Below are 57671 nucleotides of genomic sequence, written 5' to 3' on the forward strand. Positions count from 1 at the left end.
GCTCTGAAATACTGCGGATGGTATCCAGAATGGCACTGATATCTGTGATCTGGTGAGCAAGTGCTTCGATCACACCGGTGATCTCACCCAGATCGTTGCTCAGGGCGTTCATTTTCTCTCTGGATTGTTCGACCACCTGGCTGCCATCCTGAGTCTGTGTTGTCGTCTCTCTGGCAATATGAGCCGCCTGAGCAGCGTTATTGGCGATCTCATTGACGGTTGCCCCGAGCTCATTAATCGCCGTCGCCACCTGGATGGTTCTGTCCCGTTGCGTCAGGCAGTTCGTTTGAGTCGTCTGCGCAGTTGACGCCACGGCCTGCGCGGTTTTGGCTAAGTTTCTTGAGCTTTGCGCCACTTCTTCCACAGAGCGGTGAATCTTGGCGAAGAAATGATTGAGCGTTTGGCTGATCGCGTTCAGCTCATCGTTTCCGTCCAGTTCAATTCTTGTATTAAGCGCCATGTCCTGTTCAGCCGTTTTAATCGTTCGCTGAAGCGTTGCGACCCTGGCGCGCAGGTTCTGGATAATGATGAAAGACACCAGGAAAGAGATGATCAGCGCAGCAATGATAATCATCACCAGATTGCGTTGTCCGTCATTGAAACTGCTCTGGGCTTCATTGTTGAAGGTTTCGGCCTGGGTGAGCAGGGTATCCAGCAGCGTATTGGTATCTTTTCGCATGATGCCGTAGCTGACAGCGTACTGGGTGTAATAGCGGTAAGCATCAGACAGATTGCCTTTTTCCAACGCGGCCAGCATGGGGTTGAGATCTGAGGCAATTGTGGCTTCAAAACGCTGTTGTAATTTCTGCGCTTCACGGCGTAAATCAGGGTTAATCTGAGCGGCGACTGACTGTTCTATGGCAGCACGCATCTCCGGAATGTCTTCGGTGCGTGTTTCATTGATCCGCGTCTGAACGCCTTTAGCGTCTTTTAAGCCATCAATTTCCTGAAAGAGCATCATGTCAATCCCCACACGCATTCTCGGAATGCGTGAAGCAACTTCAGCCATCGCGCGCATTGGCGTGGCGGTATTCATGTAAAGCCGTTCAGACTTTTGCCCAATTTGCGACATAGTCGAATAACTGATGATACCGACAAGTAATAACATGATGCACGGCAGCAATACCGCCAGTATCAGCTTAGTTCTTAAAGTCAGTGTATTTATTAGCATTGTTATCTCTTATTAACATATCCATAGAATGAAAAGGGGCGGAATAACACTGAGACGTGGGGGGCGTTTGCCGGTGTCAGCCTGCCTTTGTAACCCGATGTGAGCGACTTTTGTGTCTTTACTGCCCTGGCTGGTTTGAAGGCAGACACGGCTATTTTGTCATCGCACATATCATTCGTTTATTTATTCATTTCATCAATGTCATTTGGGTTAATTATCACAGTGAATAAATAAAGTTGGGCTGGAAATAACATCTTTGGGGGCGTGTTTCCCCCTGATTGTCAGGGGGGAACCTGCTTTAGGAGGCGGGAGCTAAGGATTGCTCGTGTTGATCAAACAAATGGCAATACTCAGCGCGCAGGGAAACGGCCATACGGGCGCCGTTCTTCAGGTCATGCTGCAATGCTTTTTCGCCATCCATCATCAGGCTCAGTTTGTTTATGTCGGCGGCATAGCAGTGAATATACGACAGCGCGCCCAGGTATTCCGCTACGTTGATCTGCATATTTAACACAGTGCTGCCATCATCCATTGAGTCCGGTGTCGCAACCAGCAAATGCTCAGGGCGTATACCCAGTGTGATGTGATCGCCCGGATTGAGCGTGCTTCCGTTCCGGTTGATGGTGATCTGGTGCTGACCGGCGATAGAGACAGTGGTGCTACAGGCATCCGCGCTGACGACTGTGACCGGAATGAAGTTCATTTTGGGCGAGCCGATAAAGCCTGCCACAAACTGGTTGGCCGGATGATAGTAGAGATCCAGCGGCGCCCCCACCTGCTCAATGCGCCCGTCCCGCAGCACCACAATTTTGTCGGCCAGCGTCATGGCTTCCACCTGATCATGGGTGACATACACCATGCTGGCAGACAGTGAGCGGTGCAGCTCGGCAATCTGAATGCGCATGTCGACCCGGAGTTCAGCGTCCAGATTGGACAGCGGCTCATCAAACAGGAAGAGTTTGGGGTTACGCACGATGGCCCGGCCGATGGCGACCCGCTGTCGTTGCCCGCCCGACAGGGCTTTGGGCAGACGATCGAACAGGTGATCGAGCTTGAGCATCTTACCGGCATGCTCGACTTTTTCTTTGATCTGTTCTTTGGGCTGTTTATCAATATTGAGCGCAAAGGCCATGTTTTCCCACACGGTCATTTGCGGGTACAGGGCATAGGACTGAAACACCATGGCGATGCCTCTGTCGGCCGGTGCTTCGCGGGTGACGTCTTCACCATCGATGAAAATGGTGCCGGAAGAGGGCTCCTCAAGGCCTGAAATCATGCGCAGTAACGTAGATTTCCCGCAACCGGACGGGCCGACAAAGGTGACAAATTCCCGGTCGTTGATTTCCAGATCGATACCTTTCAGCACCTCAGTCTGGCCATAGTGTTTTTTGATGTTTTTCAGTTGGATGTGAGCCATGGTTACTCCTTAATGCCACCTTGGGTCAGACCTTGAATAAAGGCTTTTGATGCGAGTAAGAATGCGATCAGTGTCGGCGCCATCATGATGATCAGGCCGGCAAACATCATGTGCCACTGGATGGCAAATTCGTTCTGAAATTCCTGAAGTCCGAGCGTCAGCGGATATAGACTGCGATCTTGCAAAAACAGCAGCGGGAAGAGGTACTCGTTCCAGGCACTGACAAAAGACAACAGGGCAACGGTTGCGATGGCAGGCTTAACCAGAGGAAGCACGATTTTCCAGTAAATCTGAAAAGGCAGGGCGCCATCGACCCGCGCCGCCTGCTCAATTTCCGGCGACAGGTGTTTAAAGAAGGTACTGAGAATAAACACCGCCACAGGCATCATGCTGGCGGCCTGCACCAGAATAATCCCCAGCAGAGAGTTGAGCAGATCCAGACTTTGCACCACCACAAACAGCGGTGCCATGGCCAGACGCAGCGGCACAATCACCCCAATCATAAAGAGAATGAAGAGGGTGCGGTTGCCGCGAAATTCAACCCGGGCCAGCACAAAGGCCGCCATGGTACTGAACAGAACGGCAACCGCCACGGTGCCGACACTGATGATCAGCGAATTCATAAAATAGCCGCTGAAATTGGCCATTTCCCACGCTGCGGCATAGTTCTCAAACTGCCAGCTGTCCGGCAGTGAAAAGGGCGCACGAATCACCTGACCCAGGCTGCCTTTCATCGAGTTGATAAACGCCAGGCCAAAGGGAATGGCAACGACCAGAGCCCAGGCCAGCAACAGAAACTGCACCAGCACCTGCTCCATGGGGCGAAGTTTAAAAATCCTTTCCATAACTCGTCCTATCGGTTGCGCATATTGCGAAGTGCCAGGTAAATGGTGGCCGGTAAAATCAGCACGGAGATCACCATGCCAATCGCAGCAGCCATGCCCAGATCGGCAGTGCCGGAGCCGCCGCTGGTACCAAATGCGGTGCGGTACTGAAAGGTGCCTAATATATCGGTGGAATAATAAGGACCGGCATCCGGGCCCATCAGAATCAGCACGTACTCGGCATTATTGAAGACATCCACCAGGGTCAGAATGGTGATCAACACGAAGGCGGGCGCCAGTACAGGAAAGACCACATGGCGGATACATTGCCAGCGACTGGCCCCGTCCAGAACCGCCGCTTCGAGCAGGTCGGCCCGTACACCCAGAATGGCAGACAGAATCAACATGATGGAGAAGCCAAGCTTCTGCCAGGACTGAAACAGGGCAATGGTCGGCAGCGCGGTATCGGCTTCACCCAGAAACATCAGCGGCGCGCTGATCAGATCCCAGTGCATCATCAGCTGATTGATCGGGCCGCGCACATCAACGATTAATTGGCCGAGAAAAGCAACGGCCACCGCAGCCAGCGGATAGGGCATGAAAAACAGCAGCTTATACGCTGATTTACCGGCAGTATTCCAGCTCAGTAACAGCGCGAAGGTGGTGCCTAATCCCAGAAAAATACTGATACAAATGGCAAAAAATACAAAGGTCTGCTGAAAGGCATTCCAGAGCTGGCCGCTCATGTACGCATCGGTGAGTAACTTAGTGAAGTTATCGAAGCCGACAAAGGTTGCCGGTCCGATTCCCGGCCAGTCGAAGAAGGACAATACCAGGGTGCCGATTAAAGGGAGCAGGTTGAAGATCCCGTATAACAGGCAGCCGGGGATCAGCAGCAGGGCGTACTGGAGTTTCTCTTTTTGCCGGAAACTTAATCCTTGTGTTTTCTTCACATCGCTGCGCAGCAGCTCAGCAGACAGATCGTCTGAATAGTCATCAGGGCTAGGGGCGTGTGGCATAACGACTCCGTTCGGGGAAGTGGCCTGCAAACACAGGCCAGCAGAAAAGGGTTACAGATTCTTTGCTTGAAAACCGTTTTCGATTTCCTGCGTCAGACCCTTTGCATCGACTTTGCCTGCCAGAAATTTCTGGTAAGCCGGACCGACAATTTCCTCATACTGCACGTTAAAAGGCCCTTTCCAGGTCAGGTAGGGTTGAGCATGCTGCGATACGAAGCTGGCGGCTTCGGCCTGATATTTCCCCTGATAGCGGATGCCCTCGGCATAGGTCGACAGCTCGCCGACATGATCGGCAAATAACTGAGCGAATGCTTTGGTCGCTGTAAAGGCCAGCAGTTTGTCAGCGGCTTCGCGTTTGGCGCTGTTGGCATTGACCAGATAGGCGCCGTCGGCAAAGGCATACACCTTGCCGCCGTGTCCCGGAATGGGCATCAGGCCGAGCTCGACACTGGGATCGGTTTGCGCGATGGTCGAGAGCGGCGAGGTGGACCATAAACCATCAATGATCATGGCTGAATCTCCCAGCGCCACATTGGCCCGCATTCCGTTATAGTCCTGGGCCGCCGCTGATGGGTTGATATAGGGCTTCCAACTGGCAAACGTATCCGCAACCTGCTGGTAAGCTTCGGCAGTGAAGGGCGATTGACGGCTGGCAATTTGCTTCATGTTTTCACCGGACAGCCCGGCTTCCAGTCCGGCGCTCATCATGGCCAGTGCCCAGCCGGCGCGGCCCGGAACTTCCAGCGGGATCACCCGGTTCTCTTTCAGGGTTTTCATCACAGCCAGGAACTGCTCTGGGGTTTGCGGTTCGCTGAGGTTCAGTTTTTCGAAAATGGATTTGTTGTAGATGATCTGAACCGTCTGGACGGCGAAGGGCACGCCATACACTTTGCCGTCAGAGCCGGTGGCGGCGACCAGAGTGGCCGGTGATATCCCACTGAGATCAACCGTGGCAGGCAGCGGTGTGATCACCCCGGCGCTGGCGTACTGATCGATAAATGAAGCGCCGGGACGTCCCTGAAACAGGTCTGGCCCGTTGTCACTCTGCAAGCCCAGACGTAAACGGGAGTTGTAATCGACGCCCTTGAACACTTCCACTTTGATGTTGACATCATCCATGGCTTTCGAGACCGCCTCCCACAGCGGACGTTCCTGTTTGCGCCAGGTCCAGAGCGTGAGTGTTTCTTCCGCAAATGCAGAGATGGGGGTGGCCACCAACAAGCCCAGCAGGGCAGAGACAGCGGTAATTCCAGACTTACGTTTCATATCGCCTTCCTTATGCTATTTAGTTTCGATTGGAAACTAAGTAAAAATGTAGAGAAATTAGCCACGGATGCAAGGATCAAAATCACAATTATGTTAACAAGCAAATAACAATTTTAGGCTGATGCTGAGAATGCATGGTCAGGTTAACAGAGTCAGAAATAAGGGAAATTAAGCCTTGAATTCAGAAGAGGGATTGATTAACAATAAATCCAAGAGATTAAGTTTCTAATGGAAACTAAATGATTAGAAAAGCACCAAACATCAAACAGGTGAACACCTCTCGCGTCCTTGACGTGCTGTGGCGATGCCAAAACATTTCGCGTATTGATATTGCAGACCGGCTGGGGCTGGATAAGTCGACCATTACCAAAATCGTCAGTTCGCTGGCAGAGAAGCAACTGATTACAGAAGTGTCCAACCGGAACGGCACGCCACAGAGCGGACGGCCGAAGGTGTCTTTGCAGCTGAATAAGCAACTCGGCGTTCTGGTGGGTATTGAATTAACCGACAGCCAGATCAACCTGTCGGTGCTCGATCTGGCCTGTCAGATCCTGTACCGCAAGATAGTCAGCTACCACCCCGGTACGCAGCCTCTTGAGCAACTCGGGGATGTGCTGGCACCTGTGCTTCGCGAGGTCGAAAACCGCTGGGGCAAGGTGCTGGCAATCGGCCTGGGGATGCCGGGTCTGGTCAGGCCGGATACCGGCGTCGTTTCTGTGTCCAGTGCCTTTGAGATCTCAGAGCCAGTCGCACTGGCAGCGCAGCTCTCGGCACAACTGGGCTACCCGGTGTACTGCGATAACGATGCCAACTGCGCGGCCTGGGGACAGGTGATGCTGTCGCGGCCACAAGGCAGCGATAACCTGCTGTACGTGTTGTTCACCTCACACCATCGTCATGACGACAGCCGGCATCTGGGTATCGGGCTGGGGTTCGTCCTGAACGGCCAGCTGTTCTACGGTGATGATTGTCTGTCCGGCCAGTTTGATGTCGAGCCAGGGCCGCACCAGAGCCCGGTGAGCGAAGCCGACATTCTGGCGCAGTTTGTTGATAAGTTAGCGACTCTCGGCCGGCTGCTCAATGTGCACCAGATCGTCTTTGGTGGCGAAGTGGAACCTTATGTCAGGGACATTGAACGCCTGATTCACGCCAATCTTGCGGCATTTCAAGGCCATCAGACCTGGCAACCGGTCACAGAGATCTCAACACTGGGCACACAAGCGGTGTCCGCGGGTGCTGCTGCGCTGGCGTGGAGTAAAATCACCTCGGCAGATCTGGTGCTGTTCGACGTCTTAGATGATCAGACTATTTCACAGTAAGGACGTAACATGACCCCGGATTTCAGCCTGCTCTTTCCGCAGCCAGCAACCCTTGAATTGGATCGCACTGCCGCGCCAGCCAACTACAGCGCCTTGCTGCCTTTGATCCCTGTAAAACTGGCGCAGGTGATTGCCTCGCCGAGCGTGAGTTACCGGCAAGATGACAATTTGCCCGGGCAGGGCTTTGGGATCCGGATATCCGCCAGCGGCATTGAAATCAGCATGGCAGACGAGCCCGGCCGTTTGTATGCGCACCAGTGTCTGGCTCAGATCATCAAACTCTGCCATGGCCAGGTGCCGTCACTGACGATTGGCGATCAGCCGGCGTTTGCCAAACGCGGGATCATTCTTGATATCAGCCGCGATAAAGTGCCGACCATGTCGACCTTGTTTCAGCTGGTGGATTTCTGGTCAGCCTTGCGGATCAATCAGTTACAGCTGTACACAGAACATACGTTCGCCTATCCGCAGCACCCGGTTGTCTGGCAGGACTATTCACCGATGACAGCCGAAGAAATCCGGACGCTGGATCGCTACTGCAAAGCGCGGGGCATTGAGTTGATTCCCAATCAGGCGACCTTCGGGCATATGGAAAAATGGCTCTGTCATCCGCACTACCAACACCTCGCCGAGCAGACGAGCGGTTTTTATGATCATCGGGGCGACTTCCGGCCGGAATCTTTTGGCCTGAATCCATTAAGTGACGCCGTCACGGATTTTGTTGCCAACTTGCTCGATACCCTGTTGCCGAACTTCACGTCCGATACCCTGAATCTGAATTTTGATGAGACGATGGATCTCGGTGCAGGCGCCAGCCAGCAGGCCTGCGAACAGCAGGGCAAAGGGCAGGTGTATCTCAATTACCTCAAGATAGTACTGGGTCTTGCCCATGCGCGGGGAAAATCGTGCCAGATTTTCAGTGACATGCTGTTTCAGTATCCGGACATTTTGCCGCATCTGCCGGACGATCTGGAATTGCTGAACTGGGGCTATGAAGAAGATCACCCCTATGATGACGAGCACAGGCAACTGGCTGAATTTGGCTATCCGTTTCAGGTGGTGGTCTCGACCAACACCTTTGCCTCTGTGGCAGGCCGGGGGCAGGCTGCCAGAGTGCACATGCGGCGGGCCGCTGAATCGGCCCTGAAATATGGCGCCTGCGGTTATCAGATTTCCGAATGGGGCGATATGGGTCACGCGCAGCAATATTTTACCACCTTGCCCGGCTACGTGTTCGGTGCCGCCATGGCCTGGGATCCGCAGCGCCACCAAAAGATAAACACCAGTGGGTTCATCAGTGCTCACTTCGGAGAAGAATACGCGCAGGCCATGCCTTTGATTGATCGCCTGCAGGATGCCTATCTCACCAGCGGCGTGACCACCCCGAACTGCGCTTTTTACGGCCCGTTCGTGTTTGACCAGCGCTCAGGCCGCCATATCCGCCGCGCTGAGATCGCCGGCGCTGAGCAGATTGCCGCTGCCATCGATGACTTATCCGGCCTGAAAGCCGACATCGCTGGGCTGCCCACTTCCGCACTGCAAGCCGAGCTGTTCTGGACAGTCGATTGCATGCTGCTGGCCAGCCAAATCGCACTGAGCTACGCCAACGCCGGGCACCGTGATCTCACCGCTTTACCGCCGCAAGACAAAGCCCGCATTCTGGACAAACTCGCCCCGGTCGAAGAGGCCTACGCCGATTTGTGGCTCCAGCACTACCGCCCCGGTGGCCTGAAGCAGAGCGCTTCGCGGTTAGGGTATTTGCGGGCGTTGTGTCAGGTGGAATTGGAGCCTGAGGTTACCGAGAGATAGAAGGTATGTCGCGCTTGAGTTCGGTGTTCCCTTTAGCTTTGTGTGATGCGCGCCAGACACGCTTTGTTGGCCCAAAGAGTGCCCAGAAATGCCGACTTGTTCGTTGGTGTTGTCCGGGTCGGTTGTAGGCGCTCCCGGCGCCGACAACCTGAAAATTCGTCCTGAATTTTCCCCTGGGGGAGTGAGTTTCTTGTGATTTTTGGGTGTTGTGGCTGATGCTTTAGGTGAGGCATCAAGGTATGTCGAGCTTGGGTTTCGAAACACGTTTTGGACAGAAATGTGACAGTGTTTTTGCTGATTTAGCAAACAACCAAGAACTAAACCATCAGTAGAAGGAGAAGATCCCTTACTTTCAGGTACATATTTGACTGCGCTTTCTCCCAATGGACGATGCCGAGCTGGATTTACGCATTTTTGAATGCCAACCAGCCCTTCTAGCGCTATACACAACAATGAAAATGTCTATGTTTAACGATAAAAAACAATAAACATGAACCTTTGGCTATGCTACCGTAAATTCGATATTTAATTTGATGGAGATAGAAATGAGCGGCAGTTGGGGTAACTTCTTTCCGTACTTTGCCGGAGCTTTTAAGCTTATTGTATTAGGTATTGGAGGCTACTTCGCTATTAAGTGGCATTTTGATGAAGAGGCAAGGGTGAGGGAAGAAGAAGGCGTTGTATTTGATCGGTCAAGCTACATGAAGAAGATGGCAATGATACTAGCCTTTTTAGTCGCCCTGGTGATTTTAGTAGTTTATGCCACTAACTGGTTCCTCTACTGACGGGGTTTTCTGTTACGATCGATGTTTGGTGATTTCCAATTGAATAGCCACTTCGTTTCATGGCTAAAATTTGAGTACAGTCGGACTCTTATATGTACATGACACCTGTTCGAAATACATAATGGGGGCATAAACGTGCTAGCGATGATTCGACTGGCACGTCTCTGGACATTTTCGAGTTAGGAGCTGCCACCAGAAGCGCCTATTTCGGATAAGTAAAATTTGAGATGGCGAAATAGACAAAGCGATGTTTCTAGCTATGCGTGTCCATTTTTTGGCCAGTATAATTGGGTGAATATCAATTGCCGACTGTTAAATCTACAATATTCCAACCATTCTTAATAGCTACCTCTCGCTTAGCCTCTGGAAATCTAGATTTATCAATTGCAATACCAATTAGATGCTTTGGCCTTGTCATTGCGACATACATTTGCTTCATGAATTTAGGCTTTCGAACACCCGTAGGCTTTTTACTCTTAACACCAATAATATAATCCAACATCTGATGTACGTCATACTCATGGAATTTTGTTTCTAGCAATAAGGTCGCTGAATGCGTTTCACCTTTAACAGCGTGGATCGTATCAACCACTATACCGATGTTACGACCATTTACTCTTTCAACATACATATTTGCTGGCACAAATTCATCATCCGCTATAGCAATTGGTGCAACATATGAAATGAAATCGGTAAGCAAAGAATATTTATCCAACAAGTCAAGAACCGTCAATAACTCCTTAATATTATGCTCCCAACCTTGACTATCGCTAAGGTCTGAATTTTGAATGCCAATTATTTTTTGATTAATTTCATTACGCTTAGGGCTGTCCTTGATCATGGCCTTCAACTGAGATACAGGTATATATTCTAAACCTGCAGTAGGGAATAATCTACGAATACCATCCAAAACTATTTTGTAACCATCTGAATTACACGTGGTGATCTTCTGAGCCTCCCTGAAGTATTCTATCATTCTGTCTGGTTTGAAATTTTCACTAGAGTTATTTTTATCAAATTTTGAAAAGTAGTGTTTAATCGTAAGACCTTCTGGCTTCGTCTTACCTATTCCCCCAACGGCTTTAATAGGATGTTTTTCATCTAACGGAAGGTTATTCCCACACAATTGTGCAAAGGCTGAAAGCACTCTCGGCCTGTTCTGTTCATCAACAATGTAGATAGTATGTGGCTGAGCGTTGTTAACTAAATGAGTAGAACTCAGTTTCACCTTATTGGTGCTCAGTCTACTAGCGAGGACTGCGACGCTTGGGTTAAATCTATGGCTCGTATTTATAATCTGTAACTGTAAATCATTATAGCTATTGCTACTTTCTTCCTCGCCACCTGAAAATATTGCCTGATCAGAATCACCTAATCGTTGAAATGCACCGCCTTTATAAGAAAATATCTTGTTAATTATTTCATCTTGTACGAAGGATGTATCTTGCATCTCATCTACAAGCGCCAACGGAAACCTTGACCGAATATATCTTATTACATTTGGGTTAATATCCAAATATGCCTTTGCATATTCAAACATCTCTCGATAAAAGAATACACCATCTTTAATCATCGCTTTTTTTATTGAACACAAATTTTTATAGCTATCCGACGTAGAAATCTTTTTGAAGCCTGGAACGATTATTTTAAACTCACCGTTAACATATCTAACTTGCAAGTTAGATATACTAGCCTTTGGCTTTCCATCCAAGTACTTTCTTGCCTTCCAAGAAAGCTTACTGTCGATATAATTGAAGCAAAATTCGTCATCAATACGTTTAATTTCTATACTCTTTGACCTACAGAAAGGTAAAGCTAGGAATCGGTTAACAAACTCTTGAATCGTACCTATGAAGTGAGGGTAAGATAGAAGTTTACGGCCATAGTCATCACTCTCCAATCGACTAATAATTTCATTTTTAGCTACATTGGTGTGGCTAAGCACACATATACCACTAGTATTTTTTTTCCAACTCTTTGCAAGCAGTATTAATTTCGCAGCAATAAGTGTTGTTTTACCGCTACCGGGACAAGCTTGAATATCGTTAAACTCTTTTATGGCTTTTCGACGTTCTTGATCAAAAAACAGTCCCGTCTTAGCTTGAAGCTCCTCGATATGTATATCTGTTATAGAAGGTATCATTCTGCACCCTCTACTTCTAGCTCCTGAGCAGCTTGCTCCTCTATAATAATCGGTTCTGTTACATATTCAATGGCGCTAACGATATACGCTGGTAGTTTGTTTTTAAGGCCAGTTGAATCTCTTTGATAGGCATCGTTTAATATTTCAGCGAGCTTGTATGTAGCCGTAGTTTTACCAGACGACATTTTTTCAATCATGCCATATATTTGAATAGCTTTTTCTTCAGGATCATCACTAAGGCCTTCAAAACCGACTTCACTTCCCTTTACCGAGTGATATAGTTCTTTGGCTAAACCTGATTTCGCTAAGCAATATTCGAAAGTCCACTCCTCCGAGATAAATGTTTTTACATTTTCTCCATCCTGCTCACACTTGTTAGCTTTTCGTGCTACCAGTTCATGCTGTTTATCATCGTAGTAGCTAACCCATCGATTCAAATTCCCCTTCTTGTTATTACCTGGGTCAGGTTGTATTCTAACTTTAAATCCTATATCACTATCTGGCTTCTTTTCTGCTTTGTCTGGCCAAATGTCAAGATCTGTTACACAAGCTACTTTCATAGGGAATGGCTGATCATCAACCACCTTCTTGCGATAGATCTTGGCATACCGTTTATAAGCTAGGTTGCCAACATTCACTATCGACACGCCATAATCTTCAAGAGGGCGACCTAATAATTTGGCAATAGTTGGCAATAGAATGTTTTCACCATCGCCTTCAACTAATAGAACGCTTTTAGCGAAAAACATATTTGCTTTACTAACATCAAGAAACTTTTCTAGGAATGGGTAATCATCACCATCCAATAACGTGGCTCCACGTCTTAATGGAAAAGACTGCCCTTTATTCATCAGGATGATATTTTCAAGTGAAACTTTAGAAGCCAGGTTCGGACTATGTGTGGACAGTATGCATTGCAAATCCGCTTGCTCCTCAACAAGATACTGGATGAACTTCATTTGTAACTGAGGATGAAGGTGTGCTTCAGGCTCTTCAATTAACAAAAGTGGAAAGCCTTCACCTGCTTGGGCTAACAACATCAGCTCGGCAGCCATGAATAATAAGTTGCTATACCCAAGTCCATGGGACAAACCTGTATCATTCAATCCAAGAGTAAGCCGCTCAACAATTGCTTTGAAAGCTGAATTCTTTTCCGCTGCACTCATTTCGACAATATTCTTACTACCAAGCATATCAATCACAGGGGCAAAAGGCGTGTCTTTGAAAGTGATTTGCTTTAAGAGCCTTTCGATACTGCCTTGCGCAGTGGAAATCGAAGTATCAGCTTTGATTGATTGGTTGGCCTGTATAATGAGCGTAATCAGGCGCTCTATATCCTGCTCGTTACCGCCAATACTGCTCTTACTACCTAGTAGTTGTGACAGCCGAGACATTCTTCCAGCAGAAAGTTCATTCTGAGCATCCCTTAATGGTTTAAGATAAGTAGTAGAAAGATATAATCGCGTATCACGATCTAAAAGTGGTCCCTCATCATCAGATCCTGCACGAATTTCAGTGCGTATACCTTGAGAATTATTCGTTAGGATTTCATTTATGGTAGCAGTCAATGTTATATACAATACAGTTTGAACGTCACCACCTTCGTTTTGTTCAAACGTTAGATATTCGGCAAATGCACCACCATCTAGTGCACTCAGTCCACAAAACTTCAAACTTATTTTTAGCTTTGTTGATCCCGTTCTGAAATCGGAATACTTAATCCTCACCCACTCAGCTGAGTTAGTATCTAAAACTAATCTAACAGCATCGATTAGGCTCGTTTTACCAGCATCGTTTTCACCAACTAAAAGATTTAATCCTTTGTTTAAAGTGACATAAGTTGACTCAAAGCCTCTAAAGTTTTCGACCGTTATACTCGATAAGTACATACACTATCCTGATATATTGATATGTTAATTCAGTAATAAATGGAGTCCTCTCTGTACCCGAGTGGAAAATATGGATTACTCGCTTTGGGGCAAACCTGTCAAAGCTTCTCGACATACAAAACGCCATTACTATCTAGTTTATATAGCTACAATGTATCACGAAGTGCATAAATGAAAGCTTGACCTCTATCGCATTTGAGAGCGAGTGATTGATGATTAGGAAGTAGGTGAGGCTTATACCCCTCAGGTAAATGAGGGACACATTAAAGATTAGTTTTTATAAGGTGAAATTCGATTTTTAAAACCTTTTGAAAAATTGTCGAAACACACTTTGGGGCAATAACGAGTTTCAAACCCAAACATTGCACTCCCCAGGGAAAAATTCATGGATGAATTTTCAGGTTGTCGGCGCCGGGAGCGCCTACAACCGGCCCGGACAACACCAGAGAACCAAAGGCGTTTCTGGGTACTCTTTTGGCCTAAAAAGAGTACCTGGCGCGCACAAAAAAATGCTGAGTGTGCTCTGAACTTGAAGCGCGACATACCACGATATATATACTTCTACGCTATCAAAGTGTGAAGAGCGGTTTTGGCTCTTCAGAAAAGGTACATGCAGGCTACACACTTTCCGGTTGTACGTTACTGCAAAAAAATCTGGGGCCAGACAAGCCGTATTTGAGGTGTTGAACAAGTTTAGTGCTGAGAGAACAACTTAATGGGAGTTCGGCTGGTGCTGTCAAAGTAAGTGGCGCTTCACGGCTCCATCGGAAAATTATTTATGCAATAGGCAATAGTTGATTAAAGCCTGCTCAATATTCTGTTTCTGAGTCAGGAAGACGTCACCGAAAATGATGGTGTTCTCCGGCGTCTCAATGACGCGGTAAAGTAAACGAAAACCGTCATTGTTGTATTCCCTGAATAGGGTTATTCCAAGATCCAGTAAGGTCTGTGAAATTGGGGCCGCGTAAGGTGTTGAGCCTACTAAATTTTCGAATTTATCTATCGTTTTCTCTAGCCGTTTCAATACCTGCGATTCACTGGTATGCGGTGCCAAGTGGTCGGTGACATCGTCAAAGGTGTTTGCGAAAGTGTCGGTATAATTAATCTGTACTGGCTTGATCATTATCACTTTTCTCTGAATTAGCACGACGTTTAGCCAGTCTTTGTTTGAAGTCCGAACTGGACATCACACGGCCATTGCTCGCGTCATCAACCGAGAATGACAGAAGCTTCATTAAGGCGACCGCTTCATCACGTTTCTTCCGCTCTTCATAGGACTCAATCACATAGGCTGGTTTCCCGTTCTGTGTGATCGTCATTGGTTCATCAAGCGGCAGATTCGCTGCGTGCTTTTTGAGATAGCTGATGGTTTCCACTTTCATGGTTCTCTCCTGCTTTGCGTATGGTTTCTCAGATGTAAACACACCTGAAGACTAGCATAAAGCTAAATTTAGTCCACATTTAGACCATTATGGCGGGTATACCCAAGAGGATAACGTCAAAATCTGTCAGCTTGTTTGTGTTGCATTGGATAAAGATCTCGCTGAGTAAGCACATGCCTGATGCTAAACGGTTCCGAAGTACCGCGTTTACATCAGCCCAAGCAATCCCCACACCAGAGAAAAATTCATGGATGAATTTTCAGGTTGTCGGCGCCGGGAGCGCCTACAACCGGCCCGGACAGCACCAGAGAACCCAAGGCATTTTCTGGGTACGCTTTTGGCCTAAAATGAGTATCTGGCGCGCATCAGAAAATGCTGTGGTGTGCTCTGAGGTTACGTGCGACATACCACTACAAATCCCTGCGTTACCAGATGAGAACACAGGGGATAAACGCTTTGGATAAAGATCCCGCAGAGTAAGCACATGCCTGATGCAGTACGGTTCCGAAGTACCGCGTTTACTTCAGCCCAAGCAATCCCCACACCAGGGAAAAATTCATGGATGAATTTTTAGGTTGTCGGCGCCGGGAGCGCCTACAACCGGCCCGGACAACACCAGAGAACCAAAAGGCATTTCTGGGTACTCTTTTTGCCTAAAAAGAGTACCTGGCGCGCACAAGAAAATGCTGAGGTGTACTCAGAGGATACGCGCGACATACCACTACATATTCCTGCGTTACCATTTACATCAGCCTAAGCAATCCCCACACCAGGGGAAAAATTTATGGATGAATTTTCAGGTTGTCGGCGCCGGGAGCCCCTACAACTGGCCTGAAAAGCGTACCTGCCGCGCACAAGAAAATGCTGAGTGGAGCGCTGAATCCAGGCGTGGCATACAACTAAAAGCCACCCCCACGCACCATAATAAAATGCTATCGTCACCACAAAAATTTTTTGTGTTGTGTACCCAATTTTTTATTGCGTGGAAAACATGATGACTTTACTATCGCGCCGCTTCTTGATGATAGCCAATCCGAGTACATCACAGCTGATATTGTGGCAAGGCGATAGAGCAACTATCCAAGAGTGACTTTGACTGCGCTTGTGCGCTTTTTTTGACGCTCCACTTTTCATCATTGCGGATGAAAAGTGCTATCGATTGTTGGAGGCCTGCGATGGCTCATGCTCATTCTGTACTCGATTTTCATTCTTTCTCTGCTCAGACACTGGCGGCTGACGAGGTTCAGTTAATTGAATCTTCAGTAGCCCAGTTCGGTGCGCCGTTATTACTGCTGGATTGTGATGTGATCCGCCAGCAGTACCGTGCGCTCAATAATGCACTGCCTAATGTGACCCTTCACTTCGCGCTCAAGCCGCTGCCGCACCCGGCTGTGGTGAGAACCTTGCTCGAAGAAGGGGCCAGTTTTGATCTGGCGACCAGTGGTGAAGTGGATCTGGTGGCGCAGGAAGGCGTCCCTGCCGAGCGTACTATTCACACTCACCCGATTAAGCGTGATGCCGATATCCGCGACGCGCTGGCGTACGGCTGCAATGTGTTTGTGGTGGATAACCTCAATGAGCTGGCGAAGTTCAAAGCCTATCACAACGAGGTCGAACTACTGGTGCGTCTGAGCTTCCGCAATGCAGAAGCCTTTGCTGATTTGTCGAAGAAGTTTGGCTGTTCACCGGAGCAGGCACTGACGATCATCGAAACGGCGCAAGCCTGGAATATCCGCATTAAAGGCCTGTCGTTCCATGTGGGTTCACAAACCATGCACCCGCAGAAATACGTCGATGCAATTCGCACCTGCAAAGAGGTGATGGAACAAGTGGTGGCACGTGGTTTACCGGCACTGAGTACGCTGGACATTGGCGGCGGTTTCCCGGTTTCCTATTCGCAGCAGGTGATGCCGATTGACCAGTTCTGTGTGCCGATTAACGAGGCGCTGAATGAACTGCCTGAAACCGTTCAGGTGCTGGCAGAGCCGGGCCGCTTTATTGTGGCGCAGTCGGTGACCAGTGTGGCGTCTGTGATGGGGCAGGCGGAGCGTGACGGTCAGATGTGGTACTACCTGGATGACGGCATTTACGGCTCGTTCAGTGGGTTGATGTTTGACGATGCCCAGTACCCGCTGGTGACACTGAAACAGGAAGGCGAGTACGCGCCGAGCGTGCTGGCCGGCCCGACCTGCGACAGTATTGATGTGATTGCTGAAAACATCATGCTGCCGAAGCTGGACAACGGCGATTTGATCATCGGCCGCATGATGGGTGCGTACACCAGCGCGACCGCGACCGATTTTAACTTCTTCAAACGGGCGCAGACTGTGTTGCTCAACGAGCATGACCAAAGCTGCGAACGTATGATTGGCTGATAGGTTCAGTAAGCCCTCACTTCGGTGGGGGCTTTTTCTTTGCAGCTTGTGCTCGACGGCCAGAGACACAGAACGGCGTTGCTGAAATTGATCCAGCACGATTCACCTAACACAATTCACTCAAGGCTATTCACCCAAGTATTCACCCAAGGCTAAGGCTTGCCTTTCTGATGCGTTTCATTCTCAAGGGCTTTAGTGGTGATCTCCTGATACAGATTGATCAGGCTCGCGGCCAGGTTTTGCCATTCAGGGTGGCGCTCTACAATTGGCATCAGGCGCTGAGCATCGTCTAACACTTCTTTAAGAAACTGAATATCCAGCTCATTGAGGGTGTCGCCATCATCGACCCGCTTTTTCATCGCTAATGCTCGGGGTAAGCGCTGAGATTCCAGTCGCTCGGCCAGTGCCTGCAAAATGCCCGCCTCTTTTTCTTTGCTATCCATAGAAGTCCCTGTAAATCGACAGAACCGATGACTTGAGTGTAGTCACTGAGATTGGGAAAGTGCATGCGGGCGATAAAATGGTGGGCTGGTATCTGGTATGCTATTTATCAGTATAGAAATGAGGATAAACCATGAGTGAGCAAGCTCTGTCGCTGGTTCTGGCACTCAATCCTGAGTTGCCGGATCGTGAGGCGCAGATCCACGCGGCGGTAAAGGCGGCAGAACAACAGTTCCAGCCGCTGTTTTATGAACTGGCCTGGACAGACGATCCGCATATGACGATTGTGCCAGATTCGATGACGATCAAAGACATTGTGATTAAGAGCACAAAGGTCACTGTGACGGTCGATTTTAACTGGTCTGTGTTTCAGGCTTGTCTGATCGTCGAGAACGTCGCTAAAAATGAAGCCAAACTTCAGTTTGAGCTGGTGGATGACTCACTGGTCATGAATCAGGCATTTCCGCCGCGCTGGCGTTACGACAACTGAGCACAGCCACTTCTCTGAAACAGGCCCCGCCAGCTGAATGACTGGCGGGGCCTGTTTTCTGCTGGGACGGGCTGTCATTCCATGACGGTTTCCGTTTTTGTGTTTGCCGTCAGCGGCCGCTTTTTCGGGGTGCGCAGCAGAAAGACCAGCGGCACAGCTGCGAGCGTCACCCACATCATCAGGCGGAAATCCTGCAGGTAAGCCAGCAGGGCGGCCTGTTTGGTGACTTCGGCATTCATCGCCACCAGTCCTTGCGGGGTCGACAGGTTGTACACACCCGCATCAATGGCCTGATTCAGGGCAAAGTTGAACGGCGTGATGTAATCGGCAAACGCGGCATGGTTGGCCTGTGTCTGCTGCGACAGGTAAGTGATCACAACAGAAATGCCGATACTGCTGCCGATGTTTCGCATCAGGCTGAACAACGCCGTACCTTCGCCGCGGTACTTCGGTGCCAGCGTGGCAAAAGTGATGGTCGACAGAGGCACAAAGATAAAGCCCAGTCCCAGCCCCTGAATCACCCCGGTCCGGACGATATCCCACCCGCTGATATTGAGATCAAACAGCGTGGTTTCCCATAACGAGAAGGATGTGAGCATCAGGCCGAGAAAGATTTTGTACCTGGGATCGACTTTCCCCGCCAGTTTGCCGACTGTGATCATCGCCATCATCGTGCCTACGCCGCGCGGGGCCAGCAGGTAGCCGACATCCAGCACCGGATACCCCAGCAAACTCTGCATGAAAGGCGGTAACAGCGCCATGGTTGCCAGCAGGATGATCCCGATAATGAAGATAAACAGCAGGCCGATCCGGAAATTACTGTCGCTGAATAAACCCGGCTCAATAAAGGGCGCTTTGTGGGTAAACATGTGCGCGATAAACAGATAAAAGCAGCCTGCGGCAAGAATGGCCTCAATCACCACTTCCGGGCTGTCAAACCAGCCGAGGGATTCACCGCGATCCAGCATCATCTGCAGCGAGCCGATCGCCAGACTGAGCAGTGCGAAGCCGAATAAATCGAACTTACGGGAGGTGTCTATCGCAGTTTCTTTCACGTAGGCAGCAATGCCGAACCAGGCCAATAGGCCGAACGGCAGGTTGATGTAAAACACCCAGCGCCAGTTGTAATACTCGGTTAACCAGCCCCCCAGCGACGGACCCAGAATTGGGCCGACCATGACACCAACGCCCCACATCGCCATCGCTGAGCCATGCTGCTCGGTCGGATAAGTATCGAGCAGCACAGATTGCGACAGCGGCACCAGGCTGGCGCCGAACACCCCTTGCAGCAAGCGGAACAGCACGATCTGCTCCAGCGATTGCGCCGCGCCACACAGCATGGAACTGACGGTAAAGCCCACCACGGCCCACAGGAAAATACGCTTTTGGCCAAACTGCGCGCTGAGAAAGCCGGTTAACGGCATACAAATCGCAGCGGCAACGATGTAAGAGGTGAGCACCCAGGAAATCTGATCCTGTGTCGCGCCCATCGCCCCTTGCATGTGCGGCAGCGCGACGTTGGCAATGGTGGTGTCCAGCGCCTGCATGATAGTCGCCAGCATCACCGCAATGGTAATGAAACCCCGGTTGGCCGGTTCTGCAGGCGCTGCCTGGCTGTGTTCATTCATAATGACAGTCCGAGGAACTGGCGGTGATGCTCGGTATCAATTTCCACCACAGTGCTCAGGCCGGCACGTAATGCCGGGTTGTCAGCGTCGGCGGTGATCGCGATGCGAACCGGTACGCGCTGCGCGATTTTCACCCAGTTTCCGGTGGCGTTCTGGGCCGGAATCACGGAAAACTCTGCTCCGGTTGCCGGGCTGAGGCTGTCGACGACACCGTGCCATTCTGCATCCGGGTAGGTATCCACATGGATGCTGACGGTCTGTCCGGGCCGGACATTGGTCAGATCGGTCTCCGTGAAGTTGGCTTCAACCCAGGGCGAGGCGCTGGCGACCAGCGACATCACGGTCACGCCTGGGTTCAGATACTGACCCGGTTTAGGTGGCTGGCTCACAATGCCGTCGACAGCGGCTTTGATCGTGGTGCGGGCCAGATCCAGCCTGGCGCGGTTCAGCTCCGCCAGTGCCGTCATGTATTTCGGGTGCGACTCAAGTGGCGTGGCTACGCTGCCACCCATGGTTTCAGCGATGCGTTTCAGATCCAGTTCCAGCGCGTTGATTTCCTGATTCGCCAGATCAGCGGCCTGCTGCGCCAGATCGAAATTGGCGGTCGAGACGTACTTTTTCACCGCCAGATCTTTCTGACGTTTCAGCTCTTTCTGAGCAAAGGCCAGTTTGGTGCGAGCGAGGGCAATTTCTGCCTGTTTCTCTTTATAGCTCGCTTTCAGTGCTGCGAGATCTGTGCGCACCTGCGCCAGCTCCGCTTCAGCTTTGGCCACGGCAACATCAAACTGGGCCGGATCGATCCGGAAAAGGGGCTGGCCGGCTTCCACGGGCTGGTTTTCTTTGACCATAACTTCCAGCACCGGGCCGGACACTTCAGCACTGACCGGCACTTTGTCGGCTTTCACATAGGCATTGTCGGTTTCCACAAAACGCCCGCCTTTGAGGTACATCACACCGCCACCAAGGATGGCAAGAGCGGGGATCACAACGAGCAGCACAAAGCGTTTCATCGATCGTTTTGGTGGCGAGGGTTGCGGGGCGTCTGCTTGTTCCTGGGACATGTTGCTCATGGTAGGTACTCCAACTTCTCTGTATAACCGGCTGATTTAAAAGGCTGATAAATTGCTGCGCATTTTTTCGAATGCAAAGGTAACCGTGGCAATTTCTGCCTCAGACAGTCCTGCTAACGCATCATCCTGAATGCTTTTGATCACACGCAAAATTTCATCAATATGGGGCTGGGCAGTGGCAGACAGATAAATCTGATAGGCGCGTCTGTCCTTGGGATCCGGACGGCGTTCTATCAGATCGGCCTCGACCAGCAGGTCAATCAGTCTGACCAGTGAAATCGGTTTGATCTCAAGCATGTCTGCCAGTTCCACCTGCCGGACCCCTTCAAAACGCGCGATGTAAAACAACGCCCTGGCCTGAACCAGCGTCAGGTCCTGACCTTTCAGGCGTTTTTTGAACAGATTTCGCATCAGGCGGGTGACATCAGACATCACAAAACCCAGCGTATTGTTATTCATTCAGCCAGCCTCAAATCGTAAGTATTACGTATTATGTGTCAATGTAACTAAATGTTTCAATGTGTGAGCAAAAGATTGATCTCATGTCATCGGATGATTTCGGAACAATCGGTTCAGAGAATGTGTGAGGCAGGATTATGTGGCTTGCAGATGTGATGAGGCTTGCGACAGTGAAATTAAGTCAAGCGAATGAGAAATAACGTAATGGAGACAAATCATTCTGGGATGAAAAATAGGAGAAAAACGGCCACGGACAACAGAAGGTAACCAGATGAATGGGAATGTTACTGCTTGGGGAGATTATCATCTCTACACACTCACCAATTGCCATCATACCCGGGTGGATATCTCAGATCTTGGGGCAACCCTGGTTCACTTTGTTGTGACAGGCAAAGATCAGGTGCCTGTGAATCTTGTATTGGGCTATGAAGCGCCAGAGGATTATTTACAGGGGAAAGCATACCTCGGAGGTGTGGTCGGTCCATGGGCAAATCGTATTGCAAATGGGCGGTTTGAAATGGAGGGCAGGGTGGTTCAGCTTGAGCAAAACGAGGGGGAGAATCACCTTCATGGTGCCCATGCGGGTTTGCATAGCAAGCAATGGCAGCTGGAGCATTTGTCACGCAATCGTATTTTGCTGAGTACTTCTGTCAACGCAGGCGAGGCGGGTTATCCGGCAAATATTAATATTCAGGTCAGCTACAGGCTGACAGACGATAATACGCTGATCATTGACTACGAGGCTGAAGCGGATCGGATGACACCCATCAATCTGACGCATCATGCCTACTTTAATCTCAACGGTGGTGTGCGTGGGATCGCTGATCATCAAGTCCGGATCGATGCAGAGATGTATTTTGAAATTGATCAGCAGTCCATTCCACAAAGGAAATGCTTTGTGGAAGATACGCCGATGGATTTTCGGACTTTAACCCGCCTGGCTTCCCGGTTGGCAGCAAATGACGCTCAGGTCGAGGCCGTGGGTGGATTTGATCATTGCTGGTGTTTAAATGGCTCTGGTCTGCGTCAGGTTGCTGAGGTGCAATGCGTTGAGACAGGTCTGGGGCTCAGAATGCTGACCGATCAGCCTGGATTGCAGTTCTATACCGGCAACGCATTAGCAGAGCCGCAGGGCCGTAACCAGGGTTATCGTCAACATGATGGCTTTTGTCTGGAAGCACAATGCTATCCAAATCAGGTCAATATGTTCAATGCGGAGGGGTGTTATTACTGGCCGGGCAAAGCTTACCGTCAGACGACCGCTTACCAGGTGATGGCACTGAAACAGGAATGATGAGCAGCAAGGCCGTCAGTCGGCCTTGCGAGTGAGTCATGCCGAACTATTCAATGTCCGTATCCTGCTCTGCCCCCCGGCGGTAATCCTTTGGGGTGAGATCGAAATTCTTTTTAAACACAGAGTACATGTACTGCAAGGACGGGTAACCACATAAAGACGCTATTTCTGCGATTGGCAGCTCTGTGGTACGCAGCAGATTACAAGCGCGTTTGAGTTTCGAATTGTGGATTTCCTGATGGATTGAGTGGCCCCGCTCTTCTTTAAACCGGGTCTCCAGATTTGAACGGGAAACACCCACGTAGTTCAGCACCTGATCGACTTTGATCCCCTTGATTGCATTGTGGCGAATGAAATGCATCGCCTGAATAACATAAGGATCGCGCAGTGCCTGAAAGTCTGTACTTTGGCGTTCATAAACCTGGGTTGGCGGTATCAGTACTTTGCTGTGGCGGATGACCTGCTGTGGCAGGGTTTCTTCCGTGCTCTGCTGTTCTTTGCGGAGCAAAATGTGATGGAGCATCTTGGCTGCCTGATATCCCATCTTTTTACAGCCTTGCCCGACAGAGCTGAGAGAAACGCGTGTCAGATAGCGCGCAAGTTCTTCATTATCGATGCCAATCACAGCAATTTTATCCGGCACCATCAGGTTGAGATGATCACAAACCTGAAGTAAATGCCGCGCCCGTGAATCAGTCACGGCAATAATGCCTGTCGGGGTTGGCAAGTTTTGCAGCCAGTCAGCGAGCCGGTTCATGTCATATTGCCAGGTCAGTGGTGATGTTTCATTGCCACGGTAGATGAACCCTTCGTATCCCTCTTCTTTGACAATCCGCTGAAAAGATTTTTCCCGCTCTTCTGCCCAGCGAGAAGTCGGGCTGGGTGGTAATCCGTAAAAAGCGAAGTTCTCAAGCCCTTTGTCCCTGAGGTGCTGAAACGCCATATTCACCAGCTGGGCATTATCTGTTGCGATATAAGGCAGGTCCGGATAATCATGGTCATTTTCGTAAGAACCGCCGACGCCGACTGTGGGGATATTGATTTCTTTGAGAATTTCTTCAATTTCGGGGTTGTCGAGATCCGCGATAATCCCATCGCCTACCCAGTTTCTGATGTTGTCTAAATGCACACGGAAATCTTCTTCGAGGAAGATATCCCAGTCACACTGAGTGGCGTGCAGATATTCACCGATTCCTTCGATAACCTGTCTGTCGTAGACCTTGTTGGCATTGAATAACAGGGTGATCCTATAGCGTTTATTCATGGTGATACTTCGTTTAATGTCCTGTCAAAAAACGTAACTGGAGTGTAGCAGCGGCTTATCAGCTACTGTGTGACTCGCACCACACAGAAGAAATCCGTTAGTTTGAGTGTGAAAAAACGTAATTGAGAACTTTCTGCAGTGAAAGGAGCATAGAGAAAACAATGCTTGTACGTCTCTATTGCAGATGACGGCACAGATACAGGAGAAGAGGTAGCCATGTTTATTGGTATTGATTTAGGGACATCAGGGGTAAAAGCAATTGTGCTGGATGGCAAAGGCAAAGTACTGGCTAGCCAGACAGTACCTTTATCTGTATCTCGGCCTGAGCCACTGTGGTCTGAACAACATCCTGAAGATTGGTGGCAAGCAACTTGTGAAGTGATGGATGGTCTGCGTCAGCAAATTGATCTGTCACAGGTCTTGGCGATTGGGCTTGCCGGACAAATGCACGGTGCGACCTTGCTGGACACCCATGGAGAGGTTATTCGCCCGGCCATATTGTGGAATGATGGCCGTTGTTTTGCGGAATGTGAGGAATTGGAAGCTTTGGTGCCAGCCAGTCGCGATATTACAGGCAATATCATGATGCCTGGTTTTACTGCGCCAAAGCTGCTTTGGTTAAAGAAGCATGAGCCCGACAACTTTCATCGTGTTGCGACAGTGTTGTTGCCAAAGGACTATCTGCGTTTTCGCATGACCGGTGATTTTGCATCTGATTTGTCTGACTCGGCAGGGACCCTGTGGCTGGATGTGGCTAAACGAGATTGGAGCGATGCGCTGCTGGCTGCGACCGGGTTAAGCCGCAAACACATGCCATCTTTGTATGAAGGCAATGAAATCACCGGGACTTTATCCCCTGAGATCGCAGAAATGTGGGGGATGCCATGTGTACCTGTGGTTGCCGGCGCCGGAGATAACGCAGCAGGGGCCATTGGTGTGGGTATCACACAACCGGGACAGGCCATGTTGTCACTTGGCACATCAGGCGTCTATTTCTCAGTAAGTGATGGCTTTCGATCAAACCCTGAATCGGCACTCCATAGTTTTTGCCATGCATTGCCTTCCACCTGGCATACGATGTCGGTGATTTTAAGTGCTGCATCGTGTCTGAGCTGGGTTGCTGATTTAACGGGTTATGACTCAGTGCCAGCCATGCTGACAGATGTGGAAAACAACGCAAGTCCGGACTCGACGTTGATTTTTCTCCCCTATTTGTCTGGTGAAAGAACACCTCATAATAATCCGAATGCGAAGGGGGTCTTTTTCGGAATGACCCACAGTACGCAAGGGGTTGATTTGTGTCGCGCAGTGCTTGAGGGCGTCGGATTTGCTTTTGCGGATGGATTTGACGCATTACATCGTGCCGGTGATATTCCTGAGGAAATCAACCTGATTGGCGGTGGCGCAAGGAGTGAATTCTGGCGCCAAATGCTCGCCGATATTGTGGGTTATACGCTGGTTTATCGTGTCGGTGGAGATGTTGGCCCCGCTTTGGGTGCTGCACGACTTGCCCAGCTCGGTGTGACAGAAGGTGCTGAGCTTTCAGCCATTTGTCCGGTGCCAGAATTAGTGCAGCGTCATTGCCCTCAGGCAGAGATGCAAAATTACTATATGAAAAAACGTAAAATGTACCAGGATATTTATCTGAAACTTCAGTCGATATTTTAATAAATATATTTATTTTTAGTGAAAAAAGCAGGGTGAAGATCCTGCTTTTTTTATTTTGACTGTATCTGAATGACAGTCTTCACATAAGTAAAAATTCATAACGTGTATTTCGTTTATCGTAATATGAATCCTTGCCCTGTATTCACAATATGACTGTGGAACATCCTTATTATAAAACCTACACGGAGCATATTATGAAACAGCCTGCTAATGTACTTCATTTAACATTGGTGGTGGCACTGGGCGGATTATTATTTGGTTATGATACCGCAGTGATTTCCGGTGCAACCGAAGCGTTACAAAGCTACTTCTCCTTAGATGCGACAGCGTTAGGCTTCGCAGCTTCCTCTGCATTAATCGGATGTGTCATCGGGGCGATTTTTGCCGGTGTCATGAGTACTCGCTATGGCCGACGAGGTGCCTTGATTATTGCGGCCGTATTGTTTTTGATCTCTGCCGTTGGGTCGGCGCTGCCAGATAATTACTGGGTCTTTATTCTCTACCGCATCATTGGCGGTGTCGGCGTGGGGATAGCCTCCATGGTGTCGCCGATGTATATCGCCGAAGTGTCTCCGGCAAATCGCCGAGGCAGTCTGGTGTCCTGTAATCAGTTCGCCATTATTTTTGGCATGCTGGTGGTGTACTTCGTCAACTACGGAATTGCGCTTCTGGGCTCTGAAAGCTGGCTAAATACGATGGGCTGGCGACTGATGTTCGGCTCAGAAGTGATTCCGGCGGGTATTTTTCTATGCTTGTTGTTCACTGTACCTGAAACACCGAGATGGCTGGCGATGCAAGGACGTCATCAGGAAGCCCGCACATTGCTGAAAGCCGTGAACCCAGGGGCTGATATCGGGCATCAGTGGCAGGAGATCACCGATTCTCTGCAGGATAAATCTTCTGGCGGAATCGTGTCGAAAGGGCTGCTGGGTGTGTTGGTGATCGGTATTATGCTGAGTGTGTTGCAGCAGGTGACGGGGATTAATGTATTTCTGTATTATGCGCCAACCATTCTGAAAGGGTTCAGTGATTCCAGCATTGATCTTGCCTTATTGCAGACCATACTGGTTGGGGTAGTGAACCTGACTTTTACTGTGATTGCGATATTTACCGTGGACCGTTTTGGTCGCCGCCCTTTGATGATGCTTGGTGCGGGTATCATGGCTCTGTGTATGCTGGTGATTGGCAGTGCAGCGTATCTGAATGCGATTGGTGGGTATCTGCTGGTATTTGTTTTGGGTTATATTGCAGCATTTGCTCTGTCACTAGGGCCGGTGACCTGGGTTCTTCTTTCCGAAATTTTCCCCAATAGCGTCCGTTCAAAAGCACTGTCGATTGCGGTCTTCGCCCAGTGGTTTGCGAATTTTGTCGTTTCTCAGACGTTCCCGATGATGAATGACCAGAACAGCTGGTTATATCAGTCCTATAACGGTGGGTTTCCGTTTTGGCTTTATGGTGTCATGGGGGTCTTTACCGTGTATTTCGTTTATCGCTGGGTTCCGGAAACCAAAGGGAAATCCCTGGAACAATTAGAAAGTCTGTGGGTATCCTCTGATGCCAAAGGAAAAACGCAATACGTGTAACCTTCGGTCTGTGTGACTGAAGACACAACCTGAAAGAGAGCAGCCCCCAATCGTTGGACCGTCCAGGATTGGGGGCTTTTTTGTATCCGGAGGTTTTTCGCCGCATGTGGTATTGCGTCGTGACATTGCATCGTCACCTAGGTGAGTGACTTGATCTGTGCCGCGTTTCGGTATCTGGTGAGCCTGCCAACGATGATTGGGGCGGGTTGCATCAGTAACGCTGCATCTGTGTTTGCCGGATGTGACTGGAATTCCGAAAGCTGACTGGCTGACTGGATGACTGCGGTCTTTCTCCTGACATCACATGGAGAGTGATGCATGGAGAGTGTGATGTATGGCGAGGGTATCCCTTCTCGCAGGCTGGTTATCCGGGTGAACGCTCAGGGAGATCAAGTAAGCGAGCTACGAACGGTGGGGGCTGGAAATAGAAAAGCAGGCCAGTACAGAGGCAGTGCCAGTATTTGAGTCACAACTTACTGTTGAGAACTGGTGTCAGCCGGATGCATAAAAAAGGCCGGGGTTTGCCCCGGCCAATGACAAGGAAGGGTGATTTATTTATAGATAAAACCGTTCACTAGGTTTTCCAGATACTCCTGCTTGCCGGAAACCGGCTGTGGCTGGATATTCTGGGTGAGCGCATAGTCTGCCAGAGATGCCAGAGACAAATTTCCCTGAAGAATTTTTTGTCCCAGTTCGGTATTCCAGCCCGCGTAGCGACTTGCCACATGGCCTGCCAGTACATCATTTTGGAGCATGGCTGCCGCACGCTTGAGTGAGAGTGCCATGGTATCCATTCCGCCAATATGGCCGTGGAACAAGTCTTCCCCATCAATTGACGGACGGCGGACACGGGCATCAAAGTTGAAGCCACCGGTTGTGAAGCCACCAGCTTTCAGGATTTCGTACATCACCAGTGTGTTTTCTTCGACACTATTCGGGAACTGGTCGGTATCCCAGCCCAGTTGTGCATCACCGCGATTGGCATCAATCGAGCCAAACAGACCCAGCGAGGTTGCAGTGGCAACTTCATGGTGGAAGCTGTGGCCGGCAAGCGTCGCGTGGTTGGCCTCGATGTTCACTTTAATCTCATTTTCCAGGCCATACTGCTTCAGAAAGCCATATACAGTCGCAGTATCATAGTCGTACTGGTGTTTGGTGGGTTCTTGTGGCTTCGGCTCGATCAGAATGGTGCCTTTAAATCCGATCTTATGTTTATGCTCGACCACCAGCTGCATCAGTCGGCCCAGTTGTTCACGCTCCTGACGCAGATCTGTATTGAGCAGTGTTTCGTAACCTTCACGTCCGCCCCAAAGCACATAGTTTTCACCGCCAAGGCGTTGAGTGGCGTTCATGGCATTGAAAATCTGAGTGGCTGCATAAGCAAAAACTTCAGGGTTTGGGTTCGTGCCTGCACCATGCATATAGCGAGGGTTTGAGAATGCATTCGCTGTTCCCCAAAGCAGTTTCAGGCCGGTTTCTGCTTGTTTTGCTTCCAGTACATCAACCATGGCAGCAAAGTTGTTCGCATATGCTTTGATTGAATCGCCTTCGGGTGCCACATCCGTATCGTGGAAGCAGTAATATGGGACGTTGAGTTTAGAAAAAAACTCAAATGCCGCGTCAGCTTTCATTTTAGCCATTTCCATGGCGTCACCTGCCTGATGCCAGGGACGATCAAAGGTGCCGGCACCGAATACATCTGAACCTGGCCAGCAGAAGTTATGCCAGTAGCATGCAGCAAAGCGCAGGTGCTCTTTCATCGATTTGCCCAGGATCATTTCGTCCGGGTTGTAATGACGGAATGCAAGCGGGTTCGTTGATTCAGTCCCTTCAAATTGTACCTTGCTGATGTTTTTGAAAAATTCAGTCATAGTCTTCATCCATATACGTCGGTGGTCTATTCGAGAGTCATCTTTTGCTTTTTTTAGCGGCTCAGCAATTATGAAATTTGATAGTGAATTTCATGGATTTAACTAATGTGCTCTGGCTCTCGAAATAATATCTAAATTACGTGGGTTTGATATTTGTGATTTTTTAACTGATTGATTTTTCATGTTTGGAATGAATGGTTATTGAAGAAAGTACTGTTGGCTTCACACATGTGAAATATCGTAAAACTGATGTCATTTTGCATAAATTGATTTGAGAGGATAATTCATAACAATAAACAGGATATTAAAAAAACAAATAACCTGTACCTCTGGAGAAATATATGGAAATGATAAAACTAACGGCAAAGGAAAAAATTGCCTATGGCCTGGGTGATACCGGCTGTAATTTTGTCTGGCAGACGGTCATGCTATTCCTGGCTTACTTTTATACCGATATTTATGGGCTATCGCCTGCCCACATGGGCACCATGTTCCTTCTGGTTCGAGTCATTGATGCCGTGACAGACCCAGTGATGGGGTCCATTGCTGACCGGACCAAAAGCCGGTTTGGACGATACAGACCTTATCTGGCCTGGGTCGCCGTTCCTTTTGGTATTGCCTGCACGGCAACATTCTATACCCCGGATGTCGGCGAAACCGGGAAAATCATTTATGCGTATGCGTCTTATATTTTCCTGACCCTGATGTATACGGCGATAAACGTCCCTTACTGTGCGATGGCGAATGCACTGACGAATGATTCAGGGGAACGGACTTCCTTGCAGTCATACCGCTTCGCATTGAGTACCGCTGGTGGTTTGATTGTTGCCCTTGTTGCTTTACCTCTGGTTGATGTTATCGGCGGCGGTGACAAACAACTGGGTTATCTGGGGGCTATGGCTGTGATGGGAATCGGCGCGATTGGCTTGTTCTTTTATAGCTTTTCCAATACCAAAGAACGCTGTTTGCCTGAAGCAAACGAAGTGCAGCAGTCGGTGCTTGCAGATATGAAAGTGCTGTGGAAAAACACACAGTGGCGGGTGTTGTTTGTGCTGAATGTACTCCTGCTGACCGGCGTTGTTCTGAAAGGGGCTTCCACCATGTATTACGTCAATAACGTGATGGCACGTCCGGACATAGCCACCCTGTTCATGGTGGTTGGCATGCTGGCCAACATATTGGGTGCGATTGGCTCTGCGCCGGTCCTGGGTCGGTTTGATAAAGTGAAAACCTACCGGGTTCTGATCGTGCTCTCTGGATTTTTGTCTGCGGCACTCTTTTGGGTTGAACCGTCGAATATCGTCATGGTGTTTGTGCTTGTGATCTTGCTGGGTATTGTTCAGATGAGTACCACGCCATTACTGTGGAGCATGATGAGTGATGTGGTGGATTACGAGAAAACCCGCAGCAACCGTGCGCTGGGCGGTATGATCTTTTCAACCAATCTGTTTGCTATCAAATTAGGCATCGCAATTGGCGGCGCCATGGTCGGCTGGATTCTTGCCGCTGTCGGTTATGTCGGCGGGGCAGAAAGCCAATCGGCAGAAGCTGTCGTCTGGATTAATTTGCTCTATACCGTTTTCCCTGGTGTGATTTTCGCGCTGCTGGCACTGGTGATGGCTTTCTATGATCTGGATAGTCAGAAGCTGAAGCAAATTAAAGCGCTGCTGGCATTGGATGCCAAGGACACTCAGGACGTTGCAGTGAAAGTTCATCATGCAGAGTTAGGATAAAGCGATGTGTATTTATAAAGACCCAGCTTATTCTGTTGACGAGCGAACGCAAGACTTGCTCAGTCAGATGACGCTGGAAGAAAAAATTGCTCAGATGCATGCGCAATGGCTGATGCTTGATCCTGAGGGAGCGCATCAGGAAAGGGAGATGGAATTTACAGGGGATGCTGAGCGTGCGGACATCAAAACAAGATTGCAGCATGGCTTAGGCCAGATTACCCGTCCACTCGGGACCCATTCGGTTGATGCAAAGACGGGTGTGGAAGCATTAAATGCACTGCAGAAGTATCTGGTGGAAGAAACGCGCTTGGGGATACCTGCCATTTCGCATGAAGAATGCCTGGTCGGCCTGATGGCAAAAGGAGGGACACTGTTCCCTTCGTCACTGAATTATGGTCATACCTGGAACCCGGCGCTGATTGAACAGGTGGGCGAGGCGATTGGGCAGGAAATACGCCAGGTTGGGGCACATCAGGGCTTGTCACCCGTGTTAGACGTGTCTCGTGATGTTCGCTGGGGACGAACCGAAGAAGTACTGGGAGAAGATCCCTATCATGTCGGTGTACTGGCGACTCGCTATGTGCAGGGTTTACAGGGCAAGAACAGGGATGTACTGGCGACCCTGAAGCATTATGTGGGCCACTCCTTCAGTGAGGGGGCACGTAACCATGCGCCGGTGCATCTGGGTTTCAAAGAGCTGAATGACACTTTTATGCTGCCTTTTGAAATGGCGGTCAAACTGGGTAATGCCGGGTCAGTCATGCCTGCTTACCATGATATTGATAACGAACCTTGCCATGCGTCGTACTATCTGCTGACGACTGTGCTGCGTGAGCGCTGGGGGTTTGATGGTTTGATTGTTGCCGATTACGGCGGTATTGATCTGCTGGCTTCTCATCATGCGATTGCTGCTGATCGGGCAGAATCTATCGCACTGGCATTGAATGCCGGTCTGGATATTGAGCTGCCGGATGATTTGTGTGCGCAGTCGATTCGGGATGCGGTCGAGCGGGGTCTGCTCACGGAACGTAAAATTGATGAGATTGTCGGCCGTATCTTGTCGGTGAAATTTCAGTTGGGGCTGTTTGAGCAACCGTATACCGATCCTGCGAAGATTCGCTTGCAGCAGGAAGGCACCAAAGCCGTGGCTTATCAGGTGGCGCTTGAGTCTGTGGTGATGACAGAAAATCAGGGTATTTTGCCTCTGGCTCCTGAGACCTCTGTGGCCGTGATTGGTCCGACTGCAGATGATCAACTGGCATTATTAGGGGGTTACAGCTTTCCGGTTCACTTGATTCTCAGCAGCCTTGAAGAGAAATCTAAAGTTGCCAAAACCATCAGGGAAGCGATTGAGGAACGGTTTCAGACGACAAGCTATGCTAAAGGGTGTGACATTCTTACCGAGCGGAGTGCGGGTGCGCCCGTGTTTCCGGGAGATGTGGATCTGGCATTGAGTCAGACTCAGGAATCCCCGGTGTCGATGGATCGCTCGCAAATCAGTCAGGCTGTGGCAGAAGCGAAGCAGGCGCAGGTGGCTGTCGTCTGTGTCGGAGATCTGGCCGGTTTGTTCCAAACGGGCACTGTTGGCGAAGGTTCGGACGCAGCCACGCTTGATCTACCGGGTGTGCAGCAGGCGCTGGTTGAAGCTGTGATCAACACAGGGACGCCAACCGTGGTCCTGGTGACTGGTGGCCGGCCATATAACCTGAACGGCTGGGAAGCGAAAGCCGCCGCTGTGCTTTACTGCTGGGCGCCTGGTCAGGAAGGGGCTGATGCGATTGGCAATATTCTTTGTGGCGCCGCTTCTCCTTCGGGGCGTCTGACGTTATCCATTCCTAAAAATGTCGGTGCAGTTCCGTATTATTACAATCACAAACTGAAAAGTGGGGGGACACCCATTCCCTACCATTTTGGCTCGAAATACAATTTTGGCTATGGTCTGACGTATACCTCATTCAGATACGACAATTTACGCTTACATACACCGGAAGTGGATATTCATGGGGATGTACGGGTGTCAGTCGATGTGACCAATACGGGGGATCGCCGAGGCTGCGAAGTGGTTCAGTTATATGTCCGTGATAAGCTGGCTTCTCAGGTGCGGCCAATCCGTGAATTAAAAGGGTTCGAGCGGGTTGAACTTGATCCGGGCGAGACGGCCAGCGTGCTTTTCACGCTCCCTGTCGATATGCTGAATTTCACCAATAATCAGCATGAACGGATCGTGGAGCCGGGTGAATTTGACCTGATGTTTGGCCATTCCAGTTCAGAGATTGTACTGGTTGCGACCGTGAGTGTGACCGGCAATACGCGCGTGCTCCCCCAGGATTGGAGAATGCTCAGTTGTGCTCAGGTTGAACGTATCGGGTAAATGATTCACAGGTTGAGTTCCTGAAAGCACGCATGGTAAGAAGCCAGTCGACTTTGCTGACTGGCTTCTTCTTTTATCGGGGCCGGTTATTTGGCGCGATTCAAAATCAGCGTTCCGGTGGGGGCGTGCGGTGCAATGAACCAGGGGCGGGGCATAATATCCAGACCCAGATTGCGATCATACTTGGATTCAATGTCCAGCAAGGGGGTGTAAGTGTCCATTTCGCTCTGGCTGGTGTAAACCAGGACATAGTGAATTGGGGTGTTGTACTGACTGAGCGGCAGGGTGATTTCCAGCCGATCCGGCTCCCGGTAGGAGAAAGGGCGGTAGCGGTAGGCGGTCAGGCTGTCAATCAGCAGGAAATCTTCGGAATACAGCTGTACTTGCGGGGCAAACACGGTCTGGCTGACCAGACTCGTCAGCGTCAGATCCTGCCGTCTGAGCTGAGGGCTGAGTTGTATCAGTTTGACGAAACTGCGCCCGGAGGAGAGTTCGATGATCACATCATCGGTGGAGAGGGTAAACAGGACGGGGAGATCATCGCAGCAGTCCAGTGAAGGTAATTCCCTCACGACGGTAAACAGCCTGGTCGCAGACGCTAAGTGCTGACGCGCATTTTTGGATTCGGTGACGCTGATATTGGGCACGCCATTGACCGTATTGGGGCTAAATTCGTCGGTTAGCGAACAACTTGATAATGTCAGTGCCAGTAAACAAACAGGCAGGAAGCGCATATCGGCCTCAGCAGTGTGTTAACACCATGCTTCAAACATAGCATTTGCAGCTGCGCTTGAGAGTATTGAGCCAACAGGTCGGTGGTGGTGATCACCGTGAATCAGTCTCAGACTTTCATTTTTGTATTGCAGGTTTTGCAGCGGTAAATCGCCCGGCAGGTCAGTCTTTCCCATACGGTTCTTTTCACTCGGTATAACATCGGATTCTCACAACACATTTTTCTCTTCGCTCGCTCAGCAGGGATGGATGCGGGCAGTGTAAGTCATGCGGTTGCTTATCAATGTGATCTTTATCACGTCAGTTTTATTGGTGACAGAGAACTGACTGTGCTGTGACGTAATATTGACTTAATGAAGCAATTTATTGCTTTTGTGCTTTGTAAACAAGAGATTAAGCAAGAAGGGATAAGGGTGTGTGATTGGCAACTGAGGGCTGATCAGTTGGTGAATGGGAGCGATGCTCCCATCAGTAACAATGTCACAGGTTCAAAAGGTGGGAAAAAGGAAGTCAGAACCTGCTGTGATGTCAGATTTTCGTTTTTTTGTTGCAGCTTTTACAAAGATAGATGGCTTTACAGGTCAATCGTTGCCAGAGAGCGCGTTTAACCCGCATGAGATTGGGGGAATCACAACACATTTTTTTTCCTTTATTCGTGTGTTTGTTAATAGCAGGCCGAGTTTAATGCACATCGTTGCTCAATGGGAAGTGATATTGATCCCAAAACATTGTGTAAAGACAGAATAATGGCGTTGATCAGGCTGATTTTTGACGATTCATTTCAAGGGATTAGCCGTCAATGGCGATTTATTGACGAGATAAAGACATAAAAAATGCCGAAACTGTGTCGGCATGATTGTTTTCGCTTGCTATGTTTATCTGCTGATTCAGCCCAGCGCCAGCCAGATCCCGACGCCCATCATCAAAGTGCCGGCAATCCGGTTGAGATACTGCAGATTGTCCCCTTTGGTCAGGAACAAACGCAGGCTCTTGCCGCCATTCGCATACACCAGTAAGGCAACAAACTCTGTCATCAGGATGATCGTCAGTAAGCCTGCCATTTGCGGTGCCATGGGTAAGTTAATGTTAATGAATGGCGGCAGCAGAGAGATCATAAAGGCCCAGCCTTTCGGGTTGGCAATGGCCGTGATGAATCCCTGAGAAATGAGCTGTCCGCGCTGTGTTACCGTCGGTGTCTCCAGGTTCAGTGACATTTTGCCCCGGTTGCGCCACATATTAATCCCCAGCCAGAACAGGTAAGCGCCGCCCACCCATTTGAGGGCGCTGAACAGCTGAGGATAGTTCAGCATGACTGTCGCGACGCCCATCACTGCCGCAATGGCGACCAGTGCCACACCGAGCAGTTCACCCAACATCATCCAGAGCGCACGTTTCACACCAATGCTCATCCCCAGTGTCATGGCAAGGGTCATACACATACCTGGTGTAATCGAAACAAAGAAAAAAGTAGGGATAAATGCGCTTAATAGGGTGAGATCCAACATATACATCCTGACATATGTGTAAACAAAAACGATTGTCAGTGTAATCAGTTTGATAGTTCGAAGGTAGTGTTTTGTGACACTAACTTTGCCGGGGCACGGGAGCCATGAAAATAAACAGTGAGGCGCTTCACGCTTTATCACTATCACTTTTTTGTCGTCAATCAGCACAGAACGGCGTGATTTTATTGTGAGTCTTGTTAATAAATGGACGGTTTATCAGCAGGTTAGCGAGAAGTCGGTCACTTTCATGAGGCTCACTGGGGAGAGAAGAACTGGACAGAAATTATGATATTTATATCAAAATGAGACTTTGTATATCAATTTGATTTGACGTGGTCGGTTTTTGTGCATAAATTTAACTCAAATGAAATATCTTTAACATCTCGTAAACATCTTTCACTGAGAGCAAAAATATTTCATTCACTGGTTTATTTCTCAATCTGAAGCTTGGTCGCGGTATCACAAGCTGGTGGAAGTAGGTTGAAAGTTCGTAATCCCCCAAACAAAGGAGAGTGGGATGAGCAAGTTACGTGTCATGAAGAAATCGCTTCAGATGGTTACCGCCACTGTTGCACTGTCCATTCTGTCCGCTACCTCACCAGCCATGGCTGAAACGAAAGCGTCAACGCCGTTTAAGTGTAAGCCGGGTGAAACCTATTACATGAACGTGATGGTATCCGGTGTGGAGTACTGGTTCCCTGTCTATGAAATGATGAAGGAAGCCGCACGCTCAATGGGTTGTAAAACTGTCTATACCGGCACGCCGGAATATGATGTGAACAAACAGCTCGCGTCATTTGAGCAGATTCTGGCGAAGAAACCGGCAGGTATTCTGCTGCACCCCATGAACCCGGATCCCTTTATTGAACCGATTAACCGGGCGGCAGAAATGGGGATTCCTGTCGTGACCTTTGCTGCGGATTCGCCTAACAGTAAGCGCGTCTCCTTCATTACCTCGGATAACTATCAGGAAGGTAAATTTGCAGCCGATGCCGTGGCGGAAGACATGGGTGGTAAAGGTGAGTACGCCGTACTGGAGAACCCGGGTCAGGATAACCACGACAGACGCGTCAGCGCCTTTATTGCGCGCATGAAGTCGAAGTGGCCAGACATGAAGCTGGTATCCCGCGCGGCCAGTAATACCGATGCCACCAAGGCGTATAACTCTGTGATGACCATGGCACAGGCACACCCGAATCTGGGCGCCGTCTTCATGCCGGAAGCAACTTCTGCCATGGGCGCAGCACAGGCGGCCAAAGAACTGGGCGGTAAAATCCGTATATTTAATGCGGATGTGAACGCCAAGATCCTCGACATGATCAAGCAAGGCGAGATCTTCGGCGCAGTGAACCCGAACCAGGGGATGCAGGGTTATATGGGCATGATGCTGCTGTATATGGCGGCGCACCCTGGCCTGATTGATCCGATGAACGATCATGACCGCGCCGGATATAACCCAATGAGCGTCCCGTTTGTCGACAACGGTTTCTCCATTGTCACCAAAGCCAATGCTGATGATTTCTACTGGGATAAATACCTGGCGAAACGCGGCACCAAAGGTATCAACGAGTAAGTCCTACCCTGCTGAGGCCCGGTATCCGGGCCTCTTCCCTCAGCATACTCATGGAGGAGAGACGGTGGAAACGTCCAACACAATGCCAGTGCTTGAGATCCGTAATGTAACCAAAACCTTTGGTTCGACAACCGCGCTGAATCATATCCGCTTCGATTTACTGCCCGGTGAAGTACATGCCATTGCTGGTGAAAACGGTGCCGGCAAGTCAACACTGATGAAAATCATCGATGGCATACACCAGCCGGACAGCGGTGACATATTGATCAATGGCGAAAAAGTGGTGGTCAGCAGTCCGTTGGAAGCACAGAAGCTGGGCATCGGGTTTGTTCATCAGGAAATCGCACTCTGCTCGGATGTGTCAGTGGCTGAAAACATCATGATGGCGAAAATCAACAGCTCGGAAGGCTGGCTGGTGAATTACAAAGCCCTGTACCGCGAAGCTTATGAGGTGGTCAGCCAGCTGGCTGATATTGACCCAAGACAGAAAGTGTCTGATCTGACGATTTCTAATCAGCAACTGGTGGAAATTGCCAAAGCCCTGGTGCTGGACTGCAAAATCCTGATCCTGGATGAGCCGACAGCAGCGCTGACTGATCAGGAAACTGAGATCCTGTTTGCCATCATGCGAACGCTGAAGGCTCAAGGGATCAGCATTATTTACATCAGCCACCGGATGGCTGAGATTTTTGAGCAGTGCGACCGGGTCAGCGTGTTCCGCGACGGTCATTACATTCATACCAAACGGATAGAGGACACCACGCCGCAGGCGATTGTTCAAAGCCTGGTCGGGCGTGAAATCGCCAACCTGTATCCGCCGAAATGCCCGGATCAGGTCGAGAATCATCCTGTGATCCTCGACGTTGAAGGCCTGTCAGATGGCCGCAGATTTAACGACATTGATTTTAAAGTCTATCAGGGCGAGATCTTTGGCGTCGCCGGCCTGATTGGCGCCGGGCGATCAGAAATGGTGAAAGGGCTGTGCGGCCTGCATCCCAAGCAGCGCGGTAACCTGAGATTTAACGGCCAGCCGATCGCCATTCACAGTTATCGCGATGCCATCGAGAAAGGCATTGTCTATCTCTCGGAAGACCGTAAAGAAGAAGGTCTGTTTCTGGATTTATCCATCGCCGTCAATGTTTCTGCACTCAAGCTGGAACTGGTGTCAGAGCATGGTTTGATCAGCAAGGACAAAGAATTTGAGCAAACTCAGACCCTGACGGACAGACTCAATCTGAAAAGTGGCAGCCTGCATCATAAGGTGTCGTCACTGAGCGGGGGCAACCAGCAGAAAGTCGCCCTGGCCAAAATCCTGTCGGTAAACCCGAAGCTCATTATTCTCGATGAGCCGACCCGGGGTATCGACGTCGGGGCAAAATCTGAGATCCACAAACTGATCCGTGATCTGGCCAACGCTGGTGTCGGCATCATTGTCATCTCGTCAGAATTACCGGAAGTCATCGGCCTGAGTGACAGAGTCATGGTGATGCGCGAGTCGCGTCAGATGGGACTGCTGACCGGGGATCAAATCACTGAACAGAACATCATGCACCTTGCGTCCGGCTCCGCTGAACTGACGCAGGCAGCCGTACAGGCATAATGCAGGAGAATATAAGAATGACTATTGAACATGTATCGACACCCAGCACTTCAGTCAACACGAGAAAACGTTCCTTCCGCGATGCGCTGGTGCGTGTCAGTCAGATGCGGGAATTTACGCTGATCCTTATCATCGTGGCGATGTTTATCGGTATGAGCTTTGCCTCACCCTATTTCCTGACCTGGGCCAATATGAAAGCCATGCTGCTGTCGTTTTCCACCGAAGGCATTGTGGTGGTGGGCATGACCATGCTGCTGATTGTCGGCGGGATTGACCTGTCAGTCGGCGCGGTGATGTGTCTGGCCATGGTGTTCGCCGCCAAGCTTTTTATGCTGGGCATGAACCCCTGGCTGGCCAGTCTGGCCTCCATCGGTTTCAGTGGTTTTATCGGCTGGCTGATGGGGCTGTGTGTCACGCGGCTGGGCCTGCACCACTTTATTGTCACTCTGGCCTTTATGGGTCTGGCTCGGGGTGCCAGCATGATCATCACCCAGGGCACACCCATTTCGCTGTTTACGCTGCCGCCTGAATTCAAGTTTGTCGGTCAGGGAACCCTGTTCGGTGTGCCGTTCTCGATCATCATTTTCTTTGTGGTGATCATCATCAGTGACTTCCTGCTGCGTAATGCCAAAGCCTTCCGCAAGATTTTCTATACCGGCAGTAACGAGAAAGCCGCGCAGTACTCGGGCGTCAACACCAACAAGGTGAAGCTGTATGTCACCGTGCTGTCCTCCGCGCTCTGTGGTCTGGCCGGGATCATCTATATGTCGAAGTTCGGTGCTGCAACGCCTAACTTCGGGGTCGGGCTGGAGCTGAACATCATCGCCGCAGCGGTGATCGGCGGCGCCAGTCTGAAAGGGGGCGAAGGCACCATCTTCGGGGCCATTCTGGGAATCGCGTTGCTGAGTGTGGTGTCGAGTTCTCTGATTCTGCTCGATGTGTCTGTGTACTGGCAGGAGTTCATTAAAGGACTGATTCTGCTGGCGGCCGTGGCGGCGGATCACCATTTGCACCAGAAGTCGAAAGCCAAATCCTGAGAGGGCTGAACCTATGCAAACCACAACGAAAAGCCTGGATGTGTCCCGCCTGGTGAGCAAGGTGCTGTTCTCGCATTACAAAGAGAATCGCAGCCAGGCGGAGATCTCGAAAAGCCTGGATCTGTCACCGGCCAAGGTGAACCGCATTATCCGCCAGGCGCGGGAAGAGGGGCTGGTCGAAATTATCCTCAATATTCCGCATATGGGGGTGATGGAGCTCGAAAAGCAGCTGATGGCACGTACAGGGTTGCCGAAAGCGGTGCTTTGTCCCTCCTATGCCGATGATCCGGTCGTTGGGTTTACGCAGATTGCTGAAGCAGCGGCGGAATTTTTACAAGACACCCTGCGTAAGAATGATGTCATTTGCATCAGTGGCGGCAAGGCACTGGCCACTATCGTGGATGTGATGAAGCCGGCGAAAGGCATGAATGTGACTGTGGTGCCGGCCACCGGTGGGGTGCAGGGCACGCATTTTACCGATGTGAACTATCTGGCATCAGCCCTGGCTGAAAAACTGGGGGGCCGTTCGATGCAGCTGCATGCGCCCTTGTTTGCCGATACGCAATCGGACCGCGACATGCTGATCAACATGCGGGCCACCAAAGAAGTACTGGAGATGGCCCGGCATGCCGACATCGCGCTGGCGGGTATCGGTGCGGTGGCGAAAGGCGATGAAAGCTATTTCGACCTGCGTCACTGGATCAACGGCGAAAAAGCCCTGGTGGCAGAGAGCCAGTGCAAAGGGGAAGTTTTTGCCCATCTGTACGACCAGTCCGGCTCGGCCTGTATTCCGGCTTTGAACGACAAGCTGGTTGGCCTGTCGCTGGCGGAAATGCGCCAGATTCCGGTCAGTATCGGCGTTGCAGCCGGGGTTGAAAAAGTCGTGCCGATTGCTGCCGCGCTGCGCGGCGGTTTTCTCAACACCTTGATAACGGATGAATCGACCGCGCAAGGCGTACTCGATATCTATTGAAATACAGAAGATGAATTCACTGAAGAGGGATGACCATGAACACAAGACAGTTAGGTTTTTCTGGGATTGATGCCTCCGTGATTGGCCTGGGCACCTGGGCGATGGGCGGCTGGATGTGGGGCGGTACCAATGAAAAGGATGCCGTTGCCGCGATTCAGGAATCGATCACTTGCGGGGTGTCGCTGATTGACACCGCGCCGGCATACGGCCTGGGCCGCTCGGAAGAGCTGGTCGGCAAAGCCATCAAGGGCCAGCGCGATAAAGTGGTGCTGGCCACCAAGTGTGGCCTGGTCTGGCATACGCAGCAAGGCAACCATTTCTTTGATGAAGAAGGCAAGCCGGTGCACCGTTATCTTGGCCGCGATGCCATTCAGTTCGAACTGGAGCAAAGTCTGCGTCGTCTGGGCACGGATTATATCGATCTCTACATCACCCACTGGCAGGACCCGACCACACCGATTGAAGAAACCATGAACACCCTGATGGATCTGAAACAACAGGGCAAGATCCGTGCGATTGGTGTCAGCAATATCAGTCTGGCAGAGCTGAAGCAGTATCAGCGCTTTGGCACCGTGGATGCGGTGCAGGAAAAGTACAACATGATTGAGCGTGAGCTGGAGCAGAGCCTGCTACCGCACACCCGCGCCACCGGGGTCTCCTGCCTGAGCTATTCCTCGCTGGCGCTGGGGTTGCTGAGCGGAAAAATCTCCGCCGACCGCACATTTGACGGCGATGATCAGCGGTTGTCGAATCCTTTGTTTTCCCAGCCCAACCGCCAGATCGTGCAGCAGTTCTGCCAGTCGGTCGCGCCACTGGCCAATGACTATGGCATCTCAGTCGCGCAGCTGGTGATTGCCTGGACGCTGTCACAGCCGGGGATCACCTATGCCTTGTGCGGCGCCCGGAACCCGAGCCAGGCGGCTGAAAATGCGCGGGCCGGAGAGGTGAATCTGGCCGCTGCGGATGTGGATACCATCAGCACGCTGGTGGCTCAGTCACTCAGCCAGTTACAGACGGACTGATGTGATTCCCACCCATTATAAGAATCAAGAAGGGGAGCAGTATGGCAGGCGATGGAAAACAAAGGCGGGAGCGATTACCTCAGGATGCGCATTTTGACGTGGTCATCGTCGGCGGTGGCATCAACGGCATCAGTGTGTACCGGGAATTGTCCTTGCAGGGGGTGAAAGTCTTGCTGGTGGAGAAAGAAGATTTCTGCAGTAAAGCCAGCGCCGCGCTGTCACGGATGATTCACGGTGGCCTGCGGTATCTGGAGAACGGCGAGTTTGCTTTGGTCAGGGAATCGCTGGCTGAGCGGAACCGTCTGCTGGCCAATGCGCCGCATTATGTGCAGCCGCTGGTCACCACGATTCCGATTTTCTCTCGCTGGTCCGGGCTGTTTTATGCGTTGTTTAACTTCACCGGACTGATGGATAAGCCCAGTCGCCGGGGGGCGCTGGTCATCAAACTGGGGCTGTGGTTTTACGACTTTTTTACCCGTCGTGATCAGCGTCTGCCCAGGCACCGTTTCTTTTCGCAGTCTGAAACGGCAGCCCGCTGGCCACAGTTCGATCCCGCGGTGGCCTGCAGCGCCGATTACTACGATGCCTGGATCAGTGCACCTGAGCGTCTGGCAATGGAGGTGCTGAGCGACACGGGTGAGCAAAGCGACAGTCTGGCCTGTAACTATACCGAGCTGCTGTCGCGGGACGGTCAGTGTTTTACGTTGCGCGATACGCTGACGGGTGAAACGGTGACGGTCACAGCGGACAAACTGGTGAACGCCACCGGTGCCTGGGTGGATCAGACCAACGATCGTCTGGGACTGGCCTCGGGCTATCTGCAGGGGACCAAAGGCTCGCACATTATTGTCCGGCACCCAGAGTTACTGGCCGAGCTGGACGGGCACATGGTGTTTTACGAGAACCCGGAAGGGCGGGTGTGCATTCTCTTTCCCTACTACGGCAATGTACTGATCGGTTCGACAGATATTCCTGTGGCGGATCTGGATGCCGTGACCTGTACCGATGAGGAAATTGACTACATGCTCGATTCACTCAAAGCCGTGTTTCCCGCCCTGGTCATTCAGCGGCAAGACATCGTCTATCAGTTCAGCGGTGTGCGTCCGCTGCCCTCGGTGAAAACCTCGACCACAGGGCAGATCCCGCGCAGTCATGCACTGCGGGTAGACAGCACACAAGACGATCTGGTGCGTCTGTACTCGCTGATCGGCGGTAAGTGGACAACATTTCGTGCCTTCGGAGAAGAAGTGGCCGATCAGATTTTATCGGATATGGCGCACCCCCGCCGGATCTCGACAGCCGAGCGGCCTATCGGCGGCGGCAGGGATTTCCCGCAGACTGATATCGAACGCAAAGCCTTTACTAAAGCGGCCCAGGCCAATTACGGCCTGAGCGACGCCAGAGCAGAGGTGCTGCTGCAACGTTACGGCACTCAGTGTCTGGCGGTGATGGCCTATCTCGCTGACGGTGAGGATGCCATGCTGATCAGCCTGCCGGATTACTCACGGCGCGAGCTGATGTACCTGATTGAACACGAGGCGGTGTGCCGCTCGCTGGATCTGCTGCAGCGCCGCACCTCAGTGGCGATCGAAGGGCGGATAGACAATTCGGTCCTGGCTGAAGTCACCGAGCTGGTGGCCGCGACGCTGGGCTGGAACGAACAACAAACGAAACAGGATCTGGCAGAAAGTTGTCGTCAGTTGCAACGACTTCATGGTCTGGACATCAGTGCCGAACAGGTAAAACACATCTGGACCACATCTTTTTCAGGAGGAAACTATGTATATCAGTAAGAAAGTAAGGATGAACCGGCTGTTTAACAATGGCCGCTGTCTGGACGTGGCACTGGATCACGGGGTGTGTAACGAGCCGTCTTTTCTCGATGGTCTGGAAAACATGGACTCGGTAGTCAGCCAGCTGGTGGAAGCCAAACCGGACGCGATTCAGATGAACTATGGTCAGTGCGACCTGCTGCAAAACGTGGACGGCAAAGACAAACCGGCGCTGGTGATGCGTCTGGATATGGGCAATCCGTACAACACCATCCGTCACCGTCATATGTGGGCTGTGATGCAAAATGATCAGGAGCCTGTGCTGCAGGCGCTGCAAATGGATGCGGCCTGCGTGGTGGTTAACCTGTTTATGCTGCCTGATGAGCCGGATCTGTTCCGCCAGTGTGTGGTCAATATCAGCAAGGTGAAAAACGACTGTGACAAATACGGCATGCCGCTGATGATCGAACCGCTGGTGATGCAGCCGGCCAGTTCCGGGAAAGCCTATGCGGTCGACGGGGATGCGGAAAAAATCGTGACTCTGGTGCGTCTGGCCCGCGAGTTGGGTGCCGACATCATCAAAGCCGATCCAACGGCTGATGCGGCGGAATTCCACCGTGTGGTCGAAGCGGCACGTTGTCCTGTACTGGTGCGTGGCGGCGGTAAAGAAGATGTGGAAGTGGTCTTCAGCAAGGCACGTCAACTGCTGGATCAGGGCGCACTGGGTATGGTGTACGGCCGGAATATTTACCAGCATCCGAACCCGAGCCGCATCGTGCAGGCTTTCATGGCGATGATCCACAACAACGCCAGCGTGTCGGATGCTCTGGCGATTTATCAGCAGCAGTAATTTTTCACGGTCAGCAAGAAAAGGAAGCAAGCAATGACACCATACGTACTGGGCATAGACTGCGGAAACACGGGAATAAAAGTGGCGCTCTTTGATTTACAGGGCCGCGAAATCGGTGCGCTGGGCGACAAAGTGGCGACGTTTTTTCCTGCACCGGGTTTTGCTCAGTGCGATATGGCAGCGTTGTGGACGCAGTGCGCGGCCCTGATTCGCCGCTTACTGGACGAATGGGCTGTGAAGCCTGAGCAGGTGGCGGCGGTCGGGTGCAGTGGTCACGGCAACGGCCTGTACCTGCTGGATCACGAGGCGATGCCTTTGCTGGCGATCAAATCGCTCGATTGCCGCGCGAACGATCTGGTGCAGACAATAAAAAATCAGCCCGACTATGATTTGATTCAGGAACTGAACCGTCAGGGCGTGTGGCCGGCACAATCGGCGACACTGCTGTGCTGGCTCAAACAGTACCACCCGGAGACTTACCAGAGTATTGGCAGTGTCCTGTTCTGTAAGGACTATCTGAACTTTTGTCTGACCGGCGAGATCGCGACTGAATACGGCGATCTCAGTGCGTCGGGTTTATATGATTTTTCAGCCGGTGAAGCTTCGGCCGTGCTGCTCACCGCATTAAATATCCCAGAGATGCAGCAGGCAATCCCAGAGATCAGGGAATGTCAGGATGTCACGGGCCGGGTCAGCCGGGAAGCGGCGGCGTTAACCGGACTGGCAGAAGGCACGCCTGTGGTCAGTGGCTGTTTTGATATCGTGGCCTGCGCCATGGGTTCCGGAGTCTGGCAAAGTCAGGCGGCTTCTGTGATTGCCGGTTCCTGGAGCATCAATCAGGTGGTCTCAGACACCCTGCCGGGCAGGGATGTCTTTATGGCCTGCCATTTTCCCGGCCAGCGTTATCTGGCGGTGGAGTCGAGTGCGACCTCGGCTTCGAACCTTGAATGGTTCATCTGTGAATTTTTTAAACAAGAGAAACAACAAGCCCAGGCAGACAATCTCGATTTCTTTCAGCAACTCAATGCCCTGGTGGCTGAGACGGTGATCAGTGACGATCTGCCGCTGTTTCACCCGTACCTCTACGGTGGTTGTGACAATCAGCCAGTGCAGGGAAATTTTTTCGGACTGGCCGGATGGCATAAGAAATCGGATTTACTCTACGCCGTCTATGAAGGCATTGTGTTTGGTCACTTAGAACATGTGGGCCAGCTCAGGCGGGCCGGTCAGCAGATTGACTCAGCCGTCCTCAGCGGTGGGGCCGCCAAAAGCCCGGTCTGGAGTCAGCTGTTTGCCGATGTCCTGGATGTGGCGATACAAACCTCAGATTGCAGTGAAGCCGGTGCCAGAGGGGCGGCGATGGCGGCTGCCACAGGGGCTGGTTGTTTTCCGACCCTGCAGCAGGCGGTCGCTGCCATGGCCAAGCTCAACCCCCCGCTATTCCCCCGATCTCAGCAGCAAGCCATACTTCATCAGCGCTACCAGCGCTATCTGGCTGTGTCGAACGCCTTGAAAGGGCTGATGTGATGAATCTCAGGTAATTGATTAAATATCAATCGGTTAAAAACGCTGTTTCGGTGCTTGTCCTGCCGGAACGGCTTTGCCGATCCTGATATTCAACGAATTTGCTCAGCCTCTCATAATTGATTTATTTTGATATTTTTTGTCTCATTTTTATCGATATGTGCTCTATATTAAGTAGAAGATGAAAAGGTGAAAGGACGAAAGGGATGACACAACGAATTGTAATGCCCGGCCTGATGGAAATCGGCGCAGGTGCTCTGGATAACGTGGCAGACATGCTGAAACTACTGTCCTGCCGTCAGCCATTGATCATCAGCGACCGAGTGATGTCCGAGCTGGGTTATGTCCGCCGGGTTGAAATCGCGCTGGCGGCGGTCGGGTTGGAGTGCGGTGTCTTTCTGGAGACCGAGCCGGAGCCGACAGAGGCCTCGATCCTGCCGGCGGTTGATCAGGTGGTGACCGGTCAGTTTGACTGCCTGATTGCACTGGGTGGCGGCAGCGCCATCGACAGCGCGAAAGCCATCGGTCTGCTGGCCCAGCATGGCGGTCAGATGCGTGACTATAAAGTGCCTCATGTAGTGACAGAAGCCATCTTACCTGTGATCGCGATTCCGACCACGGCAGGCACGGGATCGGAGGTGACCCGGGTCACCATCATTACCGATCAGGACACAGACGAAAAAATGCTGTGCATGGGGCCGGGACTGATCCCCAGAGCAGCGATTATCGATTTTGAGCTGACCCTGTCAGTCCCGGCCCGTATCGCTGCCGATACCGGCATTGATGCCCTGACACACGCCATCGAAGCTTATGTCAGTGCCAAAGCCGGGGTGTTTTCCGATCAGCAGGCGTTATCGGCCATGCGTTTGATAGCCCCGAATCTTCGCGAAGCGGTCAACACCCCGGGCAACCATGAGGCGAAAGAGAAGCTGATGCTGGGGGCTACGCTGGCTGGTATCGCCTTCTCCAACGCATCTGTTGCGCTGGTGCATGGCATGAGCCGTCCGATTGGCGCCCATTTCCATGTGCCGCATGGCATGAGCAATGCCATGTTATTACCCGCGATTACCGAGTTTTCTATTCCGGCCAGTCTGCCGCGTTATGCCGACTGCGCCCGTGCGATGGGGCTGGCGGATGACATCGTCAGTGATGAAGAAGCGGTGCAGCGCTTAATGACTGAGCTGACTCAGCTCAACGCTGATCTGCAGGTGCCGGCCATGTCCGACTTCGGGATTGATCAGCACAGGTATGCTGAGCTGCTGGATATCATGGCAGAACAGGCACTGGCATCAGGTTCACCGAATAATAATCCGCGCATTCCGACCAAGAATGAAGTGATTGAACTGTATAAAAAAGTATGGAGTTAATGATGATTGGAAATTACATCAACAGTGAATTCGTGCCGGTGACCTCGGGTCGCAATCTGCCGGTGACGGATCCGGCTACCGGTAAAGTGATTGATCAGGTGGGTCTGTCCAGCGTGGCGGATACCGAGCAGGCGATCGCCAGCGCGGAAGCGGCCTGGCCAGCCTGGGCGCAAATGACCCCGCTCAATCGCTCCCGCATTCTGTTTCGCTTCAAAGCCTTGCTCGAACAGAATATGGACGAGCTGGCGACACTGATCAGCCGTGAGCACGGCAAAGTCCACAGTGATGCCTTAGGTGAGTTAACCCGCGGGCTGGAAGTGGTCGAATTTGCCTGTGGCATTCCGCATCTGCAAAAAGGCGAGCACAGCCGTAATGTCGGCACAGACGTGGATTCGCATTCCATGCTGATGCCGCTGGGCGTGTGCGCGGGGATCACCCCCTTTAATTTCCCGGTCATGGTGCCGATGTGGATGTTTCCGATTGCCCTCGCTACCGGCAATACCTTTGTGCTGAAACCGTCAGAGAAAAACCCGTCGGCAGCATTGAGACTGGCAGAGCTGCTGAGCCAGGCCGGTTTGCCGCCAGGCGTGTTCAATGTTGTGCAAGGCGACAAGGAATCGGTGGATGTACTGCTGAGCGATCCCAGAGTGAAAGCGGTCAGTTTTGTCGGCTCGACACCGATAGCGGAATACATCTATTCGCAGGGCTCGGCACACGGCAAGCGGGTGCAGGCACTGGGCGGCGCGAAAAACCATCTGGTGGTGATGCCGGATGCGGATTTGGATCAGGCGGTCAACGCCCTGATGGGCGCCGCTTTTGGTGCGGCCGGAGAGCGCTGCATGGCGATTTCTGTCGCGGTCGCCATTGGTGACGAAGTGGCCGATAAGCTGGCAGAAAAACTCACCGCCCGTATTCGTGAGTTACGGGTCGGGCCGGGCTATGGTCAGTCGGTTGAGAACGAAATGGGGCCGCTGATCACAGACGATCACATGAAGCGCGTCAGCAGCTACATCGACGCCGGGGAAGCCGAAGGGGCCACGCTGCTGGTGGATGGCCGTGATTATCAGGTGCCCGGCTTTGAAAACGGCTATTACGTCGGCGGCACTTTGTTTGACCATGTCACCCCTGAGATGACGATTTACCGCGAAGAAATCTTCGGGCCTGTGCTGTCTCTGCTGCGTGCCCGGTCGCTGGACGAAGCGCTGACACTGATCAATGAGCATGAATTCGGGAACGGTACGGCGATTTTCACCGCCGACGGGGAAGCCGCACGCCGGTTCAGCGACCAAGTGGAAGTCGGCATGGTGGGTGTCAACGTGCCGATCCCTGTGCCGATGGCGTTCCATTCCTTCGGTGGCTGGAAACGTTCTCTGTTCGGGCCGCTGCACATGCACGGCAGCGATGGGGTACGTTTCTTTACCCGCATGAAAACCATTACCACCCGCTGGCCGAAAAACCAGCAGCAACAGGCTGACTTTGTCATGCCGACCATGAAGTAACACCAAATCAGACCTAAAAGAGCGGCTTCCCAATGCAGGAAGCCGCCTGAATTATCAGCGGCTTTCAGCCGCGACTCAGTTGGCGAAGTTTTGCAGTAATCACGATAAATCAACCCTACTCACTATCCGAGGTTGAGGGGCGTGCAGTGGCAGACCCCAGGCAGTTCAATTCTGCGCTAGTGATACAATAAATCATGGAGATCATTCATGGCTGCAATACGGAAGCGAATGAACCGCTACCCCGGCATACGACCTGTGCTGGGCATGCTTGCCTCGCTCGGACTCAGTGCGTCAGTAATGGCGGCACAGGGCCCCGGACTGGGCAATCTGAACTACAGTTCAGGCGAAACCTACACTCAGGTGTCTTATCCGCTGGTGGATGACACCACTGGATTTCTGCCGCCGGATTATCCCGGCAGTAAACACTATGGCGTGAATGTCATGACCATGCTCAATGGGTACATGGTGGGTATTTTTGCGCCTGACAGTGGCGGCGGTCCCGGTGGCTGGATTGCGCTGGACGCCTCAGACCCGACCAACCTGTCACTGGTTAAGATGGTCTATGAACCCGATACCACTAATCAGTACCGCACCGGCAACGGACTGCGTACCGCGGAATTTCGCGAGCCGCATTCTTTTGGTCTGAGCGAAGGGAATCTGATTGCCATCCAGACCGGGAAAGGGATTGAAATCTGGGATTGGTCTGATGTCAATAATCCCATTCAGGTCTCCAAACTGCCCATCTCAGGCGTGAACTTCGGGGATTATAATAATGTGTCCTGGCAACTGTTCTGGCAGGCCCCTTATCTGTATGTGGCCCGCGGGAATGCCGGCTTAACGATAGTTGACACCAGCAACGTCAGTAATCCTTCCATTGTAAAAACGATCCCGACCTCGCAGCTGGGCGGCTTCAACGTCGGTCCGGTCTTTGTGGTGGGGAACAAGATGTTTCTGTCGAGCATGGAAACCACAGCCGGTTTTTCTATTCTGAATCTGGATGATCCGGAAACCCCAACGCTGGAGAAAACCCTCAGCTCCCTGCCGGAGAAATATTATGCCTCGTGCTGGGATGGTCAATATGCCTTCTTTGGCGCCCGCTCGACCGGCGATAAACTGAGAATCTATGATACAACCACAACGCCGATGACTCTGGTACACGACCAGCTGTCCGGGTTCCAGAATCTGTATTGTAACGTGCAGGATCACAAGCTGTTTCTCGGCAACCAGGACGATATCTCAGTTTTAGATATCAGCAATATCAGCAACATACAGTTATCTGGCAGCGGCTCGCTCAATGCGGCCGGCGGCGATACCGACCATGGTCAGGTGTTTCCGTTCGGCAATATGGTCTGGGTCGGCAATGACCACGGCACAGGCAGTGGCTTAATTGCGCACCAGGCCGGTCCGGACAATACGCCGCCGGCCATTGTTCACAGCAATCCGGCAATCGATTCAACCCTGCAACCCCGATCGTCCCGCGTCGGCATTGTCTTTTCCGACAGCCTGCTGATGGAGTCGGTCAACAGTAATACCTTTACCGTGACCAAACTGGGCAGCAGTACGCCGGTCAGCGGCACCTACAGTGTGAATTTAGGGTTTGCCAACTTCACGCCGGACACCCAGCTCGATGCAGACAGTATCTATATGGTTGAACTGGATGGCATTGAAGATTTTGCCGGTAACCCGCTGCCTGCAACCAGCTACCGTTTCTCTACCGGCTCTGTGGTGGGTCATGATATTTCACTTGGCAGCACGGCTCAGGTGACACTGGGTACGCCCATTTCCTTCTCAGCTTCGGCTTCTCCTTTGCTGGGCGGTAATCTGGAGTATTCCTGGGACTTTGGTGACGGCACACCGCCAACTGCATTTTCCAGCAGCGGTTCAGTCAGTCACACCTACAGCTCGCCCAATCACTGGAATGCCATTGTGACGGTGCGCGAATCAGGCTCACTGACCACAAGCAAAACGCAGCAGCATACAGTGTACAACCCGCTGACGCTGAACACGCCGACGACCGCCAGCACAATCGTGAAAGATGCGAACCGGGTATACGCGGTCAATGAAGATAACGGCACAGTGTCGGCAATCAGCCAGACTTCTCCGTTTGGCAAAGTGTGGGAAACTCAGGTTGGTGAAAAACCCCGCACGCTGGCCATCGCCCCAGACGGCAACCTCTGGGTCGCGAATCAGGACAGCGACAACATCAAAGTATTGTCTCCCACCGGCAGCGTCCTGCATACCATTGATCTGCCGCGCGCCAGCCAGCCGCATGGTGTGGTGTTTACACCGGACGGCAGTGCCGCGCTGGTCACTTTGCAGGCAACCGGTGAAGTGGTCAAAATCAATCCATCGAACCGTACCATTACCGGCACGGTCAGTGTGGGTCAGAGCGCCAGAGGGATCGCCGTCGACAGCGATTCGGCCACTGCACTGGTGACACGCTTCATCTCACCTCAGTCGCATGCTGAAGTCGTGGCCGTGCATATTGGCTCGATGTCGGTGGACACTGTGGTGAATCTGCAGAAAGACACCACGACTGTGGATGGTGAAGACAGAAGCCGCGGGATCCCGAATTATCTCAATGCGGTCACGATTTCACCGGATGGTCAGTCGGCATGGGTGCCGGCGATCAAAGCCAATGTGGATCGCGGTGAGTACAATGAAGGCGATCCGAATCAGGCGCTGACCTTTGAAACCACCCTGCGTGCCATTACCTCGCAGATCAACCTGAATACGCTGGCAGAAGTGCCCAGTCTGCAAATGGACATGGACGACAGGGCACAGCCCAAAGCGCTGGTATTCAGCGAGCTGGGCGATTACGTCTACATTGCGCTGGAAGGGCAGAACAGCGTAGAGGTTCGCGATGCCTATACCCGCGAGCGGGCCAGTGAAATTGCCGATTCGGGTAAAGCGCCACGCGGTTTGGTGAAAGCCGGGAATCTGTTATTTGTGCATAACTTCCTGTCGCGCACCATCTCAGTTCATGATTTAACGCCGTTTGAAAATCAGGGCGAGGCCATTGCCAAACTGGCGGATATTTCGCTGGTGTCGAATGAAACCATGCATCCGCGCGTACTGGCCGGTAAACAGATTTTCTACAACGCCAGCGATGCGCGTATGACCCGTGATGGCTATATCTCGTGTGCCGGCTGTCACACAGACGGTGACAGTGATAACCGAGTCTGGGACTTTACCGACCGCGGTGAAGGGCTGCGCAATACCATCTCGCTGCTCGGCCGTGTCGGCATGGGGAATGGCCGGGTTCACTGGACAGCGAATTTCGATGAAATTCATGACTTTGAAAACGATATTCGTCTGGCGTTTCAGGGCGTGGGTTTTCTGGATGATGCCATCTTCGCGCTGACCTCGGATCCGCTGGGCGCCAACAAAGCCGGTTACAGTGCGGATCTGGATAACCTGGCGTTTTATGTCAGCAGCCTGAATCAGTATCCGCGCAGTCCGTACCGCAATCAGGACGGCAGTCTGACGGCGGCCGCATCGACAGGTAAGACACTGTTCACGCAAAAAGGCTGCGACACCTGCCACAGCGGCGATTTCTATACCGATAACCAGCGTCATGATGTCGGCACCATTCAGGCCTCATCCGGTCAGGGAAGCGGTAATGCACTTGGCGGTGTGGGTTTTGATACACCAACCCTGATTGGCGTATGGTCAACACCGCCTTATTTCCACAACGGACAGGCGGCAACACTCAATGACGTGCTGCAAACCGGTTCCCAGCACAGCGTCAGCAGCGCCAGTGAACGGGCGGCACTTGTTGCCTACCTGGAGCAGATTGAGTACGAAGGGCCGGAAATCGTAGTGCCTGAGCCACCGGCAGAAGCCACAGTGGTGTACCTGAGCGACCTGACAGAAGTGTCATCCAGCAATGGCTGGGGGCCGTTTGAAAAAGATGCCAGCAACGGTGAGGCAGCGGCAGATGACGGCGGCACCATCTCTATTGGTGGTACGCAGTATCAGAAAGGTCTGGGCGTCCATGCTGAGTCTGAAGTGGTGTATGACATCAGCGGTGGAAATTATACCCAGTTCCGTGCCTTCGTCGGTGTCGATGATGAAGTCGGTGGCAGCGGTAGTGTGGTGTTTGAAGTTTGGGTGGATGGTGTGCTGAGTTATCAGAGCGGCACGCTGACCGGTTCAGACACCGCCCAGTATGTCTCCATCAATCTGAACCCTTATAACTATGAGCTGAAACTGGTGGTAACCGGTGCCGGTAACGGTGTCGGCAGTGATCATGCCAGCTGGGGCGATGCCAAACTGCTGCAGTCTTCCGGCCAGAGTCAGTACAGCTATCTCAGCGACATGACTGAAACCGGCACGGTAATCAACGGTTGGGGGCCACTGGAAAAAGACACCAGCAACGGTGAAGACCAGGCCAACGACGGTACGCCGATCACCATCGGCGGTGCGGTCTACAGCAAGGGGCTTGGGGTGCATGCGGATTCAAGCATCACTTATACCCTGATTGCCGGTGAATATGACCAGTTCCAGGCAGTGATTGGTGTGGATGATGAAGTGGGCAATAACGGCAGCGTGGTATTCGAAGTCTGGCTCAACGGCAGTCTGGCCTATCAGAGTGTCACGCTGACCGGCAGCCAGGGACCGGTGAATGTGAATTTGCCGATCCCGTCCAATGTCACTGAGCTGAAATTGGTTGTGGGCACTGCGGGTGATGGCGATGGCTATGACCATGCGGATTGGGCTGATGCGCGGTTGAGGTACGCGAACTAGCGAGTTCCTTTGGGGAGGTGGACTGGCTTGACCACCCGTTTTGCCCGGACAGTGCAGTGCCTGTCCGGGCATTTTTTATTTGCCGTAAATGCAACAATCCGTCATTCCCGCGCAGGCGGGAATCCAGACAGCGAGTGCATTTCTAAAGATTTTGCGGGTATGTCGCGCTTGGGTTCAGTAGCAATCTCAGCATTTGCGAATGCGCGCCAGACACTCTTTGCTGGCCCAAAGCGTGCCCAGAAAAGCCTGTTTGTTCGTTGGTGTGGTCCGGGTCGGTTGTAGGCGCTCCCGGCGCCGACAACCTAAAAATTCGTCCTGAATTTTTCCCTGGGGGAGTGGTAATGGTTAGATTCAAGCTGGAACTGCCCCATTGTTGGTTAGAGGGACAGGGCAGTGCCTGTCCGGGTATTTTTTATTTGCTCGGCGAAACGGGAAAACCCTTCAGGTCGCTCGTCTGCGGGCGAAGACATTGCAAATCAAGGCTGTTGTACTGATTTGTTGGCTCAAATCACACTGTGGGTGATTCAATGCAGTAATCCTTAAACCGTGTTCTAGTCTTGGAAACGGGAGATTCAGGGGTTCTTGATAGAGCGCTTTGACGGTAGCGTGGTTTTGGGGAATTCTGAAGTTCTTGCGGGTATGTCGCGCTTGGGTTCAGTGACAATCTCACCATTTTCGAATGCGCGCCAGACACTCTTTGTTGGCCCAATGTATGGTCCGGGTCGGTTGTAGGCGCTCCCGGCGCCGACAACCTAAAAATTCGTCCTGAATTTTTCCCTGGGGGAGTGGAACTGTTTGGGCTTGTAACTCGTTATTGCCCCTTTCCAATTTAGGTTATTTATTCCATCACTCATCACCGATGGAGTCTTGACTTGCTTTTTTAATTTATACCTTTCGGCTATCTCAGTCGTGTCCCCCCAACGCAAGCCATTATTGCGACAGGGCGCGAGCATACTTCGTTCAATTCTTGTTCAAGTGGTGAACGAGCTTAAAATCTAGGCCAATTTTTACGAAAATTGCCGAGAAGATGAAAAATTTTAAGTTCAATAAATGCACGAGGTGTTCATTTTCTGAGCGAGTAAGTTAGTATGCTCTCACCATGATTATGGCGACAGCATGAAGTTGTTAGCTTTTTAGACTTGGTTCACTTTGTATTAGAGTGGATGTACCTACGCATATTGTTTTATGGCCTATGTTTATACCCAAAGAAAAGATGTTATAATTACTCTATTAGAATGCATTGGTCTGAAAGCGCAATCGAAGGCAGCATCTGTGCAACGTATAACATCACCGAACACATGAAGATCGAAGCTTGTTTAAAAGCAAGCCTGCCACTAACTCGAAACACAAACGAAGAGAAAAAGACAAAAAAGACAAAAACTAAACATGAGGCAAAGCTTATGAAGAAAAATCACATCAAGACAAACCTTACAGTTGCTGCTCTCTCACTTGCGTTAGTATGGGGTACTGAATTTCAGATTCAGACCAATGCTTTTTGATTCAAACTGTTACCTGATAATCAATCGTTCCTGAGATATTCCGCGTATTTTTCAAACTCTTGGAGCATTGATTTCCTTGGCTGCGGCGCAGCATGGTTGTCGGAAGACAATATAGTATGTTCGATTCCAATAAAGTCTGTCCAAAACTCATTTAACGTGTCTATGAATACTAGATCTTACCAGATCATGGGGCGCATACGCTTGAGTTTAGACAATTACACAGAAATTAAGTAGTCCTGTTTGTTAGCAACGTTTGTTCAGAGCAAACATTACTAACAAACTTCATTTAAATAGATTTTGATAAAACTCTTCTAAAATGAATATTATTCCATCACTGTATGCTCAAGCAGCTCTTCATTAAATGAAGAAATTAGTGTTGTTCTAGGGTTTCTCTGTTCTTTGAGAAGATCTTGTGTTTCTGAAAGGCAAGCGAACATACGATCTAACAATTGTGAATCATTACTTTTAGACTGTCTTAATTGTTTTGATGTCGTAATTAAATCCTGACAAGTCTTTGAACTAATGTCACCGGCATTGATTGCAAATATTAATATCTTCGCCTTCTTGTCGATAGCAGAAAGCCTATCACAAATATCAACCAAACGATTTAACACTTGTTGACTTTCGGACTTGAACTTCTCACGGTCTCTACGACTCCGTTTAGTTTTCACATAGCTCTCAAATGCGTTGTGCAAAGTGTCCAAAGCTGAACGAACATTTGGTGATGTATCTGCAATACTTTTGGCTACTGAAAGATAACGATCAGCCCAGCGAGCATAATTGAGTCCTGAATTATTAGCTAATTGACATACTTCTAAAATAGTTGCAGAAGATTCATGTTCAACTACATGAGTATACCATTGCTCAAAAAAGTCTACTTTTCTCTGTCCTTTAGCATATGCGTTATGGAAAGCTGCGCTAATAACTCCTTTGTCAGCGTCTGGATCTGCGAATTCAATTGCAGCAGAAAGAAAATGTAAATCTTTGTTTTCTTTATATTCAGGAAGCTGAATAAGCGCACTTAATGTTTCTCTTGCTTCACTGAACTTGTTCTCCTTTAACAAAGCGTTACACTGTCTAACGGCCTCTCCAACTCTTGGTTGATATTTTTTAGAGTTAGACTGTAAGCCATGAGAAACACGACTCACTCGTTGTAAAAATGCTTTTGCATCAGGTAGAAGTTGATCTATTAGGCTTAAAACCAAATTTGATATCGAAGATGAAGACTCAAAGCGTGGTTCAGATTCAATAAACGGTACACTATTTAAAAGGAATAATAAATCTAACTCTTGAAGAGCATCACTTATTTCTATACGTTCAAGCTCTGTCATTTGATGCAACTCTGTCTTTGAACAACTACCGACAGAACATACTGTAGCTAGCACTCTCTTTGCATTGACAGACAGTTCACTTACTTCTTTTTTCAAAGCCGCTTCTCTAACTGCCTCGCCACTTTTATTTTCCCATTCGCTAATAGCATCATTTAATGAGCTACCAAGTTTATATAACCTTAGTATAGATTCTGTAAATAACGGGGAGCCTTCAGACGCAGCCTCAAGCTTTCTTATATTCCTATCATTAAGCCTTGGCAAACTTAGACGTGAACATAAACTGGCTACAAGATCTGTATACTCTTCTCCCATCATACCAGGGACGACAATCGATGTATCAGCAGAATAAATAGTGTTAACTCGTGTGGTCAATAGTACTTTTGAGCGCTCAGATGAAATTAATCGAGCTGCTTCTAGTATGCGTTTTTGCTCATCGGGGATATTTGAATCAACATCATCAATAACCACAAAAGATGGATAGTCTTCCAAATTTCTCTTTGCTAGTTTAATTAACTGATTGGTTGATAGGTCATCCAATTCACTAGGTAGCGAACCTGTTCTCAAACATATTTCGATTAAAAGTGTATCGAGATCATTATAGTGGGTTTCAGGCATGCCAATATATTGATTGAAACCAGCCTTAAATTGTTTACTTTTAGCTGTTAACCAGATTATTTGTTCGATACCCTCTACCCTAGAATTTATCAATAACTGACAAAACTCATAAGCTATCGAGGTTTTCCCCTTACCGCCGTCGGCTGCAAGTACTTTAGAATGCTGTAGATCATCTGCTAACCAAGCCCACAGCTCTTCTAGGATTGTAAATCGGCCAACAAACACAGGACAAATAAAAGATTTATCTGGTAAATTATTTTGTATAAATGTCTGAGGTAGGACTTTGGAGCGTTCTATTTCTGAAAACGCTCTCGGGCTAGAAATGAATACAAAATCGTCATTACTTACAACCTGCTTACATTCATCCTCTGTGCGAAAATAAATTGCAAACTTGTCTAATATGGATTTTTTCCCATCACTTGCATCTATAATCGGGGACAAAGACCTTTCATAGTGTTTTCTTTTGGGTACATAAAGAATACCGAATAATTTTTCTGTGCCGCTTACTGTTAGCTTTATCTCTTGATAAGCAATAGAGATTCTACGTCCAAAGTACTTATCAAATTGCCCACGAAGCTTTTGTAAATCAATCTGATTTGCTTCAATACCGACTGCTTGAAATTTTGTATCTTTAATTAATTCATCAATGCCATAAATGATGTAACCACCATAGGTGTTATAAAGGCTAACAATGCTTTTAAGAGTTTTTTTGTAACCATTGGATGAAGAGTCAAAAGTAAGTTTGTAATCCC

General features: G+C 50.6%; 40 protein-coding genes (2 of these 40 cut by a window edge). 22 read left to right on the forward strand and 18 right to left on the reverse strand.

Features of this window, described 5'->3' with window-relative positions; translation table 11 throughout:
- From LN341_RS17900 to LN341_RS17920, 5 genes are all read right to left on the reverse strand, one after another.
- Nucleotides 1-1171 carry the 5' portion of a methyl-accepting chemotaxis protein gene (locus LN341_RS17900; protein WP_234206442.1) on the reverse strand. The gene continues 476 nt to the left of window position 1, outside the view, so only the first 1171 of its 1647 coding nucleotides appear in the window; its start codon is at nt 1169-1171; its stop codon lies off the left edge, out of view.
- A 298-nt stretch (nt 1172-1469) separates the two neighbouring features.
- The gene (locus LN341_RS17905) at nt 1470-2588 is read right to left on the reverse strand and encodes an ABC transporter ATP-binding protein (protein ID WP_234206444.1); all 1119 of its coding nucleotides are present in this window, start codon (nt 2586-2588) and stop codon (nt 1470-1472) included.
- 2 nt (nt 2589-2590) lie between these two features.
- The gene (locus LN341_RS17910) at nt 2591-3433 is read right to left on the reverse strand and encodes a carbohydrate ABC transporter permease (RefSeq protein ID WP_046221749.1); all 843 of its coding nucleotides are present in this window, start codon (nt 3431-3433) and stop codon (nt 2591-2593) included.
- 8 nt (nt 3434-3441) lie between these two features.
- Nucleotides 3442-4431 carry a carbohydrate ABC transporter permease gene (locus tag LN341_RS17915; RefSeq protein WP_234206446.1) on the reverse strand — a complete coding sequence of 330 codons (990 nt, stop codon included), beginning with the start codon at nt 4429-4431 and terminating at the stop codon, nt 3442-3444.
- Between the two features lie 51 nt (nt 4432-4482).
- Nucleotides 4483-5697 (reverse strand): ABC transporter substrate-binding protein, encoded by a 1215-nt coding sequence (locus tag LN341_RS17920; RefSeq protein ID WP_234206448.1) that lies wholly within the window; start codon nt 5695-5697, stop codon nt 4483-4485.
- Nucleotides 5698-5936: 239 nt separating this feature from the next.
- Between LN341_RS17920 and LN341_RS17925 the strand changes: the two genes are divergently transcribed.
- The 3 genes from LN341_RS17925 (at nt 5937) to LN341_RS17935 (ending at nt 9610) form a co-directional block, all read left to right on the forward strand.
- The gene (locus LN341_RS17925; RefSeq protein WP_234206450.1) at nt 5937-7016 is read left to right on the forward strand and encodes an ROK family transcriptional regulator; all 1080 of its coding nucleotides are present in this window, start codon (nt 5937-5939) and stop codon (nt 7014-7016) included.
- Nucleotides 7017-7025: 9 nt separating this feature from the next.
- Entirely contained in the window at nt 7026-8825 is a 1800-nt protein-coding gene (locus LN341_RS17930; RefSeq protein ID WP_234206452.1) for a family 20 glycosylhydrolase, read from the forward strand.
- Between the two features lie 545 nt (nt 8826-9370).
- Nucleotides 9371-9610 carry a hypothetical protein gene (locus LN341_RS17935; protein WP_234206454.1) on the forward strand — a complete coding sequence of 80 codons (240 nt, stop codon included), beginning with the start codon at nt 9371-9373 and terminating at the stop codon, nt 9608-9610.
- 298 nt (nt 9611-9908) lie between these two features.
- Here LN341_RS17935 and LN341_RS17940 read toward each other — a convergent pair whose 3' ends face one another.
- The 4 genes from LN341_RS17940 to LN341_RS17955 form a co-directional block, all read right to left on the reverse strand.
- Nucleotides 9909-11753 carry a UvrD-helicase domain-containing protein gene (locus tag LN341_RS17940; RefSeq protein WP_234206456.1) on the reverse strand — a complete coding sequence of 615 codons (1845 nt, stop codon included), beginning with the start codon at nt 11751-11753 and terminating at the stop codon, nt 9909-9911.
- Nucleotides 11750-13642 carry an ATP-dependent endonuclease gene (locus tag LN341_RS17945; RefSeq protein ID WP_234206458.1) on the reverse strand — a complete coding sequence of 631 codons (1893 nt, stop codon included), beginning with the start codon at nt 13640-13642 and terminating at the stop codon, nt 11750-11752. Before LN341_RS17945 ends, LN341_RS17940 begins: the two co-directional genes overlap by 4 nt.
- Nucleotides 13643-14414: 772 nt before the next feature.
- Entirely contained in the window at nt 14415-14765 is a 351-nt protein-coding gene (locus LN341_RS17950; RefSeq protein ID WP_234206460.1) for a type II toxin-antitoxin system RelE/ParE family toxin, read from the reverse strand.
- Nucleotides 14743-15024, reverse strand: a complete 282-nt coding sequence (locus LN341_RS17955) for a type II toxin-antitoxin system Phd/YefM family antitoxin (protein WP_234206462.1) — start codon at nt 15022-15024, stop codon at nt 14743-14745. Before LN341_RS17955 ends, LN341_RS17950 begins: the two co-directional genes overlap by 23 nt.
- A gap of 1175 nt (nt 15025-16199) precedes the next feature.
- Between LN341_RS17955 and LN341_RS17960 the strand changes: the two genes are divergently transcribed.
- Nucleotides 16200-17399 (forward strand): type III PLP-dependent enzyme, encoded by a 1200-nt coding sequence (locus LN341_RS17960; RefSeq protein ID WP_234206464.1) that lies wholly within the window; start codon nt 16200-16202, stop codon nt 17397-17399.
- 152 nt (nt 17400-17551) lie between these two features.
- Here LN341_RS17960 and LN341_RS17965 read toward each other — a convergent pair whose 3' ends face one another.
- Nucleotides 17552-17842 carry a hypothetical protein gene (locus LN341_RS17965; RefSeq protein WP_234206465.1) on the reverse strand — a complete coding sequence of 97 codons (291 nt, stop codon included), beginning with the start codon at nt 17840-17842 and terminating at the stop codon, nt 17552-17554.
- A 131-nt stretch (nt 17843-17973) separates the two neighbouring features.
- On the opposite strand from LN341_RS17965, the gene LN341_RS17970 reads away from it, so the two are divergent.
- On the forward strand, nt 17974-18330 hold the full coding sequence (locus LN341_RS17970) for a hypothetical protein (protein ID WP_234206467.1): 357 nt from the start codon (nt 17974-17976) through the stop codon (nt 18328-18330).
- Between the two features lie 74 nt (nt 18331-18404).
- Here LN341_RS17970 and LN341_RS17975 read toward each other — a convergent pair whose 3' ends face one another.
- Genes LN341_RS17975 through LN341_RS17985 form a run of 3 tightly spaced genes read right to left on the reverse strand, consistent with a single transcriptional unit; the run spans nt 18405 to nt 21487 of the window.
- Nucleotides 18405-19958 carry a DHA2 family efflux MFS transporter permease subunit gene (locus tag LN341_RS17975; RefSeq protein ID WP_234206468.1) on the reverse strand — a complete coding sequence of 518 codons (1554 nt, stop codon included), beginning with the start codon at nt 19956-19958 and terminating at the stop codon, nt 18405-18407.
- Nucleotides 19955-21028, reverse strand: coding sequence for an HlyD family secretion protein (locus LN341_RS17980; protein WP_234206470.1), 1074 nt, complete (start codon nt 21026-21028; stop codon nt 19955-19957). The genes LN341_RS17975 and LN341_RS17980 overlap by 4 nt, the downstream gene beginning before the upstream one ends.
- Before the next feature lie 36 nt (nt 21029-21064).
- On the reverse strand, nt 21065-21487 hold the full coding sequence (locus LN341_RS17985; protein ID WP_046221736.1) for a MarR family winged helix-turn-helix transcriptional regulator: 423 nt from the start codon (nt 21485-21487) through the stop codon (nt 21065-21067).
- Nucleotides 21488-21758: 271 nt separating this feature from the next.
- Between LN341_RS17985 and LN341_RS17990 the strand changes: the two genes are divergently transcribed.
- Nucleotides 21759-22781, forward strand: a complete 1023-nt coding sequence (locus LN341_RS17990; protein ID WP_234206471.1) for an aldose epimerase family protein — start codon at nt 21759-21761, stop codon at nt 22779-22781.
- Nucleotides 22782-22827: 46 nt separating this feature from the next.
- On the opposite strand, the gene LN341_RS17995 is transcribed toward LN341_RS17990, so the two are convergent.
- Complete coding sequence (locus LN341_RS17995) at nt 22828-24045, reverse strand: XylR family transcriptional regulator (protein ID WP_046221734.1); 1218 nt, start codon at nt 24043-24045, stop codon at nt 22828-22830.
- Nucleotides 24046-24261: 216 nt separating this feature from the next.
- On the opposite strand from LN341_RS17995, the gene xylB reads away from it, so the two are divergent.
- Both xylB and LN341_RS18005 read left to right on the forward strand, forming a co-directional pair.
- The gene (gene xylB, locus LN341_RS18000; protein WP_234206473.1) at nt 24262-25713 is read left to right on the forward strand and encodes a xylulokinase; all 1452 of its coding nucleotides are present in this window, start codon (nt 24262-24264) and stop codon (nt 25711-25713) included.
- Between the two features lie 194 nt (nt 25714-25907).
- Entirely contained in the window at nt 25908-27296 is a 1389-nt protein-coding gene (locus LN341_RS18005; RefSeq protein WP_234206475.1) for a sugar porter family MFS transporter, read from the forward strand.
- 551 nt (nt 27297-27847) lie between these two features.
- Here LN341_RS18005 and xylA read toward each other — a convergent pair.
- A complete protein-coding gene (gene xylA, locus LN341_RS18010; protein WP_234206477.1) occupies nt 27848-29167 on the reverse strand; it encodes a xylose isomerase in 1320 nt (439 codons plus the stop codon).
- 341 nt (nt 29168-29508) lie between these two features.
- On the opposite strand from xylA, the gene LN341_RS18015 reads away from it, so the two are divergent.
- A complete protein-coding gene (locus tag LN341_RS18015; protein ID WP_234206479.1) occupies nt 29509-30900 on the forward strand; it encodes a glycoside-pentoside-hexuronide (GPH):cation symporter in 1392 nt (463 codons plus the stop codon).
- A 4-nt stretch (nt 30901-30904) separates the two neighbouring features.
- Nucleotides 30905-33271, forward strand: a complete 2367-nt coding sequence (locus tag LN341_RS18020) for a glycoside hydrolase family 3 N-terminal domain-containing protein (RefSeq protein WP_234206480.1) — start codon at nt 30905-30907, stop codon at nt 33269-33271.
- A gap of 86 nt (nt 33272-33357) precedes the next feature.
- Here LN341_RS18020 and LN341_RS18025 read toward each other — a convergent pair whose 3' ends face one another.
- Nucleotides 33358-34005 (reverse strand): MalM family protein, encoded by a 648-nt coding sequence (locus LN341_RS18025; protein ID WP_046221729.1) that lies wholly within the window; start codon nt 34003-34005, stop codon nt 33358-33360.
- Nucleotides 34006-34453: 448 nt separating this feature from the next.
- Between LN341_RS18025 and LN341_RS18030 the strand changes: the two genes are divergently transcribed.
- On the forward strand, nt 34454-34750 hold the full coding sequence (locus tag LN341_RS18030) for a hypothetical protein (RefSeq protein ID WP_234206482.1): 297 nt from the start codon (nt 34454-34456) through the stop codon (nt 34748-34750).
- A gap of 140 nt (nt 34751-34890) precedes the next feature.
- Here LN341_RS18030 and LN341_RS18035 read toward each other — a convergent pair whose 3' ends face one another.
- On the reverse strand, nt 34891-35505 hold the full coding sequence (locus tag LN341_RS18035; RefSeq protein WP_234206653.1) for a LysE family translocator: 615 nt from the start codon (nt 35503-35505) through the stop codon (nt 34891-34893).
- Between the two features lie 520 nt (nt 35506-36025).
- On the opposite strand from LN341_RS18035, the gene LN341_RS18040 reads away from it, so the two are divergent.
- The 11 genes from LN341_RS18040 to LN341_RS18090 all read left to right on the forward strand — a co-directional run bounded on the left by LN341_RS18040 (nt 36026) and on the right by LN341_RS18090 (nt 53474).
- Nucleotides 36026-37081, forward strand: coding sequence for a substrate-binding domain-containing protein (locus LN341_RS18040; RefSeq protein ID WP_234206484.1), 1056 nt, complete (start codon nt 36026-36028; stop codon nt 37079-37081).
- A 64-nt stretch (nt 37082-37145) separates the two neighbouring features.
- Nucleotides 37146-38681 (forward strand): sugar ABC transporter ATP-binding protein, encoded by a 1536-nt coding sequence (locus LN341_RS18045; RefSeq protein WP_200896227.1) that lies wholly within the window; start codon nt 37146-37148, stop codon nt 38679-38681.
- A gap of 17 nt (nt 38682-38698) precedes the next feature.
- A complete protein-coding gene (locus LN341_RS18050; RefSeq protein ID WP_046221725.1) occupies nt 38699-39718 on the forward strand; it encodes an ABC transporter permease in 1020 nt (339 codons plus the stop codon).
- A 13-nt stretch (nt 39719-39731) separates the two neighbouring features.
- On the forward strand, nt 39732-40691 hold the full coding sequence (locus LN341_RS18055; RefSeq protein WP_234206486.1) for a sugar-binding transcriptional regulator: 960 nt from the start codon (nt 39732-39734) through the stop codon (nt 40689-40691).
- A gap of 35 nt (nt 40692-40726) precedes the next feature.
- A complete protein-coding gene (locus LN341_RS18060; RefSeq protein ID WP_046221723.1) occupies nt 40727-41713 on the forward strand; it encodes an aldo/keto reductase in 987 nt (328 codons plus the stop codon).
- 41 nt (nt 41714-41754) lie between these two features.
- Nucleotides 41755-43506, forward strand: a complete 1752-nt coding sequence (locus tag LN341_RS18065; RefSeq protein ID WP_046221722.1) for a glycerol-3-phosphate dehydrogenase/oxidase — start codon at nt 41755-41757, stop codon at nt 43504-43506.
- On the forward strand, nt 43493-44335 hold the full coding sequence (locus LN341_RS18070) for a class I fructose-bisphosphate aldolase (RefSeq protein WP_046221721.1): 843 nt from the start codon (nt 43493-43495) through the stop codon (nt 44333-44335). Before LN341_RS18065 ends, LN341_RS18070 begins: the two co-directional genes overlap by 14 nt.
- A gap of 33 nt (nt 44336-44368) precedes the next feature.
- Complete coding sequence (locus tag LN341_RS18075) at nt 44369-45862, forward strand: FGGY-family carbohydrate kinase (RefSeq protein ID WP_234206488.1); 1494 nt, start codon at nt 44369-44371, stop codon at nt 45860-45862.
- A 203-nt stretch (nt 45863-46065) separates the two neighbouring features.
- Nucleotides 46066-47226 (forward strand): iron-containing alcohol dehydrogenase, encoded by a 1161-nt coding sequence (locus LN341_RS18080; RefSeq protein WP_046221719.1) that lies wholly within the window; start codon nt 46066-46068, stop codon nt 47224-47226.
- Nucleotides 47227-47228: 2 nt separating this feature from the next.
- Nucleotides 47229-48725 carry a CoA-acylating methylmalonate-semialdehyde dehydrogenase gene (locus LN341_RS18085; protein WP_046221718.1) on the forward strand — a complete coding sequence of 499 codons (1497 nt, stop codon included), beginning with the start codon at nt 47229-47231 and terminating at the stop codon, nt 48723-48725.
- A gap of 207 nt (nt 48726-48932) precedes the next feature.
- Nucleotides 48933-53474 carry an NPCBM/NEW2 domain-containing protein gene (locus tag LN341_RS18090; protein WP_234206490.1) on the forward strand — a complete coding sequence of 1514 codons (4542 nt, stop codon included), beginning with the start codon at nt 48933-48935 and terminating at the stop codon, nt 53472-53474.
- A gap of 1822 nt (nt 53475-55296) precedes the next feature.
- Here LN341_RS18090 and LN341_RS18095 read toward each other — a convergent pair.
- Nucleotides 55297-57671: the 3' portion of an ATP-binding protein gene (locus tag LN341_RS18095; RefSeq protein WP_234206492.1), read on the reverse strand. The gene runs 124 nt beyond the window's last position; 2375 of the gene's 2499 nt are visible here — the last part of the coding sequence; its start codon lies beyond the right edge, outside the window — the gene reads right to left on this strand; it ends in the stop codon at nt 55297-55299.

This window comes from Photobacterium sp. TLY01, from assembly GCF_021432065.1.
In the GTDB taxonomy this organism is placed as follows: domain Bacteria; phylum Pseudomonadota; class Gammaproteobacteria; order Enterobacterales; family Vibrionaceae; genus Photobacterium; species Photobacterium halotolerans_A.

Coding starts and splice junctions, on each gene's coding strand:
- LN341_RS17905 (WP_234206444.1), bottom strand. CDS start 2,588: ATGGCTCACATCCAACTGAAAAACATCAAAAAACACTATGGCCAGACT.
- LN341_RS17910 (WP_046221749.1), bottom strand. CDS start 3,433: ATGGAAAGGATTTTTAAACTTCGCCCCATGGAGCAGGTGCTGGTGCAG.
- LN341_RS17915 (WP_234206446.1), bottom strand. CDS start 4,431: ATGCCACACGCCCCTAGCCCTGATGACTATTCAGACGATCTGTCTGCT.
- LN341_RS17920 (WP_234206448.1), bottom strand. CDS start 5,697: ATGAAACGTAAGTCTGGAATTACCGCTGTCTCTGCCCTGCTGGGCTTG.
- LN341_RS17925 (WP_234206450.1), top strand. CDS start 5,937: ATGATTAGAAAAGCACCAAACATCAAACAGGTGAACACCTCTCGCGTC.
- LN341_RS17930 (WP_234206452.1), top strand. CDS start 7,026: ATGACCCCGGATTTCAGCCTGCTCTTTCCGCAGCCAGCAACCCTTGAA.
- LN341_RS17935 (WP_234206454.1), top strand. CDS start 9,371: ATGAGCGGCAGTTGGGGTAACTTCTTTCCGTACTTTGCCGGAGCTTTT.
- LN341_RS17940 (WP_234206456.1), bottom strand. CDS start 11,753: ATGATACCTTCTATAACAGATATACATATCGAGGAGCTTCAAGCTAAG.
- LN341_RS17945 (WP_234206458.1), bottom strand. CDS start 13,642: ATGTACTTATCGAGTATAACGGTCGAAAACTTTAGAGGCTTTGAGTCA.
- LN341_RS17950 (WP_234206460.1), bottom strand. CDS start 14,765: ATGATCAAGCCAGTACAGATTAATTATACCGACACTTTCGCAAACACC.
- LN341_RS17955 (WP_234206462.1), bottom strand. CDS start 15,024: ATGAAAGTGGAAACCATCAGCTATCTCAAAAAGCACGCAGCGAATCTG.
- LN341_RS17960 (WP_234206464.1), top strand. CDS start 16,200: ATGGCTCATGCTCATTCTGTACTCGATTTTCATTCTTTCTCTGCTCAG.
- LN341_RS17965 (WP_234206465.1), bottom strand. CDS start 17,842: ATGGATAGCAAAGAAAAAGAGGCGGGCATTTTGCAGGCACTGGCCGAG.
- LN341_RS17970 (WP_234206467.1), top strand. CDS start 17,974: ATGAGTGAGCAAGCTCTGTCGCTGGTTCTGGCACTCAATCCTGAGTTG.
- LN341_RS17975 (WP_234206468.1), bottom strand. CDS start 19,958: ATGAATGAACACAGCCAGGCAGCGCCTGCAGAACCGGCCAACCGGGGT.
- LN341_RS17980 (WP_234206470.1), bottom strand. CDS start 21,028: ATGAGCAACATGTCCCAGGAACAAGCAGACGCCCCGCAACCCTCGCCA.
- LN341_RS17985 (WP_046221736.1), bottom strand. CDS start 21,487: ATGAATAACAATACGCTGGGTTTTGTGATGTCTGATGTCACCCGCCTG.
- LN341_RS17990 (WP_234206471.1), top strand. CDS start 21,759: ATGAATGGGAATGTTACTGCTTGGGGAGATTATCATCTCTACACACTC.
- LN341_RS17995 (WP_046221734.1), bottom strand. CDS start 24,045: ATGAATAAACGCTATAGGATCACCCTGTTATTCAATGCCAACAAGGTC.
- xylB (WP_234206473.1), top strand. CDS start 24,262: ATGTTTATTGGTATTGATTTAGGGACATCAGGGGTAAAAGCAATTGTG.
- LN341_RS18005 (WP_234206475.1), top strand. CDS start 25,908: ATGAAACAGCCTGCTAATGTACTTCATTTAACATTGGTGGTGGCACTG.
- xylA (WP_234206477.1), bottom strand. CDS start 29,167: ATGACTGAATTTTTCAAAAACATCAGCAAGGTACAATTTGAAGGGACT.
- LN341_RS18015 (WP_234206479.1), top strand. CDS start 29,509: ATGGAAATGATAAAACTAACGGCAAAGGAAAAAATTGCCTATGGCCTG.
- LN341_RS18020 (WP_234206480.1), top strand. CDS start 30,905: ATGTGTATTTATAAAGACCCAGCTTATTCTGTTGACGAGCGAACGCAA.
- LN341_RS18025 (WP_046221729.1), bottom strand. CDS start 34,005: ATGCGCTTCCTGCCTGTTTGTTTACTGGCACTGACATTATCAAGTTGT.
- LN341_RS18030 (WP_234206482.1), top strand. CDS start 34,454: ATGGGAGCGATGCTCCCATCAGTAACAATGTCACAGGTTCAAAAGGTG.
- LN341_RS18040 (WP_234206484.1), top strand. CDS start 36,026: ATGAGCAAGTTACGTGTCATGAAGAAATCGCTTCAGATGGTTACCGCC.
- LN341_RS18050 (WP_046221725.1), top strand. CDS start 38,699: ATGACTATTGAACATGTATCGACACCCAGCACTTCAGTCAACACGAGA.
- LN341_RS18055 (WP_234206486.1), top strand. CDS start 39,732: ATGCAAACCACAACGAAAAGCCTGGATGTGTCCCGCCTGGTGAGCAAG.
- LN341_RS18060 (WP_046221723.1), top strand. CDS start 40,727: ATGAACACAAGACAGTTAGGTTTTTCTGGGATTGATGCCTCCGTGATT.
- LN341_RS18065 (WP_046221722.1), top strand. CDS start 41,755: ATGGCAGGCGATGGAAAACAAAGGCGGGAGCGATTACCTCAGGATGCG.
- LN341_RS18070 (WP_046221721.1), top strand. CDS start 43,493: ATGTATATCAGTAAGAAAGTAAGGATGAACCGGCTGTTTAACAATGGC.
- LN341_RS18075 (WP_234206488.1), top strand. CDS start 44,369: ATGACACCATACGTACTGGGCATAGACTGCGGAAACACGGGAATAAAA.
- LN341_RS18080 (WP_046221719.1), top strand. CDS start 46,066: ATGACACAACGAATTGTAATGCCCGGCCTGATGGAAATCGGCGCAGGT.
- LN341_RS18085 (WP_046221718.1), top strand. CDS start 47,229: ATGATTGGAAATTACATCAACAGTGAATTCGTGCCGGTGACCTCGGGT.
- LN341_RS18090 (WP_234206490.1), top strand. CDS start 48,933: ATGGCTGCAATACGGAAGCGAATGAACCGCTACCCCGGCATACGACCT.